Consider the following 55658-nt stretch of genomic DNA (forward strand, 5'->3'; position numbering starts at 1 on the left):
GACCCCGACCCGGCCATGATTCCGAGCCAGGGATGCCACCGGTCACAGCCCAGAGCACCCCAGACCGGACAAACCACCCAGACCTGGCCAGCGGGCGAGGCCTCAGGCTGTGCAGCCGGGCATGACCCACTCCGTATCGCCGATGTGGCGGTATCCGGGCGGCGCGATACCCCAACATCGGCGACATGGAGTGGATCATGGGGGATGGCCGGCCAGCGGCGGGGCGGATACCCGGACAAAGCGCCCAATTGCCTCGGAGTCGGTGGACGGTGTCAATGTCCCGGAGCGAGACGGAGCACAGCGCCCGGCGCAGGCCGAAGGCGTCCAGGCCGAAGGCGTCCAGGCCGAAGGCGTCCGAGCCGAAGGCGTCAGCGGGCCCCGCCTCTAATCCGTCAGGCGGGAGCGCACCTTCGCGGCGCAGGCGTCCAGGACCGTTTGTGCGTCCAGCCCCAGGCTCTCGATGGCCACCAGCGCCGTGAAGGCGACGTCGGCCAACTCAGCTGCGACGTCCTCGCGGGTGTGTGTGACGCCCTTGCGCGGATTCTGCCCGAGCAGACCGATCCAGGCGGCTGAAGCCTCCCCCGCCTCCTCCGTCAGCTTGAGGATGCGGCAGGTCAGTTCGGTCTGCCCAGTGCCGTTCGCCGTGTCCAACCAGCTGCGCGACGCACGGGCCGCCTCCCAGATCGACTTGTCCACGCCGACCAGTCAACCCGACCGGCCCGCCGACCCTGGCAAGCGGGGGGTGCCAACGACCAGCGCGTGGCCGACGAGAAGGGTCGCCCGGTTGGCACACGGCTGCGGGTAGTCCTCAGCCACTCGTCGAGGCGTACGGACTGGTCTGATCGGCCGGACAGGTGCGCTTGACCGGCCGGTCAGCGCAGCCATTGACACTGATCGACCGGAGTCCTAGGTTCAGGTCGCCACCGGCCGGTAGGCAACCGTCCCGCCTGGTCGCCCCCGGGCGACATCCGTCCGATGGGGAGCATCGATGCTGTCCACACCCGTTCGTACCCTCCGCCGCCTGCTTGCCGCCACCGCGACGTTGACCCTTGCGGTCGGGCTGGCTGGTGCCGCGCCGGCCAGCGCCACCGGTCGCGACCCGAGCGGCGGCCAGCCGCTGCCCGGGTACACCATCGAGAATCCGCCGTTGGCCCCGCTGGTCGTGGGTGGCAATCCGACGACGGTACGCCAGGGCGTGCACCGCCACGCCGGGTACATCATCGAGGTCCCCGCCCGGTGGAACGGCGACCTGGTGCTGTGGGCGCATGGCTACCGCGGCCAGGCCACGGTGCTCTCGCCGGAGCCGCCGGGCTTCGGGTTGCGTCAACGTCTCCTGGAGCAGGGGTACGCCTGGGCGTCGTCCTCGTACGACCGTAACGGCTTCGACATCCGCTCCGGGGTGTTCGGGACCAAAGATCTCGCCGACCACTTCGGACGGACGGTTAGCCGACCACACCACACTTATCTCGCCGGGGTGTCGATGGGCGGGTACGTCATCGGTCGCTCCCTGGAGCAGTATCCCGGCTCCTACGACGGGGCGCTGCCGATGTGCGGGGTGCTCGGCGATCAGACGTTGCTCGACTTCTACCTGGACTACAACCTGGTCGCGCAGTCGCTCGCCGGGGTGCCGGCCTACCCCACGCCGGCTGACTATCTGACCAACGCGGCGCCCCGCATCCAGGTGGCGCTCGGTCTGGCCGGGCTGACTCCCACCGGGCCGGACACCACCACCGACCGGGGCAAGCAGTTGCGGGCGATCACGGTGAACCGTTCGGGCGGGGCACGCCCGGGTGCGGACGCGGCGTTCACGGTCTGGAAGGACTTCCTCTTCTCGATCATGGCGACGAGTGGCGGTGACTCCCCCGCCGAGCGGCCCGGTCAGCTCTCCACCAACCTGCTGACCCGTTACACCCCGAACAGCCCGGTCAACGTCAACGCCACCGTGCAGCGGGTCGCCCCGGAGAACCTCGTGCAGCGGCTCCTGCCGACGCTGACCGAGGTGCCGCGAATCGCCGGTCGGCCCACCGCGCCGGTGCTCAGCCTGCACGGCCTCGGCGACCTGTTCGTACCGTTCAGCATGGAGCAGGCGTACGCCACCGACGTGGCGCGCAACGGTCGCGGCAAGGTGGTCGTGCAGCGGGCCATCCGGACCACGCAGCACTGCGAGTTCAGCCCGGCCGAGGCCGGCGCCGCCTGGGATGACCTGGTGTCCTGGGTACGCACCGGCAAGCGCCCGGCCGGCGACAACGTGACGAACCCGGCGGTGGTTGGCCGACCCGACTATGGCTGCCGGTTCAGCGACCGGGACGCGTACGCCGCTGGCGTCGGCACCCGCCGCCTCTACCCCGCCTGCTGACACACTCGGGATACGACGACACCGGCCGGCCCCCTGATCGGGGCCGGCCGGCGTGTGTCGCCTGGTGTCACCAGATCTGCTGGACGATGTCCGCGGCCTGCTCTTCCCACTGCGCGTAGGCGTACGGGAAGGCGGACACCTGAACGGTCTGCGCGGCGGCGGTCAGCGGCAGGTCCTGCCAACCTGCGATGTTCTTGAGTGCGGTGAAGAAGGCCGTGGCGGCGTACTCCGGGTCAGTGACCTGGTCAGGCGTGCCCCAACCGGACGACGGGCGCTGCTGGAACAGGCCCTGCGAGTCGTGGTCGTTGTACGCGCCGAGGTGACCGAGGTTGTACAGCTTCGACTCCTGCAACGAGGTGGCGACGCCGATCACTGCTCCCCGGTCACCGACACCGGTCTTCTTGGCGGCGTGGACGATCGCCCGGGCGTTGGCCAGTTGCGCGTCGTCGAGCGGAATACGCGACTGCGCGCCTTCGATGCCGTGCGGAATCAGCTGGTCGCGGCTGGGCTTGCCGGCCGGCGGCTTGCCGGTGGCGGAGCCCGTGGTCAGCCCCGACTCGACGGGCTGGTCCTCTTGGTGCGCCGGGGTGGCAGCCTTGTCGGCAGCCTTGTCAGCAGTCTTGTCAGCAGCCTTGCCGGCAGTCTTGCCGGTGGCGAGGTCGATGGCGGCGACGGCGCCCTGGTGCGGTCCGGTGGTGACCGGGGCGGCGGTAGCGGTCGGCGCGAGCGCCAGACCGCCGAGGGCGGCGACACCCACCACGCTCAGCGCGGTCTTGCGGTACGAGTCCTTGGCGATGGCGGGGAGCCATCGGGTGAAGTCGACCTTCACGATGGTGGCCCTCTCGATCGTGCGGAGCGCTCCGGGGTGAACGCTCCTCGGGAGTTGTCCGCGGAAGAGGGTTTGAGCTCCGACGGTACGGGGGACACAACCGGGCTCACGTGTCGGGCATTCCGGAAATGCCGGTCCCTCGGCAACGCGCGGCCCTGGCCACTCTCGGGAATCGGACGACCAGTCCGTCTCCTCACCCGAGCGACGGCGACCGACCCGTCTCCTCACCGATCCGGGCGACAAGCGCGTGATCCACTCCATATCGGCGATCTGGTGGTGTCCCGGCACGCGGATGCCCCAATGTCGGGGATATGGAGTCGACCTCCCGCCGCAACCGGCGCCAACCCGGATCGGCGCAGGGCCATTCTTGAGCGACCTCAAGGGCACCGGGCAATCGCGGAACCGGATCAACTCACGGAACGGACAATCTCCCCGAACAGCCCCCGAACCGGACGACCGGCCCAGCCCAGGCCAACGGACCGCTCACGACTCAGGACGACGGGCGCATGATCCACACCATATCGGCGACCTGGTGGTGTCCCGGCACACGGATACCGCAATGTCGGGGATATGGAGTCGATCTCCCGCCGCAACCGGCGCCAACCCGGACCAGCGCAGGCCGGCTCCACAGCGAATACGACGAAGCCGGTCACGGCCCAGCGCGGGACAACGGACCCCGCTGGCCGACTCAGCCCGACAGGACAGACCCGGTCACGACTCAGCCCGGCACGACAGACCCGGTCACGACTCAGCCCGGCACGACAGACCCGGTCACGACTCAGCCCGGCACGACAGACGCCCGGGACAAATCATCCGACAACGGCGGGCCGGCTCAGCCGTTGCCGTCGCGTCCGGGGTGCGCGCCGTCCGACCCTGCCGGTTCGTCTCGCAGCTCCTCAAAGACGGTGATCTGCAGGTCTGCGGGGGCGTCGAGGCGGGAGTTGAGGGACTGCCACGGCGTGCGCGTGGGCGGCGCGATCTCGTTCGCCCCGGCGGCGACCAGTCGGGCCGTCGTCGCCCTGGCGTCGTCCACCTCGAAGGCCACCCGGATGCGGGGCGCGACCTGACGGCCCACCTCGACCTCGTCGATCATGCGTTTCTGTGCCGGGTTGGCGATCTCCAGGGTGGCCCGGCCGGCGTCCAGGATCACCACCCGGGCGTCTCCGTCGCCGCTGAAAGCCGCCTCCTCGGGCAGGCCGAGCGCGTCGCGGAAGAACGCGACGGCGGCCTCGTGGTCCGCTGCCTCCACCACGAGGCGCAGCTGACGGACAACGGGGACGTGCGAGTCGTCGACCATGGATGGGATCCTAAGGCCGCCTTGCCGGATCGCCGCCCGGACTCCGCCTCGGCTCGACCGCCGCATGAAACAGGCCTTGGCGTCGCGACGGCGCTAGGTTGGGACCGTTCGGGAGGGAGCAGACCGGTGGACGAGGCAGGTGGCGACGACGGGTACGTGCTGCATCCGGTGGGGCGGGTCCTCTCGCCGCTGACCGACGCGGCGAGCGCCCCCCGGCAGGGCGACGAGGGTGCGCCGACGGCGTGGTTGGTCTTCGATCCGCAGGTCGAGCAGGCCCTGCGCGACCTGCGGGTCGGTGCGGAGCTGTTGGTGTTGACCTGGCTGGACCGCGCCCGACGCGACGTGTTGGCGGTGCATCCCCGCGGCGACGAGAGCCGGCCGGAGACAGGGGTGTTCAGCACCCGGTCACCGCACCGGCCCAACCCCATCGGGCTGCACCGGGTGCGGGTCCTGGCGGTGGACGGGCTGTGCGTCGAGGTGGCCGACCTGGAGGCGCTGGACGGCACCCCGATCCTGGACGTCAAACCGGTGCTGGGCGCGGTCGACGAGCGCTGAGCCCGCCGACCACGCCCCAACCAGCAGGAGTCAGTGACCCCGGGCCAGCCACTCCTGCAGATGCGGAGCCTCCGCGCCGATCGTCGTGTCGTCCCCGTGGCCGGTGTGCACGACCGTCTCCCCCGCCAGGGTGAGCAGGCGGGTTTGGATCGACCGGACGATGGTGTCGAAATCGCTGTACGAGCGGCCGGTCGCACCGGGGCCGCCGGCGAAGAGGGTGTCGCCGGTGAACACCACACCCAGATTCGGGGCGTGGAAGCTGCACGCGCCGGGGCTGTGCCCGGGGGTGTGCAGCACCCGCAGCGTGGTGCCGGCCACCTCGATGTTCTGCCCGTCGTGCAGCTCGCCGTGCGGCGGCAGGTGCGGGTGGACCATGTCCCAGAGGACCCGGTCGGCGGCGTGCAGCAGCACGGGCGCGCCGGTGGCCTCGGCCAGCTCGGGTGCCACCCGGACGTGATCGTCGTGGGCGTGGGTGGCCAGGATCGCCCGGACCTGCCGGTCGCCCACCAGGGCGAGGATCGTGGCTACATCGTGCGGCGCGTCCAGCACGACGCACTCGCTGTCGTCGCCGATCACCCACACGTTGTTGTCCACGTCGAAGGTCTGCCCGTCGAGGGAGAACGTGCCCGAGGTGACCGCGCGGTCGACCCGGGCGGTCATCAGAACACCACCACCGAGCGGAGCACGTCGCCGTGGTGCATCCGGTCGAACGCGTTCTCGACCTGGTCGAGCGCGATCTCCTCGGTGACGAACGCGTCCAGGTCGAGCCGGCCCTGCAGGTACAGCTCGGTGAGCATGGGGAAGTCACGGCTGGGCAGGCAGTCGCCGTACCAGCTGGACTTGAGGGCGCCACCGCGCCCGAAGACGTCCAGCAGCGGCAGCTCGATCTGCATCTGCGGGGTCGGAACGCCGACCAGCACCACCGTGCCGGCCAGGTCCCGCGCGTAGAACGCCTGCTTCCAGGTCTCCGGTCGGCCCACCGCGTCGATCACGACATCGGCACCGAAGCCGCCGGTGGCGGCACGGATCGCCTCGACGGGATCGGTTTCGGAGGCGTTCACAGTGTGCGTGGCGCCGAACTTGCGGGCCCAGTCCAGTTTGCGGCTGTCGGTGTCCACCGCGACGATCGTCGTCGCGCCGGCAAGGGCCGCACCAGCGACCGCCGCGTCCCCGACGCCGCCGCACCCGATCACCGCGACCGAGTCGCCGCGGGTGACGTTGCCGGTGTTCATTGCCGCGCCCAGCCCGGCCATCACCCCGCAGCCGAGCAGACCCACGGCAGCCGGTCGGGCCGCCGGGTCCACCTTGGTGCACTGCCCGGCGTGCACCAGGGTCTTCTCGGCGAACGCGCCGATGCCCAGCGCCGGGGCCAGCTCGGTGCCGTCGGTCAGGGTCATCCGCTGCTTGGCGTTGTGGGTGTTGAAGCAATACCACGGGCGACCCCGGCGGCAGGCGCGGCAGACGCCGCAGACCGCACGCCAGTTGAGCACCACGAAATCGCCCGGGACAACGTCGGTGACGCCCTCGCCCACCTGTTCGACGATGCCCGCCGCCTCGTGACCGAGCAGGAACGGGTACTCGTCGTTGATGCCACCCTCGCGGTAGTGCAGGTCGGTGTGGCAGACGCCGCAGGACTGGATCCGGACGATCGCCTCACCGGGCCCGGGATCGGGCACGACGATGGTGGTGACCTCGACCGGCGCGCCCTTACTGCGGGAGATGACTCCCCGGACTTCCTGGCTCACTTCGCCTCCTGCTGGTGGTGTGCGGCAGGGCCGGGCGCCGGGTGGGCAGATGCGCCACGGGCTCGGCGGTGGGCCCCCCGGCGAACCTACCGCGACCACCACGGCCAGCCCAGCCGGCCCGGCGGGTTATCGCGAGCAGTCCGGGGTACGCGGGCCCCATTCGACCACGGCCATCGGGAGTGACCATGAAGCTCGCGCACCTGCCGCTGCGGGTCAGCATCGGCGCGTACTTTCTCAACTCGGGTCTGGAGAAGCGCAGCCTGGAGGGTGCCGCTGCGGAGGGCATGCACGGGATGGCGGTCGCCGCCATGCCGCAACTCGCCCAGCTGGATCCACCGCGCTTCGCCAAGCTGCTGTCGTACTCGGAGATCGCGCTGGGGGGCGCTCTGCTCGCGCCGTTCGTCCCGGCGCCCCTGGTCGGGCTGGGTCTGACGGCGTTCGGCGCGGGCCTGATCCAGTTGTACCTGAAGACGCCGGGGATGCGGGAGCCGGGCAGCATCCGACCGACGCAGCAGGGCGCCGGGATCGCCAAGGACGTCTGGCTGGTCGGCGCCGGGCTGACGCTGGTGTTGGAGGGGCTGACCCACGGCCGTCGGCGCCGGTGATCGCAGCCTGAGGAGCTGCGTTGACCGTTCCGCGTTCGGTGCGGCCGTTCTACCGGCCAATGAGGCCCCGTCGCCGCGACGAGCCGCACCGGGCGGCCACCCCGTTGGAACTCTTCTTCGACCTGTGTTTCGTGGTGGCGGTCGCGCAGGCGGCGAGCAGCCTGCACCACGACGTCGCTGAGGGGCACCTCGGCCACGCGGCGACAAGCTACGCCATGGTGTTCTTCGCGATCTGGTGGTCGTGGGTGAACTTCACCTGGTTCGCCTCGGCCTACGACACCGACGACGATGTCTACCGGATCACCACGCTGGTGCAGATCTCCGGGGCGTTGATCCTGGCAGCCGGGGTGCCACGCGCCTTCGCCGGCGGCGATTTCGCCGTCATCACCTACGGGTACGTGGTGATGCGGCTGGCTGCCGTCGTGCAGTGGAGTCGAGCGGCCGCCGGCGACCCCACGCACCGCCTGGCGGCGCGCCGCTACGCGATCGGCGTGACGGTGGTGCAGCTCGGCTGGCTGCTGCGGCTGGTGCTGCCCGCCGAGTGGGGCATCGCGTCGTTCGTGCTGCTGGGGCTGGCCGACCTGCTGGTGCCGGCGGTGGCCGAACGCCCCGGCATGACCCCGTGGCACCCCCGGCACATCACCGAGCGGTACGGGCTGTTCACTCTGATCGTGCTCGGCGAAGCGGTCCTGGCCATCTCGATGGCCATCCAGACCGGGCTCGACGCCGGTGAGCATGGCCTCTGGTCGCTGGCGGCGGCCGGCGCGGTCATCGTGTTCGCCCTCTGGTGGCTCTACTTCGACCGGCCGATCGAGGCGCCCTCCCGGCTGCCGTACTCCCTGATCTGGGGTTATGGCCACTACCTGATCTTCGCGGCGATCGCCGCGATCGGTGCCGGGCTGGGGGTTTGGGTGGATGTCGAGCGGCACCGCACGGACATTTCCGGGATCACCGCCGGGTACGCGGTGGCCACCCCGATCGCCGTCTTCCTGCTCACGGTCTGGGTGCTGCACGTACGCCGCCAGCAGCACGGCGTGGTGGTCGTCGCCTTCCCGGTCGTCGCGTTGCTGGCCCTGCTCGCTCCGCTCGGACCAACCCCGGTGTACGTGCTCGCAGCGCTGCTTGTCGCTCTCGTGACGCTGACCGTGCTGGTGCGCCGCGAGGCGGTGCTGGCACAGGAGGAGAACCGGCGCGGCACACCACAGTGACCGCGCCGCCGGTCACGCCGGCGCGGTGACCTCTGCGGCTCGGGAGAACCGCACACCCGCGTCGGTGAGACTGCCGTGCCGCATCAGCAGCACATCGCGGGGGTAGTTCTGGTGCAGCCGCCACGGCGCGGTCGCACCCTGCTTGGGCAGCGCGTCGACGGCGCGCAGCACGTAGCCGGAGCGCAGGTCGATGAGCGGCACCCGCTCGGCATCGGGCGGTGGGAGCGGGGTGACGATCTGCTGGTCGGTGCGGTCCAGGTGGCGCAGCAGTCGGCAGACGTAGCCGGCGACCAGGTCGGCCTTGAGCGTCCAGGACGCGTTGGTGTAGCCGATGGTCAGGGCGAAGTTCGGCACGCCCGACACCATCATGCCCTTGTAGGCGACGGTGCTCGCGAGGTCGACGTCGACGCCGTCCACCCGCAGCGTCAGGCCACCGAGGGCGAGCAGGTTGAGCCCGGTCGCGGTGATCACGATGTCGGCGGGCAACTCCGCGCCGGAGGTCAACCGGGCACCCTGCGCGGTGAAGGTGTCGATGGTGTCGGTGACCACCGACGCGTTGCCCTGCCGCACGGCCGTGAACAGGTCACCGTCGGGTGCCACGCAGAGCCGCTGATCCCACGGGTCGTAGCGCGGCGAGAAGTGCCGGTCGACGTCGTACCCCACCGGGAGCCGGCCCCGCGCGGCCCGGCGCAGCATCCGCTTCACCAGGCCGGGCGCACGCCGGCTGAGCTGGAAGTTGACGGTGGACAGCAGCACGTTCTTCCAACGCACCACCGGATACGCGGCCTTCGCGGGCAGCCAGCGCCGCAGCGCGCCGGCCAGCCGGTCACGCGAGGGCAACGCCATGACGTACGTCGGGGAGCGCTGGAGCATCGTCACGTGGGCGGCCCGCTGCGCCATCGCCGGCACCAGGGTGACCGCGGTGGCGCCACTGCCGATCACCACCACCCGCTTGCCGGTGTAATCGAGGTCGTCGGGCCAGTGCTGCGGGTGCACCAGCCGCCCGGTGTACGCGTCGACCCCGGGCAGGGGCGGCGTGTAACCCTCGTCGTAGCGGTAGTAGCCGGTGCAGGCGAAGAGGAACGAGCAGGTCACCACCACTGCCTCGGTGGTGTCGATGCGTTGGGCGTGCACCGTCCACCGGGCGGTGGCGCTGTCCCAAACGGCGCGCAACACCCGGTGGCCGAAGCGGATGTGCCGCTGCACGTCGTACTCTCGGGCGGTCTCCCGGACGTACTCGCGGATGGTCGTGCCGTCGGCGATGGCCTTCGGAGCGGTCCACGGCTTGAACGAGTAGCCGAGGGTGAACATGTCCGAGTCGGAGCGGATGCCCGGGTAGCGGAACAGGTCCCAGGTGCCGCCGATGGCGTCGCGTGCCTCCAGCACCGCGTACGTCTTGTCGGGGCAGTCGCGGCGCAGGTGGCAGGCCGCCCCGATGCCGGACAGGCCGGCGCCGATGATGAGCACGTCGACGTGGTCGGAGGCCATCGAGTTCCTCCATCCGGGGCGGTGGACGGACATTAACACCGCGCCCGGATGGCAAGAAACTAGTCGGACACCTTGGTGGACGTCATGATCCAGTTGGTCTCCCAGGTCTGCTCGCCGTCGACGGAGAACGCCTGTTCCCAGCGGGCCGTGGTCGCGCTGATGTCCGACCAGATGAACCGGCAGCGCACCGGCCGCCCCTCGTGCTGGTCGTCGGCGTAGAAGCGGCCGACGCCGTCGACGAAGCGGCCCACCATCGGCGGCTGCCCCAGCACGCCGTCGACGCTGCTCATCCAGTAGATCGACCACTCCTCGCGCACCGGGTCGAAGATCCGGACCGTGGCGCCCGCGGAACCCCTGGTCGGGAAGGTGATCTCGTCGAAGTTGCCGCCACCACCGAAGAAGCTGTGCGCGACCGACACCCCCGGAAATTCGTCCCACTCGTCGGAGCCCACCAACCGCTTGCGCAGCCGCCGGTTCACCACGTTCCACGTGCCCACATAGAAGTCGAAGTCGCCCATCAGCGGCCCACCGGCCCTTCCGCTCGTGTGTCGTCCAGATATCCAGCCAGGTTGGGGTGGTCCGGCGCAAGCATGTGGTGGACCCAGGCTGCCCGCTCGTGCTCCAGCACCGCCAACTCCCACACGCAGCCGACGGCGGGTCGACGTACCTCGACGAAGTGGGTCGGGTCGTCGTCCGGGCAGTTCAGCGCCGGTTGCCCGGCCGCGGCGACGCGGACCTCCAGCGCGTTGTCCCAGACCCAGGTGTACGCCAACAGATAGGCGCCGGTGTCCGCGCCCCGGTGCAGCACCACCCACCCGGCGGGCGGAGTTCCGTCGTCGACGACCTCGGCCAGCAGCGCGGGCAACATGTCGTACGCGGCCTTCTCCACCTCCGGTTCGAGCGGCCGTTCCGGCTGGTCGATGTGGTAGCGCTTGAGCTGCCGGCCGTCCACCACCACCGGTCCGGGCGTTCGTAGTTCCTTGTCGCGAAATGCCATGCCGGGACGGTAGGACCGGTCCCCTGACAACTAGTGTCAGTGAAGTGCGGGCTTCTCGACTTCTTTCCCTCCTCCTGCTGCTCCAGCAGCACGGCCGGCTGACCGCCACGCAACTCGCCGAGCGGTTGACCGTCTCCCCCCGCACGATCTACCGGGATGTGGAGGCACTGCACGCCGCCGGCATCCCCCTCTACGGAGAGGCCGGGCACGCCGGCGGCTACCAACTCGTCGACGGCTGGCGGACCAGACTGACCGGGCTGACCGCCGAGGAAGCCGACCGGCTCTTCCTCGCCGGGCTGCCCGGCCCCGCCGACGAGTTGGGCTATGGCGACGTGGTGGCCGCACTGCAACTCAAGCTGCACGCCGCCCTCCCCGCGCCGCTGCGCGACCGGGCGACCCAACTCCAGCAACGCTTCCACCTGGACACTCCCGGGTGGTATGCCGACGGTGACGCCTCCCCCGAGCTGGCCCGCACAGCCGAGGCGGTCTGGCGGCAGCACCGCATCGAGGTGCGCTACCGCGGCTGGAACGGCGAGGTGACCCGGGTGTTGGAGCCGTACGGCCTGGTGCTCAAGGGTGGCCGCTGGTACGTGGTGGCCGACCAACCCGGCCGGGGCGCGCCGGCGACCTACCGGGTCAACCAGATCCTCGCGCTGACTCCGCTGACACAGGAGTTCGACCGACCCGCCGACTTCGACCTGCCGGCCTGGTGGCGGGCGCACGTCGTGCAGTTCCGGGCCCGACTGCACCGCGACGAGGCCACCGTCCGGCTCTCCCCCGCCGGGCGGGCGCGACTGCGGGAGATCGGCAGCGACCCGGTGGTCACTGCGATGGATGCCAGCGCCGGCCAACCGGACGCGCAGGGCTGGGTGATCGCGGTGCTGCCGATCGAGTCGCTCACCCATGCCCACGGCGACCTGCTGCGCCTCGGCGCCGACGTCGAGGTGCTGACCCCGATCGCGCTACGCGAACGCCTGGCCGCCACGGCGACCGGGCTCGCCGCGCTCTACTGCCGATAACTGGACGGCCGCGTCGACACACCACCAGCCGAACCATGATCGGGCGTGACGTAGGTCGCTCACGTTGGCCGCTGGCACCGGTCTGGGAGACTCTGTGATCGTGGACGCGCTCTCGGTACGGGGACTTAGCCGCAACTTCGGCAACCTGGTCGTGCTCGACGACGTGAGCTTCACGCTCCCGGCGGGCAGGATCGCGGTGGTGCTGGGCCCCAACGGCAGCGGCAAGACCACCCTGCTGCGCTGTGTGGTCGGCGCCGACCGACCCGACGCGGGCGAGGTGCGGGTGCAGGGCCGCCGCGCCGACGAGACCGACCCTGAGGTGCGAGCGCTGGTGGCCGCCGCCCTGGACGACATCGACTTCTTCCCCGACCTGTCCGTGGTCGAGCACCTGGAGCTGGTCGCGTACGCACACGGGGGTAACGCCGAACCGGTCGAGGAGGTCCTCGCCGAGTTGGGCTTGGAGCCGGCCCGTGACCAGCTGCCGGTGACCCTGTCCAGCGGGCAGCGCCGCCGGCTGGCGCTGGCGTCGTGTTTCGTACGGCCACGCCGGGTGCTGGTCCTGGACGAGCCGGAGCAGCGGCTGGACGTACGCGGACGGCAGTGGCTCGCCGACCGGCTGCGCCGGGAACGGGACGCCGGCACCGCCGTGCTGCTGGCCTCGCACGACCCGGAGCTGATCGACGCGGTCGTCGACGAGCGCATCGAGATCGGCCGGTGACCGCCCCACCGGCCACGATCGCCGACCCGACGACCGGGGTGCCCACCGCCCGGCAACTGCGTGCGCACCTGCGCCGGGCCCGCAGCCGGCACCACGACCATTCGCTCGGCGATGTGCTGGGTGACGCGTACGTCATGGTCCTGTTCGTGGGCATGTACGGCTGGTTCGCGATCAGCGCCAGCCGCGACATACTGGATTCCCCGACGGTGGGGCAGGCTGAGCCGGGCGTGCGGTGGTGGCTGGCGGTCGCCGCGCTGCTGGCCGGCGCAGGCCTCGCCTGGCGTGGCCTGCGCGCCCTCGGCCCGCTGCTGGTCACACCGGCCACGCAGAGCTGGGCGACAAGCGCACCGGTGGACCGGCGGGCCTGGCTGGCACCGCGCTTCGTCATCCTGCTGGTCGGTGCCGCGGCGGGCACCGCGACGCTCGGGGTGGCCGTGGCGGCGCTCGGCGGTGTCACCGACCCGGCCGCGCTGGGCTGGGCGGCAGCAGCCGGCGCGGGATGGGGTGCGGCGGCGCTGGCGCTCAGCGTCGTCGCCCAGAGCAACAGCACGGGCCGACGGTGGCCAACGGTGGCCGGTGCGGTGCCGATGGTGGCGGCCGCCGTCCTCACCACCGTGGTGGTGCTCGTCGGTCACCTCGGCGACGGGCTGCCCCGGCCGGCGGCGATGCCGACCGTCGCGCTGTTCGCCCTCGCGGTGCCCCTCGCGGGTCTGGGCACGATCCTCGCGGTACGCGCACTGCCCCGGGTCGACCGGGCCACGCTGACCACCGGCGCCCAGTTCGCCAACGCTGCGGCCACGGCCACGATCCTGCTGGACCCGAGCCTGCTCGCCAGCCTGGTGGAGAGCCGGCGCTGGCGGCGGATCGGCCGGGTTCACAGTCGCCGGTTCCTGCCCGGCCCCGGCTGGTGGGCGCTGCTGCAGGCCGACGTACGCCGGCTGCGCCGCCACCCGAGCGCCCTGCTGATCTGGGCGGCCCTCATCGGAGTCCAGTACGCCGCCGCGCTCGCCCTGCCCGGGCTGGCCGGCGCCGCACAGGTGGTGTTCGCCTACCTCGCCGCCAACCGGCTGACCGGCGGCCTACGGTCGATCAGCCGCTCAGCCGGGCTGCGCCGGGCGCTCGGCGGCAGCGACGCCCTGCTGCGCGGGATCCACGTGGTGGTGCCGGCGATCGGCGCGGGCCTGTGGTGGTTGCTGACCATGCCGACCGTCGACCCGGGGCCGGCCTCGCTGGCACCGACGCTGGCGCTCGGAGTGGTGCTCGCCGTGTTCCGGGCCGGCACCCGCCCACCGATCGACTACGGCGGCGCGACGGTCAACACGCCGTTCGGGATGATCCCGATCGACCTGCTGCGTCAGGGCTCACGCGGGCCCGCGCTGCTCGCCGTGCTGGTCCTGGTCCAGCTGTTCCTGGGCTGAGCTCCCATGCCCATCCCCGCCATCCGGGCCCCGGGGGACGCACCCAGGTCGGACGCCGCCTTTGCTCTGCTTCAATCCAGGCAACACCCAGTGTCCGGATATCGGACGTGCGGTGTTGCCTCGGCTGAAGCAGAGCAAAGGCGGCGACGCGCATCTTGTTACCCCGCTGGCGAAGAGGCGCGCGGCGGCTCCGGCGGTGATCAGGAGGCCCGGCTGCGTCAGGCGGTGTCGCCGGGAACGAGGTGACGGTAGCCGGGGATCGTCTCGGCGAACCAGCCGGCGACGCTGGCCAGGCCACGCTCGTTGAGCTGCGCGTCGTGGATCGGGTACGTCGCCGCCGCGCCCACGGCACCAGCGAAGCGGATCGCCTCGTCGAGGCGCAACCACGACCCCTGGGCCGGGACGAGCAGGGTGTGCACCGGCTCGTCCGGCACGTGCAGCGAGTCGCCCGGGTGGTAGAGCCCGTCGCCGATCAGGTAGCCGAGGTTGGGGCAGTCGGGCTGTCCCTCGTGAATGAACGCGTGCCGACCGCCGTGGGCGCTGACCTCGATGCCGGCTGCCGTGAAGCGCTGCCCGGCGCCGACCCGGGTGACCGGCAGCGGGGCGAGATCCGGCAGCCGGGCGCCCTCGGGGGCGTACACGGGGACACCGAGGCCGGCCAGCCGCAACACGTCCACGTGGTCGGTGTGCTCGTGGGTGATCAGGACAGCGTCCGCGCCGACCAGGGCGCGAGGCTCGCTCCACGTTCCCGGGTCGACGACCAGCACCCCGCCGTCGTGCTCGACACGGACACAGGCGTGGGTGAATCGGGTGATCCGCATCCCGCCGACGGTACGTCGGGCGGTCAGCGGGCGGTCAGCCCCGCCGCCCGGCCGACACCCGAACGATGTACACGAACTGCACACCGAACGCCACCACCGCGACGAGCACCCCGGCGAGGACCGTCAGCACGCCCCCGACCCCCGCCGCCGCGGCCACCAGGGCGATGCCGAGCCCGCTCAGTACCGCGTTGACCGCACCCACCAGCGCGGCCGTGGTCAGCAGGAACTCCCATCGCCCCGGCGTCGTACCGACCAGGTTCCAGGCCGTGCTCATGGCGTCGTCGGCCATCACCGCGTCGGCGAAGAAGTCATGCTCGGCGGCGAACCGATGGTGGTAGTAGGCACGGATGCGCTGGATCCGCCGCAGGTCCAACGAGTTCTCCACGGTGGTCTCCACCAGCCGCAGGAACGTCAGCACCCCGATGATCACCAGGGTGGGCAGCACCGCGGCCAGGTAGGGCCGGACCACCTTGTCGTTTGTGGCGACGAAGCCGAGGCCGATCAGTGCCGCCGACAGGACGGACAGGAAGATGGTGGCGCGGCCGGTGGCCTCGGCGATGGTGCCGGCCCGGGACGTCTGCAACGCGTAGTGCTCGGTGGTCAGGGCGGTGAGGAGCGCCTTCTCCCGTTCACCGTCGTCCATCCCGCCCACCCTCCGCAGTCGCCCGACACCGTTACCGTCACCCTATGAGCGGTGGAGGTGGTCCAATCGGCGAACTGACCGACCCCGAACGGGACAGCGCGCAGCAAAGCGGGCACGTATTCTCCGAATTCCGGTGATCACCTCGCAGCGGTGGCGCCGACCGACGGCGGAAGGGGACCGGATGCCCGGGTGGGCTGGTCGGGGCGGGCGGCAACGACGCGCGTTCGTCGTCGGAGGGTCGCTGCTCGTGATCGCCGCCCTCATGCTGCTGGCCGCCTGGCTCAGCACCGGCTTCCTCAGTGACCTGCTGCTCAACCTCGGTTCCAGCGTGGTGCTCGCGGCCATCTCGTACGTCATCTTCGACCCGCTGTTCGAGGAGGCCCGCAAGGCGCGGGTGCAGGAGCACCTGAGCTTCGACCAGCAGACGTTCGTGACGCGGCTGCACCGCTCCGGTCGCCGGGTGCGCATCCTCGACACCTGGACGATCCTGCTGGAGCAGCGGTACCGCGAGGAGACCCTGACCGCGATCCGGGCAGCGCTCGCCAACGGCGCCCAGGTGCAGTTGCTCCTGCTCGACCCGGACTGCACCGCTGCCCAGCAGCGCTCCGAGGAGCTGGAACGGCAACGGGTGGACGTCCCGCGACAGATTCGCACCAACCTGCGCCACCTGGCCGCCTTCGCCGACGCCCTCGACTCCCGGCTGCGGCACCGCCTACAGGTCCGGCTCTACGACGCGTCCCCGTCGATCCAGCTCTACCAGTGGGACGGGCGTGCGCTGATCTCGTTCTTCCCGATCGGAAAGTTGTCGTTCAACGTGCCTCAGTTGGAGGTGGACATGGACAGCCCGTGGGGCGGGTTCGTGCACGCCCGGTTCGAGGAGCTGTGGGAGCACGAGCAGGCAACCCTGGATCTGGAGCGGTACTGGTCGGTCACGGTCACGTTGCGTCACGATGGCTCGGACGTGGTCGAGGTGCGGTTGCCGTACGCGACGGTGGACGGGCAGCACTACGTCGACTGCCGCGGGTTCCGGGTGACCGCGCCGCTGACCATGCGAGCCGCGTTGCCGCCCCGCGCACCCGGGGTACCCCCTGCGGTGTTCACACTGGCTGAGCCAACCGACGGGGACCGCACGCCGCCTGCCGTCGTGGAACGGCACTTCGACCAGAAGTACGGGCATGGCGACGGGGATCGGGAGATCTACCGCCTGGTTCCGCCACCGGGTGGCCCGCGTACCCCGGCACCCCGCGCCGCTGCGGCTGGTGACGCGCACGGACGGTAACCCCAGAATCGCCCGGTCGGCGCGGCGCGGCGTAATATTCGAGGCCCGCTCTGACGGTCAGGAGGACCATCCGCGTGTCGCCCAACCCCGCACCGGCCCAGCTACGCGCCGACTGCGAACGCTGCTTCGGGCTGTGCTGCGTGGTGCCGGCCTTCGCCGCGTCGGCGGACTTCGCCATCGACAAGCCGGCCGGGCAGCCCTGCCCCAACCTGCGCCCGGACCACCGTTGCGGCATCCACACCGACCTGCGGCAACGCGGATTCGCCGGTTGTACGGTGTTCGACTGCTTCGGTGCCGGTCAGCAGGTCGCCCAGGTCACCTTCGGCGGGCGGGACTGGCGCGACGCACCGGAGACGCTGCCGGGGATGGCGGAGGCGTTCGCCGTGCTGCGGCCGCTGCACGAGCTGCTCTGGTATCTCACCGAGGCGGTGGCGCTGCGCCTACCGGCCGACCTGCGCGACGGGTTGGAGCGTGCTCGTGCCGAGACCACGGCGCTCACCGAGGGTGATCTGACGCAGCTGCGTGCCGTGGACGCCGGCGCACATCGAGACCGGGTCAACCCGCTGCTGTCCCGGGCCAGCGACGCGGTCCGCTCTCCGGGGGGTGCCGACCACCGGGGTGCCCACCTGATCGGCGCCGACCTACGCCGGGTCGACCTACGCCGGGCCAACCTGCGCGGGGCGCTGCTGATCGGCGCCGACCTGCGTGGGGGCGACCTGAGCCTGGCCGACGTCACAGGCGCGGACCTGCGCGGGGCCGATCTGCGAGGCGCGGACCTGCGGGCCACCCTCTTCCTGCACCAGGCCCAACTGGACTCGGCGCGGGGCGACGCACGTGCCGGGCTGCCGGCGACGCTCACCCGGCCGACGCACTGGACGGCGTTGCCGCTCACCCCGCTACGCCAACCGTCCCGGGCCAACGCACCTGCCCGGCGGAGCCGGCGCCGCTGAGCGCGAGGTTTCGGCCCTGACGACGCCGGGTAGCCAGCGCCGACGCGGACCGGCATCGACGGGGGGCACGGCGTGGGCTACCGAAAGCGCGACGGTGAGCTGCCGGGTGACCCGCAGCACAGCGAGGACGAGGCCGGCCAGGTGCCGTTGGTGCAGGTCGAGGCGGACACCGAGGTCCCTCCGACGGACGGCACCGACGTACGGCCGGACATCGTGACCGAGGACGACAACTCGGGTGTCGCCGGCGGTTCGTCCGGCAGCAGCGGCGGCGGTTCCAGCATGCCCGGGCATCCGGACGCGACCCGCTGACGCAGGGTCAGCGGCTGGCCGGGGCCGCCGAACGTGCCTCAGTCATGCCCTTGTTGGCCAGCCCGTCGGCCCGCTCGTTCTCCGGGTGCCCGTTGTGCCCCTTGACCCACAGCCAGGTGACCTCGTGCCGCTCGCAGGCCGCCTCCAGCCGCTGCCACAGGTCGGCGTTCTTGACCGGCTGCTTCGCGGCCGTCCGCCAGCCGTTGCGTTTCCACGACGCCAGCCAGCTGGTGATGCCGTTGCGGACGTACGTGCTGTCGGTGTGCAACTCCACGGTGACCGGCCGGTTCAGGCTCTCCAACGCCTGGATGGCCGCCATCAACTCCATCCGGTTGTTGGTCGTCGGCGTGGCCTCGCCGCCGCACAACTCCCGCTCGTGGTCGCCGTAGCGCAGCAGCGCACCCCAGCCGCCCGGCCCGGGGTTGCCACTGCACGCCCCGTCGGTCCAGATCTGCACGCCTTTGCCGGCCACCGCGTCCACCATGCCCGGCAACCTACCGGTCGGTGCCGCCACCCTCCGTGCTCGGGGGGCCGCCGCGCCGAGGCGTCGGCACCGCACACGGTGCCCCACTCCCGGGGCAGCTCTACAGGCGGCGCAGGAGACGACGCCGGTCAGGTCAGACGGGGTGCTCCACCCGCGCCGGGCTCCGAGCCCAGCGGGTCGCCCACCACCGCGGGCGGAACGGCCGACGCCGGGCGGGTCGGGCGCAGCCGGTCGCGTACGCGGTGCGCCGCGTCGCCAGCGGTGGCGGCGATCATCGGCAGCAGCCGGGTCGAGTTCATGATCGCGACCTCCTCGGCCGGGGTGGTGACGCCGTCGAGGAAGCGCAGCACCCGCTCGGCCGGGTTGCGGTCGAAGAGCCGGTCGAAGAACTCGGGACCGCCCACCCCGCCCCGGTCCAGCGCCCGCAGGGCCACCGCGTCCATCCAGCGGTGTCGGCGCGGGTACGCCGCCGCGGGCACCGGCGGTCGGCCTGCCGCGAGGGCGCGGGCTACCTGGTCGGCCTGGCGGTACATGGCGGAGAACGTGAAGCCGGTGGACGGGCGGGTCGCACCACCAGCCGTGCCGAGCCGAATCACGCGGGGTGAGGGGTGGGCCAGGAACGGCGCATCGGTCATCGGGATCACGCCGTTCTCCACCTCGCGTACCCGCAGCCGGTGCGGGTCGAGTTGAAGCAGGTCCAGGTAGCCGGCCAGCGCCGCGTCGTATCCGGCGTCGCTGAGCAGACTCGGCGAGAACTCGGTGTACTCGACAAGCGCGTACCTGTCGCTCACCGGCAGCACGTACCCGAAGGAGACGCCTCGGGACGGCTGCGGGGTGCGGAAGTCCATCAGCACGGCACGCGCCGCGTCGAACGTGGCCCGGTCGGCCTCCAGCCACCAGCCGCGGAAGTGCTGCAACCACGTCGTCCGCCCCGCCCGTTCCGGTGGGCGGGGCCGGGAGTCGAGCACCCAGCCGGCCCGCACCCTCTGCCCGTCACCGACGCGCACCAGCACCCGTGTTCCGTCGTCGGTCACCGTGTCGGCGGGGGCGAGGATCCGGGTGGCGTCCAGCCGGCGCTCGGCCTCGGCAGCCCGGTCGTAGACCGGGCCGGAGCGGAGCATGGCGTACCGCAGCGGGGTCAGGTCCAGGACACGGCGGCGCGCCGCGGTGGCCACCTCGACCTGCTGCCAGCTCGCGCTGAGCAGCGGGTCCAGGTCGTCGTCCGGGTGGCCCCAGAACGCCCAGGTGCGGTCCTGACCGCGCCGGCGCACCGGGTCGACGACGGCGATCCGCAGGTCGCGGACATCGTGCCGGTCCAGTGCGGCGAGCAGCAACGACGCCGCGCCGCCGCCACCGAGCAGCGCGACGTCGACGTCGAGCGGCGCGGCAACGGTCACCGCACCACGCTGCCACACCGTAACCGCGGCGGCCAGGTTGACATGCAACCGATTGGTTGCCTAGGTTGACAGGCAACCAATCGGTTGCGCATGAAGGAGGGCTGATGGACGAGGCGTTCCGGGCGCTGGCCGATCCGAGCCGGCGTCAACTCCTCGACCGGCTCAACGAGCGCAACGGCCAGACCCTGCGGGAGCTCTGTGCCGGGCTGGCGACCACGCGGCAGGCGGTCAGCAAGCACCTGTCGGTGCTGGAGGCAGCCAATCTCGTCACGACCGCGCGGCGCGGCCGGGAGAAGTTGCACTACCTCAACGCCGCCCCGATCAACGCCATCGCCGACCGGTGGCTCAACCGCTACGACCGCGAGCGGGCGTCCGCGCTCGCGGACCTGACCGCAGCATTGGAGCGCCAGCCCATGGAGAGCCCTACGTTCGCCTACACCACGTACGTCACCACCACCCCGCAACGCCTGTGGGCCGCGCTCACCGAGCCGGCGTTCACCCGCCGCTACTGGGGTGGAGTCGCGCTGGTGTCGGACTGGCAGATCGGATCACCGGTGCTGTGGCAGGACGCGCCGGGCGACGAACCTCGTGACCTCGGCCAGCGGGTCCTGGTCGCTGAGCCATACCGGCGCCTCTCCTACAGCTGGCACGGCTTCCAACCCGAACACGCCGAGCATTTCGGCTGGTCCGCCGAGGAACTGGCCGCCCGGCTCGGCGAGCGCCGGTCGAGGGTGACCTTCGAGATCGAGCCGCACGGTGCCTCGGCCGTCCGGCTGACCGTCATTCACGACGACTTCTCCCCCGACAGCGAGATGCACCGGGCGATCAGCGGTCAGCTCGACGGCAGCGGAGGCTGGCCGGAACTGCTGGCCAGCCTCAAGACCCTGCTGGAGACCGGCGAGCCGATGCCCGAACCGCCCCAGGCCGGCTGACTTGTGCGGATCGTGGATAGGGCGCGAGGCGAAATCACGCCGGCCGGGTAGTGCATTTCCGCCGTCGTCGGCAATACCTCGCCTTCGACCCAGGGGCGACAGCCCGACCGGGACGGACATCGATCGGAGCACCGGTGCCGGTCGGGCCGTCCGGGCCTTTCCGCAGCTCTCCCCGCCTTCGGGTGGACACGTGACGGCAACGAGGATTTCTCATTTTCACCTGATCGGGGGCCCAACCCACCTAGTGTTGGGCACACCGGTGCTAGTCACGGAGTTGGCCACCCGAACGACGTCCCACGCAGTCAGCGGACGAAAAGTGAGGGAAGACGCGTATGAAGGTCTCAACAGCACTCTGCTCGGCGGCGCTCGGCGTGGGCCTCGGCACGCTCCTGCTGCCGGGCGCCGCACTGGCCGACACCACCGTGTCACCGGCCACCACCCCGGTCGGTGGGACCGTCGTGCTCACCGCGACGACCTGCAACCCGAAGTCGGGTGACGCCATCTTCCGGGTCACCGGCCCCAACCGCGACGAGAACGTCCGATCCACCACGGCCGCCCCTGGCGGCGGCCTGAGCGCCGAACTCTTCACCGCCGGATTCACCCTGGGTACGTACACGGTGGCGGCGACCTGCGGCGACGGCAGCTCGGCCGGCAGCTCGACATTCACCGTCACCCCGATCGGCGGCGCACCGGCCGGCTTCGGCGGTGACAGCCGCGACAACGGCGCTCTAGCCGCTGGCGGCACGCTGCTCGGCACCGCCCTCGCCGGCGCGGTGATCCTGATCCGCCGGCGACGTCCGGTGTCCACTGTCGCCTGATCGGCGACTGTTCCATCCCTGAGGACGGGTGCCCGCGCTGGTGACACCGGCGCGGGCACCCCGACGATTCCGTACGGAGGTGCCCACATGTGGTGGCGGCGGACCCTACCGGCCGTGGTCGCCCTGCTCGGCGTGACCGGGCTGGGGCTGATCACCGTCGGCCTCACCGCCGACCCGGCGCAGCCACCACGACCGCCGGCCGACGCGCCGAGACGCACCCACCCCGCACCGGACCTGGCGCCGCTGCCACGCGCCGCGCCGGTCCGGGTGCAGATCCCCGCCATCGACGTACGCGCGGAAGTGGTCCCGGTCGGCGCGGACGCCGCCGGGGTGCTGGAGGTGCCACCACTGGATCGGCCCACCCTCGCCGGCTGGTACCGGCACGGGGTCAGCCCCGGCGAGACCGGCAACGCGGTCCTGGTGGGGCACGTCGACTCACCAGCCGGCCCGGCGGTCTTCTTCGACCTCGGCCGGCTGCGCGCCGGGGAGCAGATCCAGATCACCCGCGCCGATGCGCAGGTCACTACGTTCACTGTGGACGACGTCCGCGCCTACCCCAAGGATCACTTTCCCACCACGCTGGTCTACGGCCCGGCGGACGCCGCCGGGCTGCGCCTGATCACCTGTGGTGGCCCCTTCGACGCCACGAGCGGCAACTACGTCGACAACGTCGTCGTCTTCGCCACCCGCACCGCCTGAGCGACGTCGCCCGGCTGTCGGGAGCCGTACCCTGCTCGGCAGAATGCGATGACACCATCCCTGCGGGCACCGCGATCGGGGCGGTGCGCCGGCGACGGGGAGGCACGCGGTGGATCAGCGACCGGTACGCGACCGGACCGGTGGAGGCGTACGCGCCCTGGCCCGTCGACTGCTCGGCCGGGTCGAGGGAGATGCCCCCACCCCTCGCCGGTCCAACCCGGACGCCGTCGTCGACTGCGCTGTCTACGTCAACGGTCGACGCGAGCCCGGCCAGCGGCACTACGCCGACGCGTACGCCCGCGCCCGGCACAGCCGCGACGCCTTCGTGTGGCTGGGCCTGCACGACCCGGGCCCGGCCGTGCTCGCCGCGGTGGGCCGGACCTTCGGCCTCGACGAGTTGACCGTCGAACAGGCGCTCGCCGACGGGCACCGACCCACCGTCCAGCGCCACGGGCCGGTCACGCTGCTGGTGCTGCGCACCGCCGGGTACGTGGAGCACGAGGAGTTGACCGACACCTCCGAGGTGATCGACACCGGGGACGTGATGGTGCTGCTCGGTGACCGCTTCGCCATCACCGTGCGGCACGGCGCTGCCGGGGCGCTGCGCAGCGTCCGCGCGGACATCGAACGCCGCCCCACGCTGCTGGCCGCCGGACCGTGGGCGGTGGCGTACGCGGTCTGCGCCCGGATGGTCGACTCCTACCTGGAGGTTGCCGGGCACGTGGAGCGCGACCTGGAACGGGTCGAGGAGGCCGTCTTCGCCCGCGACCGCAGCACCGACATTCAGCACATCTACCAGCTCAAGCGGGAGGTGGTGGAGTTCAAACGGGCAGTCCTGCCATTGCAGGCACCCCTGCGTACGCTGCTCGACCCGGACGGCCCACCACGCGCCCTGCACCGCTGGTTCGTCGACGTGGACGGCCGGCTGAGCCGGGCGGTCGACCGGGTGGCCGCGTACGACGACCTGCTCACCTCGATCGTTCAGTCGCGGCTGGCCCAGCTCGCCGTGGAACAGAACAACGACATGCGCAAGATCGCCGCGTGGGCCGCCATCGCGGCCACCCAGACTGGCATCGCCGGCATCTACGGCATGAACTTCGACAACTTGCCTGGGCTGGCCTGGCGCTACGGCTACGCCTTCGCCCTCACCCTGATGGCGGTGACCGCCCTGGTCCTGCACCGCCTGTTCCGCCGCTCCGGCTGGCTCTAGAAGACATTGCCCGGTGCCTATTCACGGATAGGCTGTCGGCACGCCGGCAACACCCGCAGGGGGTCACGTGTCCGCCTTCAGATCCAGGTGGCCCCTGCTCTGCGCGCTGATCGGCGCCGCTCTGGTCGTCGCGGCCTGCGGTCCAGGCGATGCCGAAGTCGCGTACTGGAGTAACGCCGCCCGCCAGGACAAGGCCGTCGAGTCGTACGCGGGTGCCGAGCACTGCGGGTGGCAGGACGTGACCTTTCTGCACGTCAGGTGGCCGTTGCCCGGGCAGACCGGTGCGGCGGCGAATCGGCAGTACGTCAGGGATCCCACGGGACGGCTCGGCGCGGAGGTACGCGCCACCTACGTCCCGCGCGCCGAATTGCCGGCCGACGCCCGCACCACCGACTACACCGGGCCGGACGGGCAGCAACTGTGGTTGGCACCGAGCAACTCCGACGACCTCGCGTACGTGGTCTACCCGGATCCCCAGCGAGTAGAGGCCTGGCCTCGCACGACACAAATCCTGGGCTGCGACTGAACCCCCGGCGGGCGGGCGGGCGGGCGCGTCATCTCGTGAGCCCGGTGAGGAGCGTCAACCCGACGGTCGGCGTCCGGGGCTGGCCGGTGGTGCGGCAGGATGGCGGGGTGAGTAAGGGTGCGGCACGCCGGCGGGCGGACACGACGACGGGACGGGCCTGCCCGTGTGGCTCCGGCCGGGCGTACGCGGACTGCTGCGGCCCGCTGCACGACGGCGACGCACAGGCACCGACGGCCGAGGCGTTGATGCGCTCCCGGTTCAGCGCCTTCGCCCTCGGCGACACCAGTTACCTGCTGCGCAGCTGGCACTCCTCGACCCGGCCCGCCCTCCTCGATCTGGACCCGGGGCAGCGGTGGACCCGACTGGAGATCGTCGAGACCGAGCGGGGTGGCCTGCTCGACACCGCCGGCACGGTCACGTTCCATGCCCACTACCGGGACGCGGGCCGGCCCGGCGCGTTGACCGAACACAGCCGGTTCGTTCGCGAAGACGGCCGATGGGTCTACCTCGACGGCGACCAGCCCTGACGGAACGGCCAACGGGCCGATGTACATGCGCGGCTTCCGGGACCTCGACGGCCACCAGTGGTCGTTCCTGCACCTGTCCTCCTGAGCGCGCTCCCGGCGGCGACCACACCGGCCGCCGCCGGGGCCCCGGTCAGTCAGGGGCGTTCGCGGCAACCGCCGCGACACCGGTGGGCACCGCCGCGGTGCGCCGGCGGCGGGTCAGCACCACCAGCCCCACGATGAGGTACGGCCCGGCCGTCACCGCGAACGCCACCGCGTTGCCGGCCGCCGTGGCGAGCAGTCCAAAGAAGGCGTACGTCCCGATGATCAGCGCGTCGGTGGCCATCCCCGCCATCGAGGTGACGGTGGCCCGGCTGCTGCCGGTGATCCGGGCCTGGAGCCGGGCGTCGGCCAGCACGGTGGCCAGTTGCGCGGCCCCGAACGCCACGGCGAGCAACACGAACCCGGCCGGGTGCGCAAGGAGCGCGCCCCCGGCCAGCGCGACGCCGACCAGGCCCAGCAGAGCGGCGTAGCCCCGCTGGCTCAGGCGCTCCCCCGCCGGGGCGAGCAGCCCGCCGACGGTCACCCCGGCCCAGAGCAGCAGGAGCAGCAGCGGCACGGCCTGCGCGCCGACGCCGACGTCCAGGGCCAACAGCGGGGTGAACTCGTCCAGAGCACCCCAGTCGGCGGCCACGACGGCGACCAGCAGCACGGCGGCCCGTACCGGCGGGCGGGTGCGAACCTGCGCCACCCCGGCCCGCAGCGTGTCCCACCAGCCCAGGTCGCCGTCGTCGTCCGGATCGGTTGTTGGAGCAGCCTCCAGCTCGCGTTCCCCGGGCACGGCGACGGCCGGTGGGCGGTGCTCCGGAAACCGAGTGGCGACCACTGTGGCGAGCAGGCAGGCGAGCACGCTGGCCGCGCCGACCAGCGGGTACCCACCGACGGCGAACACCGGGCCGGCGAGCACCCCGGAGCACACCACGCCCAGCACACCCGCCGTGCGCGCACGGCCGAGCACCCGGGCGTAGCGCCCGACCGCGCCGAGCCGGTCCAGCTCGGTCCAGACAAGCGCCTCCAGCGCGCCGGAGACCAACGCGCCGGCGGCGCCCCAGAGCAGGAAACCAACGGCGAACGCCGGGTACGACGGCACCAGCACCCACAGCGCGAAAGCGGCAGCGGTCACCAGCGGAGCGAGGCAGAGCAGCAGGCGGCGGGACACCACGTCGGCCCACGCGCCGGACGGCACCTCGAACAGGATGCCGGCGGCCGACCAGACGACGAAGAGCGACGAGATCTGCCCCACCGACAGCCCGGTGTCGGCGAAGAACACCACGTACAGCGGGTAGAGCAGGACGAGGTCACTGAGGAACGCGTACCCGTAGAGGGTGGCCGTCAGCCGGCGGACCGCCGGGTCGGGCACGCGCGAGGCGAGGTGGATCATGAGGCCTTCCCGTGGGAGTGGAGACGGACACCGGTCGAGCGGTGCCCGTGGCGGCCCACGGGATCGGTCTACGCTGCGGGATCAATGTCGCCAGGTCATGCCGCGATGCTAGACGCGCGGCGTTGGTGCCGGCCAGCGTTTTCGACCTGTCGGACAGCGCGCGAACGGGGTGGGACCCCGGAAGAGACCCCACCCCGCTGGTGCCGCGCGGCGGGTCAGCGCCGGTTCGGGTCGAACGGTGGGATGACGGTGGTGGCCTCGCTGTCGTCGCTGGTGCGCTGGCCGGGCACCGCGCCGCCGGCGCTCACCACCTGGGTCGTGTCGGCGTCGCCCCGGCCGACCACCTGCGTCGTGTCGGCGTCGTGGTCGACCGGCCGGGTCACCTGCGTCGTGTCGGCGTCGTGGCCGACCGGCCGGGTCACCACCTGGGTGGCCTCCGGGTCGGCAGGGCGGGTCACCACCTGGGTGGCCTCGGGGTCGGTGGCGACGGTCGACGGCCGGGTCGACTCAGCAGCCGGTCCGGTGGTGACCCGCGAGAGTCGGGCCTGCTCGGCCTCGGCATCGCGGCGGCCGTCCCGGTAGGCGCGGGCGTGCGAGGCGATCAGCTGCGACTCTCGCTCGGCACGGGTCAGCCACCCCTCCCACCGGCTCTGCATCGGGCGGATCAGGCCACCGCCGACCCCGACGACGAGGATCCCGCCGACGGTGGCCAGCACGGCGATCAGCACGGGAGTGGTGACCGCCGTAGCCACGCCGATCTGGTTCAGCGCGGCGATGACGCCGAGGCCGAGGATGAACACCGAGGCGATGTTGGCCAACACCCGGCCGTACGACAGGCCGCTGAGCGCACCGCTGATGATGTCCTTGACCGCGTTGGCGATGGCGGCGGCGACCACGACGATGACGATCGCGACGAAGGCGCGGGGCAGCCACGAGATCACCGCGCCGAGCAGGTCGGAGATCGGGTTCGGCCCCCAGATGCCGAAGGCGAGCTGGAGGGTGAACAGCAGCACGGCGTAGTAGACGAGCTTCGCGACGATGTCGCTAGCGTCGTACCGGGAGCGACTCAACGCCCGGCGGACGCCGCCGCGTTCGACGGCGCGGTCGAAGCCCACCCGCTCCAGGACCTTCTCCACGATCTTCAACACGGCCTTGGCGATCAGCCATCCGGCCACCAGGATCGCCAGGAAGGCGACGGCCTTGGGCACGAAGAGCATCACCGAGCGGAGGGCGTCGCCCACCGCATCGCTGACGTTGTCACTCATGTGGTCATTCCTTTACACGGGGCAGCCGGGATGGTCGTTCCCCGACCTACCCCCGACCCCGCGCACGGAAACGCCTGCCACTCACGGCCCGGATGATCAATTCGCGCGCCGGATCCTCTAGCGCGCAGGCGAGCTTTGGCAATATCCTCCGGAGCACGTGCGGCCACTGGAGCTACTTTTCAATCCCCCGCCGTCGGCCGCAGGAGGAGATGTCATGCACGTCGACCATTCCGAAGTGGATCGCCGGACGCTGCTACGGGCCGGTCTCGGCGCCGCCACAGTCGCCGTCGTCGGGAGCGAACTCGCTCTCCCGGGCGTGGCCCACGCCGCCCCCGGCACTGACCTGGACTGGATCATCAGCTGTGACGAGTGGGCCGCCCGCCCACCGAAGGACCCGCTGTCGGTCAGCGCCACCGCCACCAACAAGATCATCGTGCACCACATGGCGTTCCCGAACGTCACCGACTACTCCCGCGAGCAGGCGGTGAAGCTGGCGCACGACTGCCAGGACCTGCACATCGACCGTAACGGCTGGTCGGACAGCGGGCAGAACTTCACGGTGAGCCGGGGCGGCTACGTGTTGGAGGGCCGCCGGGGCAGCCTGGAGCGACTCGAAGCTGGCGACCTGCAGATGATCTCGGCGCACTGCCCGGGCGAGAACGGCCGGGCCATCGGCATCGAGAACGAGGGCACCTACGTCACCGAGACGCCGCCAAAGGCACTGACCGATTCGCTGGTCAAGCTCTGCGTCACCATCTGCCGGCAGTACGGGCTGCACGCGCACGACATCTTCGGACATTGGGACTTCCGCACCACCGAGTGCCCGGGCGCCGCGTTCTACCGGCAGTTCCCGGATCTGCGGCGGCGGGTCCACGCGGCCCTCGGCACCAAGCTGGGTGACGTGCCGGCGCGCCGCTGGCCGGACCTGTGGCGCTTCGTCAACTCCCCCTCGGTCCGGGTCGTGCAGCACCTGCTCGCGTACCGGGGCTACGCGGTGACGGTCAGTGGCACGTTCGACGCCGCGACGGTGACCGCCGTGCAGGACTGGCAGGCCCGCAACGGCATCCCGGTCGACGTGGACGCCACCCTCACCCCGCCCACCTGGGAGACGCTGGCACCGGAGTTGAACCAGCACGCCACCGGCGCGCCGGTCACGGCCGTGCAGGAGATGCTCGCCACCAAGGGGTACGCGGTCACCGTCACCGGAGCGTACGACCACGCCACCCGGGAGGCGGTGAAGGACCTGCAGGCGCTGCACGGCCTGCCCCGCAACGGCAAGGTCAGCACGAGCACGTGGTGCACGATCGTCGGCGGGTCGGTCCGCCAGTCGTACCAGCACCGCTGATCCGACGAGGACGACGGCGGCGGTGCGGGGTGTGCCCGCACCGCCGCACGGCGTATCACCAGCGCAAACCCGCGCGCGCCGGTTTGGCCCACGCGGTGGGCGGAAAGAGTGCCGGGCATGAGATGGGCCCGTCGAGCCGTACCCGCTGTCGCCGCCGCCGTCGCCGCGCTCGCCGCGCGTGATCTGCTTCAGCGCGACCACGCGCTGCTACGCAACTTTCCGGTGCTCGGCCGCGCCCGTTACCTGTTGGAAGCGGTCGGGCCGGAGCTGCGGCAGTACATCGTGGCCGGCAACGACGAGGAACGACCGTTCACCCGCGACCAGCGCCGCTGGGTGTACGCGTCGGCCAAGCAGGAGAACAACTACTTCGGCTTCGGCACGGACAACGACATCGAGCACACCCCCGGGTACCCAATCATCAAGCACCGCACGTTCGGCCGGGCGGTGCCTCCGTCGACGCCGACGGCCGGGCACGACGTGCGGTTGCCCTGCGCGAAGGTGCTCGGCGCCGCCCGTCGGCGGCCCCGCGCGTTCCGGCCGGAGTCGGTGGTCAACATCTCCGGGATGAGCTTCGGCTCGCTCTCCGGCAACGCCATCGCCGCGCTGAACAAGGGGGCCGCGCTCGCCGGCTGCCTGCAGAACACCGGCGAGGGTGGCCTGTCGCCGTACCACCGCAACGGTGGTGACCTGGTCTTCCAACTGGGGACGGCGTACTTCGGCTGCCGGGACGAGCAGGCCCGGTTCAGTCTGGACCGGCTGAAGGACCTGGTCTCCGGCGCACCGGTGAAGGCGTTGGAGATCAAGCTGAGCCAGGGCGCCAAGCCGAGCCTCGGTGGGCTGCTGCCCGGGGCGAAGGTGTCCGCCGAGATCGCCGCCACCCGGGGCATCCCGGCTGGACAGGACTGCGTCAGCCCGTCCCGGCACGCCGAGTTCTCCGACTGCGACAGTCTGCTCGACTGGGTGGAACTGCTGGCCGCCGAGACGGGCCTACCGGTCGGCATCAAGTCGGCGGTCGGCGACCTGGGCTTCTGGCAGGAACTGGCCACCCTGATGCGTGACACCGGCCGGGGCATCGACTTCGTGACGATCGACGGCGGCGAGGGCGGCACCGGCGCCGCGCCGCTGATCTTCACCGACTCCGTGTCGCTCCCGTTCCAGCAGGGCTTCTCCCGGGTGTACAAGGTCTTCGCCGAGCACGACCTGCACGAGCAGGTGGTCTTCGCCGGCAGCGGCAAGCTCGGCCTGCCGGACAACGCGATCGTGGCCTTCGCGCTCGGCTGCGACATGGTCAACGTCGGTCGCGAGGCGATGCTGTCGATCGGCTGCATCCAGGCGCAGAAGTGCCACACCGACACCTGCCCCACCGGTGTCGCCACCCAGAACGCGTGGCTCACCCGGGGCCTGGACCCGACGTCGAAGTCGGTACGGGCGGCCAACTACCTGCGGACGTTGCGCCGCGACCTGACGAAGGTCGCCGAAGCCTGCGGCGTGGAGCATCCCAGCCTGATCGGCACGGACGCCGTGGAGATCCTGGACGGCCGCACCGGCTCCACCCCACTGCACGAGGTGTACGGCTACCGGCCGGACTGGGGTCTGCCCTCGCCGGCCGACCAGGCGGAGATCGTTCGACTGATGACGGCGCAGGCACCACGGGGCGGCAGCGCCCCGCCGTCGGCCACCGCCGTCGGGTGAGAAGCTCGGCAGGGCGTGGCCTCGGAACGGGGCCCTGCGCCCCCTCCGCCCGTGGACCGAGCGGAGGGGTCGTGAGCTACAGGAGCCCGTGCCGGTCTGCCCAGCCGCGTACCGCCGCCGCGATCGCCTCCGGCTGGTCCTCGGGGGCGTGGTGCCCGGCGAGGCCAAGTTGCTCGATCTCGAGTTCGGCGACGTTCTCCGCGCACCAGTCGAGCATCTCCGGTCCCATCATCGCCCCCGGGCCTGGCAGGAAGGCGAGGAGCAGCTTCGGCACGTCGGCGCTCGCAGCCAGCCAGGCGTCGTACCGCTCGACCCGGGCCACCACGTCGGCGGGCTCACCGCCGAGTGGCATGGACCGTGGCCACTGGAGCAACGGCCGGCGGCTTTGCGGCGTCCGGTACGGCTCGAGGTACACCTTGAGATCGTCGTCGCCGAGGCCGCTGGCGACAGTGAACGGCAGCATCTGCGTGAGGAACACGTTGTCTTCGAGGATCATGGTCTCACCGACGCCCGGCGTTCTGATCGACCGGAACAGGTCGCGGCCGCCCTCGGGGAACTCCTCCCACGCCATCGGCTTCACGATCGTCTCCATGAACGCCAGGCCCCGCACCCGCCCGGGGTGCCGCGCGGCCCAGTCGAACGCGAGCGCGCCACCCCAGTCGTGGCCGACCAGCACGATCTCGTCCAGGCCGAGCGCATCGAACCAGGCGTCCAGATATCGCGCGTGGTCGTCGAAGGTGTACGCGACGTCGGGCTTGCCGGACTCGCCCATGCCGATGAGGTCCGGTGCGAGCCGCCGACCGGAGCCGACGGCCGGCATGATGTGCCGCCACAGGTATGAGGAGGTGGGATTGCCGTGCAGGAAGACGATCGGGCGCCCGGTGCCGAGCTCCCGGTGGAACATCGTCGAGTCGAGAACAGCAGTGGTGGGCATGACATGACCTTTCAGAGGTTGAGGCTGAGGATGCGGTCGACCGCGATCTCGATCACGACGCGGTCGGGTGGGGCGGGCGGCGCGGTCAGGTACCGGCTGAGGTAGCGGCGCGCACCCTCGGCGACCCGCGCCGCGTCGTTGGACATGGTCGCGGTGCCTTCGAGGGTGATCCAGCGGAATCCCTCGGCCTGACATACCGCGACGCGGTCGCTGGGGGAGCGCGCTACGTTGCGGGCCTTGCGGCTGGAGGCGACGGTCAGTACCCGGGCCAGGTTGGTGGCCGGGTCCCAGGTGAACCGGACGGCCGTGACGTGCGGCGAGCCGTCCGGCCGCAGCGTCGTCAGCGTGCATTGGTGCGGCTCGGCGAGGAACGCCGCGGCCCGCGCCGTCAGCGACCTCACCGCCGCTTCGTTAGGGCCTCGAGCTGCGGGCGGCGTCATTTCTTCTTCGCGATGGCCTCGCGCCAGATGAGGCCCGCGATGCTCGGCCTGACCTGGGTGGTGATCACCGCCATCGCCCGCCGGACGAACCGGTGGTCGGTCAGCTGCGCCACCATGCTCGCCGCCAGATCCGCGCGCGCCGTGAACAACCCGTCTGCGACGTTCTCCTCAACGTGGTAGCTCGTGACGGTCGGGTGGTCGAACAGCCCGGACGGCCGGGCGACCGTCCAGTCCAGGTCGCTGTTGCGGACGAGGGCCTCCATGCGACGCATGTCCTCGTGCGCGGTGCGGCCCAGCCTGCGGTTGATCAGCGGGTCCATGATGTTGTTGAAGAAGAACTCGCCGGTCGGTCGCCACGTCGGATCCATGACGCTGGAGCTGATCGTGACAAGCCGCTTCACCCCGTGACGGTGCATCGCCGCCACGATGTTCGCGTTGCCCTGCGAGTACACCGTGATCGGTTTTGGGGAGAGCGGGACCCCCAGGCTGGATAGGACGGCGTCGCTGCCGGCGACGGCGCGTTCGACGGCGTCGGGGTTGGCGACGTCTGCGGTGACGACGGTGAGGCCGGCGCGGGGCTGGATGCTGCCTGGGCGGCGGGTGACCGCGGTGACCTCGTGGCCAGCGGCCAGCGCCTGCTCGGTGAGCTGGCGGCCGGTCGGGCCGGTGGCGCCGAAGACGACAGTGCGCATGTGTTCGCTCCTCGTTGCGGGGGTGGTGGTTTGACGGTGCCGCGGGAGGAGCGCAATATTCAACTGTGCTGAATAAAACGCGGGGCCGGCCCCGCGGCAACCCCGACACCAAGGCCCGCATCGCCGAGGCCGCCCGCGAGCTGTTCCTGGAGCACGGCTACAAGGGCACGACGGTCCGCGCGGTCGCCGCCGAGGCGGGCGTCGACTCGGCGCTCATCAGCTACCATTTCGGCTCCAAGAAGCGCCTTTTCGGCCAGTCGCTGAACCTGCTGTGCGTCGAGTCCACCGCCCTCGACCAAGCCCTGCAGGGTGACCAGGCCGGCCTCGCCGACCGGCTTCTCACCTCCGTCACAAGCCTGTGGGACGCCACCGCGCCCACCGAAAACCGCATGGCGTTGCAGGACGACGACACGATGCGCGCTTTCCGCGACTACCTGGAAAGTGAGCTGCTCGTCCGTGTTGCTGAATTTCTCGGCGGCCCGGACGCGACGGAGCGCGCCACCGCGGCGGTCGGCGTGATCGGCGGCCTGATCTTCACCCGGTACCTCAACCCGATCCGTTCCATCGCCGCCCTGCCCTCGGCCGAAGTGCGGCGCATCTTCGGGCCGGCCCTGCGGGCCGCCCTGCACGCCCGAGCCCGCCAGCGCTGAGCCCGGTCAGCCAGGGCGGTGGCTCCTGGTGGTGACGGACCGCAGCGCCGCGGCAGTCGAGAAACACGTGGAGCCGGTGCCGGGGCACACCTTAGGGTGGCGCGGTGCTGATCAGACGCGAGACACCCGCCGACGTCGACGCCATCCGGGCGGTGCACGCCGCCGCTTTCGCCAAGGCGGACGGCAATGGCGTACCCGTCGAGGCGACCCTGGTCGACGCACTGCGCGCCGACGAGGACTGGCTGCCCGCGTACTCCCTGGTGGCGACCGACCCGGGCGGCCAGGTGGTGGGGCACGTGGTGGCCACCCGCGCTCGGGTGGCCGGTGAGCCGGTGGCGCTCGGGCTGGGACCGCTCGGTGTGCTGCCCGACTGGCAGCGCCGAGGGGTTGGCGGGGCGTTGATGCACGCGGTGCTCGGCGCGGCCGACGCCCACGACGAGCCGCTGGTGGTGCTGCTCGGGCACCCCGACTACTACCCGCGGTTCGGGTTCCGGCCCGCCGTCGAGTTGGGCGTCACCCCGCCGCAACCGTGGGGTCCCCAGTTCTTCCAGGCCCGACCGCTGAACGCGTGGCGGGAGTCGATCCGCGGCGAGTTCCGTTACGCCCGCCCGTTCGAAGATCTGTGACCCAACCCCACCTCCGCCGACGACGCGCCAGCGATCTCGACGGCTGCGTCGCGGGGCTCGCGGAGGTTCACCGGGTCGACGGGTACCCCATGAACTGGCCGGCCGACCCGCACCGGTGGCTACGTGAGCCGCACGCGGCGCGCGCCTGGGTCGCCGTCGACGCCGAGGCGGCAATCGTCGGCCACGTCGCGGTGCACCGGCTGCCCAGCCCGGTGAACGGGGAGCCGCCTGCCCGGCCAACCGCCGAGGTGGCTCGTCTCTTCGTGATACCGGCCGCCCGAGGGTTGGCGCTGGGCAGCGCGTTGCTGGCTCGGGCCCGGCAATGGGCGGGTGCACGTGGGACGGATCTGGTGCTCGAGGTGACCTCCGCCGACGCCGCGGCCGTCGCCCTTTACGAGCGGACCGGTTGGCGGTGCACCGGCACCAGCACAGCACCATGGACGGCCCCTGACGGCGGCCCGGTGGCACTGCGCCACTACATGCTGCGCGGTGACGCCGCACCAGCCATCGCCGCGAGGCGGCGGGCGAGTTGGGCGGCGGCCTCGCGTAGTTCCGGAGGCTCCAGCACCTCGGCGTCGTAACCCAGGCGGGCGACCTGCGCGGCGACCCAGTCCAGACCTTCGCCGCCGATGACCAGCACACACCACCCGTCGCGATCGTCCTCGACACGACCCACCTGCGGCGGGATCAGGTCACGCACCCGGTCGGCCGGGGCGTGCACGCGTACCCGGGCGAGATACCGGTACGGCGCCTCGGTCACCGACCGCTGCACGAAGGCGACCGGATCCGGGTGTACGCGCGCCCGGAAGCGCCACGTCGTCGCCACCGCCGCCCGCATCCGGTCGAGGCGGAACGTACGCCAGTCGTCGCGGTCGACATCCCAGGCCATCAGGTACCAGCGGCGGCCTGTCGTGACCATCCGGACCGGCTCGGCCGTCCGCTCGCGCTCCCCGCCGTCGCGGCCGGCGTACTGGAACCGCACCCGCACGGCGTCCCGGCAGGCCCGTGCGAGCGTCATCAGCAGCTCCGCGTCGATCTCGGCCACCGGGCCGATGAGGGTCTCCGTGGAGCCGTGCACCGCCCACACCTCGGCGCGTAGCCGCGACGGCATCACCTGATCGAGCTTCGCGAGGGCCCGCAGCGCTGCCTCGCCCGCCCCGGCGACCGTGCCCCCTGAGGCGAGCCGCAGGGAGATCGCGGTCGCGATCGCCTCCTCGTCGTCGAGGAGCAGCGGCGGCAGCCGCGTGCCTGCGCCGAGCTGATAGCCGCCGCCAACGCCTGCCGTGGCGTGCACGGGGTAGCCGAGCGTACGAAGTCGCTGCACGTCGCGGCGGACGCAGCGGTCGGTGACTCCCAGCTCGGCGGCGAGTTCGGCGGCCGTCCACGACGGTCGACGCTGCAGCAGCGACAGCAACCGCAGAACCCGCTCGGTCGTCGCCTCGACGGTCACGCTCCGATCGTTGCACACATAGCGGAACGACCCTGTCCGCTATTTCCGACAGGATGCAGATCATGACCGACCAGATCAGGAAGCAGGGAGCTGACATGGCCCGCGACGTACAGATCACGTTCGACTGCGCCGACCCGGCCGCGTTGGCGGTGTTCTGGGCCGAGGCGCTCAACTACCAGCTGCAGGCCCCGCCCGGAAACTTCGAGTCTTGGGAGCAGGCGCTGGAAGCGATGGGTGTGCCGCCGGAGAACCGTAACGACGCGTCGGCGGTAGTCGATCCCGAGGGCGCGGGCCCCCGTCTGTTCTTTCAGCGGGTGCCGGAGCACAAGCAGGTGAAGAATCGCGTACACCTCGATGTGCGAGCCGCTCCTGGGCTGGAGGGCGACGAGCGGATGGCGGCCCTGGAGGCGGAGGCCGATCGGCTCGGCTCGCACGGCGCCACCCGGCTCGATCGCCATGAGCCCGCTCCCCCGCTGGCGGCGGGGCACATCGTCATGGCCGACCCCGAGGGCAACGAGTTCTGCCTCGACTGATCGGCGTTCACCCAGCTCACTGCCGTGAGGGCCGGATGCCATGCGAACATATGTACGTGTCGTCCGGCGCCAACATCCTGCACGCCGACCTGGACGCGTTCTACGCATCGGTCGAGCAGCGCGACGACCCGCGCCTACGCGGGCGGCCGGTGATCGTCGGTGGCGGCGTGGTCCTCGCGGCCAGCTACGAGGCGAAGGCGCGGGGCGTCCGCAGCGCGATGGGCGGCCAACAGGCGCGCCGGCTGTGCCCGGACGCGATCGTCGTGCCGCCCCGGATGTCGGCGTACACGGCGGCGAGCCGCGCGGTCTTCGAGATCTTCCGGCAGACCACCCCGCTGGTCGAGGGGCTCTCCATCGACGAGGCGTTCCTGGACGTGGGTGGCCTACGGCGCCTGGTCGGGCCCCCTGCCGACATCGCCGAGCAGCTGCGCCGGGAGGTCCGTGAACGGGTCCGCCTGCCGATCACCGTGGGCGTGGCCCGCACGAAGTTCCTGGCGAAGGTGGCCAGCGGGGTGGCGAAGCCGGACGGGCTGCTGCTGGTCGCACCGGACGCCGAGTTGGCGTTCCTGCATCCGTTGCCGGTCGAGCGGCTGTGGGGCGTCGGCCCGGTCACCTCCGCCAAGTTGCGGACACATCGGATCCGCACCGTCGGGGAGGTCGCCCGGCTCGGCGAGGCCGCTCTGGTGTCACTGCTCGGGGCGGGCGCCGGCCGGCACCTGCACGCGCTGGCCCACAATCGCGATCCCCGGGCGGTGCAGGTCGGCCGCCGTCGCGGTTCGATGGGCGCGCAGCACGCGTTGAGCCGGGCCCCGCATGCCCTGGTGGAGCTGGACGCCATCCTCGCCGGTCTGGTCGATCGGGTCAGCCGGCGGATGCGGGCAGCCGGGCGGTCCGGTCGTACGGTGTTGCTGCGGCTGCGCTTCGGCGACTACACCCGGGCGACCCGCTCGCACACGATCGGCAAGGCGACGGCCGACACGGCGTCGCTGCTCGCCGCCGCGCGAGCGCTGCTGCGGGCCGCACTGCCCGAGATCGATCGCCGTGGCGTGACTCTGATCGGTGTCTCGGTGGGCAACCTCGACGACAACCCAGTGCAGCCGGAGCTGCCGTTCCACCGCAACCCGGGTGCGGAGTTGGACGCTGCGGTGGACGCGGTCCGCGACCGATTCGGATCGATGGCGCTCACCCGGGCGGTGTTGCTCGGTCGAGACCCGGGCGTCGAGGTGCCACTGCTGCCGGATTGACCGATCCGCGTGCGGTGTCCCCGCGCCGAACTGCGATCAGAGACACATCACAGCAGGTCGGCGGTTTAGCTGGCGGCTGACGGGTGACCCTTGAGCAGTACAACCTGACGAGGGGGGACCCAGGATGTCCGACGACACCAGCAACCGACCGAGCCGTCACGCCGAGCGGCCCGACGACGTGACCGACCCGCTGCTCTGGCAGCTGGCGATCGACGTGCTGAGTGCCCACGAGCCGGACGACGAGGGTCACTGCCGCAACCTCCAGTGCGCTGGGCAGTCCTGGCCGTGCGCGGCCCGCAACCGCGCCGAGCAGTCGCTGCGGCTGTCGCGTAGCACCCCCGCGTCGGTCGAGGACGTCAGTGGCGAGGCCGGCGCGGGCTGGCCCGGGGAGAGCGCGGTTCCGGCACCCCGGTGGGGTTGGAACGCCGGCCCGGTGGCGTCGCACCGAGGGCCGAAGACGTCCGCCTCGGCGGCGTGACGACGACCCGTCCGGGACACGGCCGCTTGGGCTGATCGCAGCACACCCCCGAACGCTCGGCCGCTGACCCGGCCGAGCGTTCAGCTGTCGTGACGGAGCGTTCAGATGTCGTGACGGAGCGTTCAGATGTCGTGACGGAGCGTTCAGATGTCGTGACGGAGCGTTCAGATGTCGCGGCGGAGCCAGGCCACGATGCGGCGCAGCAGCTCCACGTGCTCCGGCGACTCGTACGACCGGACGTCGTGACCGAGTGCGCTGTAGACGATCCGGCTGCTCCCAACGGTGCGCGCCCAGACGAGCGGGTGGGTGTCGCCTCCCTCGTCGTGGACGTAGAGGGGCTCGACGTCGACGCCGTCGATCAACTCCAGGTCGGTGTAGCGCTCGTCGAAGACCTCGAAGTCCCCGAGCCCGGTGCTGATCGGGTGCTCGACACCACTGCGCCGGACGAGGCTCGGGCCGATCGGCGGGTGGAAGCTCCGACCGTGTTGCCAGGCAGCGCCGACCGTGGATCGCCAGCTCGCCACCAGGGGGAACGCGAGCGTGGCGCTGTGTATGGCGAGCAGGCTGCCGCCCCGGGCCAGGAAGCCGTCGAGGACGCGGGCGAAGTCCTCATCGTCGGGGATCAGGGTCTGACGGTCGGCGCTGGCGTTGACCACCAGCAGGCGTGCACCGTCGAGTGCGGCGTCGAGTTGGTCGACGGACGTCACGACCGTCACGGAACCCGGGTCACCGATCAGCGTGGCCAGCGTGGCGCTGGTTTCGGCCAGCGGGTGCCAGGGGTCGGCGTGCGGGCCTTCCCCGCTGAAGATCACAGTGTCGAGAGGCATGACCCGCTCCACTCATCATTTGGACAATTTTCGAAATCCCGAATTGAAGGCTTACACCATGGGAACCGACTTCAAGCCCGGACCCCGGGCCGAAGCCGGCGCGTTCGCCCACTGGAACCGCTGGTGACAGACCACCGCCGTGCCCCAGCCAGGGCAACGACCAACAGGACCAGGGACATAAGCGGAAACCAATCTCCCGTACGCGAATAGACCGTGCCCCACCCCGTCGTCGCAGTGGCCGTGACCAGCAACTCCGCGTCGTCGCCGGTGGCCTCACCCACCATCTCGCCGCCGGGGTCGGTGACCGTCAGCCGGCCGAGCGCGGCGGCGCGGACCACGGTGAGACCGTTCTCCACGCCACGGACCAGGGCCATCCGGCTGTGCAGCCAGCCGTCGGAGGTGAAATCGAGGGCGGGGACCAGCAGCACCGTGGCGCCCTGCGCCCGATACCGCCGGACCAGGCCGGGATAGTCGAGGTCCTTGCAGATCGCGACACCGAACCGCCCGTCCACGATCACATCCTCGTCACCGGGCGTCAGCCAGTCCTCCAGGCCCGGGACCATATGCTGTTTGTCGTACGTCGTGGTCGTCCCGTCCGGGTTCAGCACCAACGCGACGTTGCTCGCCGTGCCGGCCCGCCGCAGCACCGCGCCGACGACGACCCGCGCCTCGGTCTGCTGGAGCGCGTCGACGAGCAGGGGCAGCGTCGAGTCGGTCACGGCGAACACCTTCTCCGGCAGTACGACGATCCGTGCCCCGCGGGCGACAAGTCCCGCGACTCGCGGAACGTAACGGGTGAGCAGGTCATGGCCGAGCGGTTCGTCGATCGGGAGCCCGTCCTCGGGCTGTCGCAGAGCGACGAGGCCGACGGTCAGCGGCTCGGCGGGGTCGGGGTTGCGGCTCAGTGACCAGCCCGACCATCCGCCGGTGCCGAGCAGGAGGACGAGCAGGCAGGTGAGGGCGCGCCGAGGGCTTTCACGGTGCGTGGTGGGACGGCGATGCAGGCTTCCGAGTAGGGCGGCGAGGGCGATCGGGACGGCGAGGAGCAGGTAGGTGACGCCCCAGACGCCGGTGAGCGCGGTCAGCTGGATGATCGGGCGGACGTCGGCCTGCGTGTAGGCGAGGCTCCACCACGCACCGTTCGGGAGCAGGCGGGACGCGGCGTATTCGCCCAGCACCCACAGCGACGGCACGGTGAGGATGGCGGTCACGGTTCGTCCGCGCAGCAGCAGTGCTCGGGCGAGCAGGACCGTGCCGCCGGCCATGCCGAGGCCGAGCAGGACCACGCCGGCGACCACGGGGACCGGTAGTCGCAGGGTGCCGAGGTAGTACCCCAACAGGCCGAGCTGACCGATCAACCAGGCCAGGACCGTCGCGCAGAGTGCGGTCCTCGGGCGTACCCGCACCGAAGCGAGGATCAGGGGGATCGGGGCGAGCCAGGTCAGCGCGGCAACGGGGTGCAGGCCGGAGCCACCGAGCCAGAGCAGGCCACTCAGGAGTGTGGCGACGATCGTCATCATGCGTCGATCGTGCGGCGGGGGCGGACGGGCCGGATCGCCGTACGAACTGGTTTTGATCTGGTCCCGTGGAGGGAGGCGGGAGAGCGCCGGGCCGGACGATACTGCCGACGTGAAGCGGTACGTCAATATCAGCGTCACCGTGGCCGCCGTCGCCGCGACCGTGCTGCCAGCCCTGGTCGGCGGCCTCCGCGCCTGGTGGGTGCTGCCGCTCGCGGTCCTGTCGTCGGTCCCGGTGCTGTGGCGTGACCGCGCGCTGCTCCGGGTCGCCTTCGTCGTGGGCGTCGCCACGACCGTCTCCGCCTTGCTCGGAGCGCCCCCGTTGCTGCCGGTCGGCCCGCTCGTCTGCCTCTACACGTTTGCGGCGCGAGCCGCCCTGCCGGTCCGTCTGCTCGGCATCGTGCTCACCGCCGCCGGCCTGCTGTTGTCGCTGCTCTATCCACATCCGGACGTGGAGGTGCTGCGTTACCTGTCGGTCGCCTACATCTTCTCGTACGCCCTGGGCACCAGCGCCCGAGCCCGCCGCACCCAGGCCCTCGCCCTCGCCGAACGTGATCGCCGCGTCGCCGGTGAACGCGAGGCGGCCGTGCTGCGCGAACGCACCCGCATCGCCCACGACCTGCACGACATCCTCACCCACGCGGTCGGTGTCATGATCGTCCAAGCGGAGGCGGGCCCGCTCCTGGTACGCCCCCACCCGGACCGCGCCGACGCCACTTTCGCCACGATCGCCGCCACCGGCCGGGACGCTGTCGTCCAACTCCGCCGCGCGGTCGGGAGCCTGCACGAAGCCGCCGACCAGCCACTCGACCAGCCGGGGCTGGCCCACCTCCCCGTCCTCGTCGAACGCGTCCGCGCGACCGGGCTGGACGCCGTCCTCACCGTCTCGTCCCCACCGTCCGAAGTAGTCTCCGGACCGATCAACAGTTCCGCCCCGCCGCCGTGGGAACCGCCGGCGGATGTCGGGGTCGCGGCCTATCGGATCGTGCAGGAGTCCCTGACCAATGTGGTCCGGCATGCCGAGGCAGGGTCGGTCCGCGTCCTGCTGGACTTCACAACGGAGTCCCTGACCGTCTCGATCACCGATGACGGCCACGGCAGCCGGGCTTCCGGCACCCGCCTGCCCGGATACGGGATCGTCGGCATGCGCGAGCGAGCCCAGGCGTGCGGCGGAACCCTGCACACCGGCCCGGCCTCCGACGGCTGCGGCTTCACCGTCACCGCGACTTTCCCGCTCCTCGCGCCGGCGGTGGCCTGATGCTGCGCGTCGTGCTCGCCGACGATCAGGACCTGTTCCGGGCCGGGTTCGCCACGATCCTCGGCGCCGAGCCGGACATCGAGGTGGTCGCCGAGGCCCCCGACGGTGCCGCCGCCGTGCAGGCCGCCCTCGAACACCGTCCCGACGTCGTCCTGATGGACATGCGCATGCCCATCTTCGATGGTGTCGCCGCGACCCGCGAGGTCTGCGCACGCACACCGAGTCGGGTCCTCGCCCTGACCATGTTCGACACCGACGACTACCTGTACGCGGCCCTGCGTGCGGGCGCCAGCGGCTTCCTACTCAAGGACGCCCCACGAGCCGACCTGGTGAACGCGGTCCGCGTGGTTGCCGCCGGCGATGCGCTGCTCGCCCCCGGCGTCACCGCCCGCGTGCTCGGCGAACTACACCGGCGCGGCCACCCGGACCCAGCCCTGGCCGCCGCGGTGACCGCCCTGACCGCCCGCGAGACGGACGTGCTGCGTCTGATCGCGGCTGGTCTGTCCAACGCCGAGATCGCCGCCCACCACCACCTCAGCGAGCACACGGTGAAAACCCACGTCGGCAACCTGCTCGCCAAACTCAACCTGCGCGACCGCGCCCAGGCAGTGATGATCGCCTACGAATCCGGCCTGGTGATCCCCGGCCGGTGACCGGCCGGCGGGGCCCGAGGAGATCGGGCGGCCCGCCGGCCGGCACGGGGAACGCCTACTACAGGGTGCGCGCCAGCCGGTCGGCGAGCGTCCGGGTGAAGCGGGCCGGGTCGGTCAGCTCGCCACCCTCGGCGAGCACCGCCAGGCCGTAGAGCAGCTCGGCGGTCTCGGTCAGCGCCCCGGAGTCGCTGCCCTGCTCATGGGCCTTGCGCAGCCCGGAAACCAGCGGGTGACCGGGATTGATCTCCAGGATCCGCTTGGTCGAGGGGATCTCGTGCCCCATCGCCCGGTACATCTTCTCCAGGGTCGGGGTGAGGTCGTGGGCGTCGCCGACGACGCAGGCCGGTGAGGTGGTCAGCCGGGACGACAGACGGACCTCCCGGACACTGTCGGTCAGGGTGGTGCCCAGCCAGTCGAGCAGCGCGGCGAACTCCTGTCGCTGCTGCTCCCGCTCGGCCTCGGCCTGCTGCTTCTCCTCGTCGGTGTCCAGGTCGATCTCGCCCTTGGCGATCGAGCGCAGCGGCCGGCCGTCGTACGCGCCGACCCGCTCGACCCACACCTCGTCAACCTGGTCGGTGAGCAGCAACACCTCGTGGCCCTTGGCCCGGAACGCCTCCAGGTGCGGGGAGTTCTCGATGGCGGCCCGGGTCTCGCCGGTGGCGTACCAGATGTCGGTCTGGCCGTCCTTCATCCTGGCGACGTAGCCGGCCAGGTCGGTGGGCTCGGCCGCGTCGTGTGTGGAGGCCACCGACAGGATGTCCAGCAGGGTGTCGCGGTTGTCGGTGTCGTCGATCAGCCCTTCCTTGACCACCGCGCCGAACTCGGTCCAGAAGGTGCGGTACCGCTCGGCGTGGTTGGCCTTCAGGTCCTTGACCGTGGCGAGGATCTTCTTCACCAGGCGACGGCGGACGATCTGGATCTGCCGGTCCTGCTGGAGGATCTCCCGGGAGATGTTCAGCGACAGGTCGTGCGCGTCGACCACACCCTTGACGAAGCGCAGGTAGGTCGGGACCAGCGCCTCGCAGTCGTCCATGATGAACACGCGCTTGACGTAGAGCTGGACGCCGCGGCGGCCCTGCGGGGAGAACAGGTCCAGTGGGGCGTGGCTGGGCAGGAACAGCAGCGCCTCGTACTCGAAGGTGCCCTCGCCCTTCATGTGCACGACCTCGAGCGGGTCGGCCCAGTCGTGGCTGACGTGCTTGTAGAACTCGTTGTACTCGGCGGCGTCGACCTCGTCGCGGGGCCGCGCCCAGAGCGCCTTCATCGAGTTGAGGGTCTGCACCTCGCTGGTGGCGGGGGCGTCGTCGGCGCCGGGGCGCTCGACGGTCATCCGGATCGGCCAGGCGATGAAGTCGGAGTATCGCTTGACGATCTCCCGGATGGTCCACTCGGCGGTGTAGTCGTGCAGGTTGTCCTCGGTGTCGGCCGGCTTGAGGTGCAGGGTCACCGTCGTGCCCTGTGGCGCCTCGTCGACTCCCTCGATCGAGTACGTGCCTTCGCCGGTGGACTCCCACCGGGTGCCGCCGGTCTCGCCAGCCTTGCGGGTCAGCAGGGTGACCCGGTCGGCGACCATGAACGCGGCGTAGAAACCGACGCCGAACTGGCCGATCAGGTCCTGCGAGGCGTGGGCGTCGGCGGATTCGCGCAGCTGGCGCAGCAGCTCGGCGGTGCCCGACTTGGCGATGGTGCCGATCAGCTGGACAACTTCGTCGCGGGTCATCCCGATGCCGTTGTCCCGCACCGTGAGGGTGCGGGCGTCGCGGTCGACTTCCAGGGCGACGTGCAGGTCGTCGGTGTCGGCGACGAGGTCCTTGTCGACAAGCGTGGCCAGCCGCAGCTTGTCCAGCGCGTCGGACGCGTTCGAGATGAGTTCCCGCAGGAATACGTCTTTGTTCGAATAGATCGAGTGGACCACCAACTGGAGGAGCTGACGCGCCTCGGCCTGGAACTCCAACGTTTCGGCCTGATTGCTCACACCGTCTCCCTGCTCGGCTCGTGCGAAGGTTCGCGGAAAGGATACGAGTCGTCACCGGCCGGGTGGTGACCGAGTCCGGGTCGTATTCCCGATCCGGGCGCGCCACCACCGTGACATAGCTGACTTTGGCACATAGAAGTCAGGTCGGCTAGCCTCACGGCCATGAAGATCGCTGGAAGCACCGCCCTCGTCACCGGGGCCAACCGCGGCTTCGGCCGGCACCTCGCCGCCGAACTCCTCGCCCGCGGCGCCACCGTCTACGCCGGCGCCCGCAACCCCGACAGCGTCGACCTGCCCGGTGTGACGCCGGTGAAACTCGACATCACCGACCCCGCCTCGGTGGCCGCCGCCGCCAAGCTGGCCGGCGACGTGAACCTCCTGATCAACAACGCCGGCATCGATACCGGCACCGACCTGCTCGAGGGCGACCTGGACCTCGTCCGGCTGGAGCTGGAGACCCACTACCTCGGCACCCTGTCGATGGTCCGGGCGTTCACGCCGATCATCACCGGCAACGGCGGCGGGACGATCCTCAACGTGCTCTCCGTGCTCTCGTGGGTCAACTTCCCGCACCTCGGGGCGTACGGCGCCGCCAAGTCCGCCGAGTGGGCGATGACCAACGCGCTGCGCCTCCAGCTCGCCGAGCGAGGCGTTCGAGTCGCCGGCCTGCACGTCGGCTACATGGACACCGACATGACCGCCGGAGTCACCGCCCCGAAGTCCGACCCGGCGGTGATCGCCCGGATCGGGGTGGACGGCATCGAGGCCGACGCGTACGAGATCGTCACCGACGAGACCAGCCGCCAGGTGCAGGCCGGGCTCTCCGCCGGGGTGGCCGCGCTCTACCCGCAGCTCCCCTGACCCACGACGCGCCGAGCCGCCGCCGGACAGCACCGGCGGCGGCTCTTCTACCTTCAGGTACGCGGGGCCGTCAGCTCGCCTGCAACGTCACGTCGTCGATCACGAAGCTGGTCTGCCAGTACGCCTTCAGCGGCGCCGCCGTGGTCGAGCTGACCCGGTTGATGAAGTAGCCGCCGTTTGTCGAGCCAGCCGACACTTACAGATATCAATGTTGCGGGCATCGGTCGTTCGTCCCGAACCGCCCCAGCTCCGACGGTAGGTACCGGCGTCGGCACAGGTGAGTAGAGGTGCCAGGATGGGTAGGTAACGCCAGCAAGGGTCGTCGGGCCCAGAACGGGGGCTTGCGATGGGGCCGGATCGAGCGTGACAGGACCCAGCGCTGACCTGTTCACCGGCGGCGGTGACACCGGTCGGTTGATGGCGGAGCTGGACTGGGCCCGCACACCACTCGGCCCGGTGACCGGCTGGCCGCAGAGCCTGCGCGCCGCGGTGCGGATGGTGCTCTCCTCCCGGTACCCCATGCTGCTGCTCTGGGGGGACAGCCTCTCCCAGCTCTACAACGACGCGTACTCCCAGCTGATCGGCGACAAGCACCCGGCCGCGCTCGGCGACGACGTGCGGGTGACCCTGGCCGAGGGCTGGGACGTGCTCGCCCCACTGATCCAGCAGGCCACGGCGACCGGAGTGGCCAGCTGGGTCCCCGCCCTGCAACTGCTGCTGGAGCGGGCCGGCTACCGCGAGGAGGCGTACTTCAGCGTCTCGCACGCCCCCGCGCGAGACGACGACGGCCGCACCGTCGGCGTACTCACCGTCTGCAGCGAGGTCACCGAGCAGGTGGTCGGCGAACGACGGCTGCGCCTGCTGCGCGACCTGTCCCTTCTCGGCGACGGACGCACAGTCGACGTGCAGGCCACCGCCTCTCGGCTGATCGACGCGGTCGACAGCCATCCGCTGGACGTGCCGTTCGCCGCCATCTACCTGCGCGACGGCGCGGTCCTGCAGCGCATCGCCTGCACCGGCGGCGACCAGGGATACGCCGGGGCACTGCCGGACACCGTCGAGCTGGCCGACCCCGGCCCGGTCGCGTACGCCTGGGGGCTGCCGGATGCCGCCCAGGGTCGCCCGACTCAGGTGTCCGACGTCGCCGGCCGGCTGCCACTGCCCGGTGGCCCGTGGGGCGACCCCGTCCGCACCGCGCTGGCGCTACCGCTGCCCTCGGGCGACGGGGATCAGCCGCTCGGCGTCCTGCTGGCCGGGGTCAGTCCCAGCCGAGGGCTGGACGAGGCGTACCGGTCCTTCGACCAACTACTGGCCCAGCAGATCTCCGTGGCGCTGCGCAACGCCCAGGAGTACGAGCAGGAGAGGCGCCGGGTCGAGGCGCTGGCCGAACTGGACCGGGTGAAGACCGATTTCTTCGCCAACGTCAGCCACGAGTTCCGTACCCCCTTGGCCCTCATCCTCGGCCCGTTGGCCGACGCCCTCACCGACGCCACCGCGCCGTTGGCGTCGGTGCAGCGGGAACGGTTGGAAACCTCCTGGCGTAATGCCACCCGACTGTTGACCCTGGTCAACAGCCTGCTGACCTTCTCCAGTCTGGAGGTTGGGCGGGCCCGCAGCGACGCCCGGGTGGTCGACCTGGCCGCGCTCACGGCCGAACTCGCCGGCGTGTTCCGGGCCGCCGTCGAGCGGGCCGGGCTGACCCTTGAGGTGATCTGCCCGCCGCTGCCCCGGCCGGTCACCCTTGATCCGGTCAACTGGGAACGCATCGTCACGAACCTGCTGTCCAATGCCCTGAAGTACACGTTCATCGGCCGTATCCGGGTCGCCCTGGTCGCCGACGACGAGGAGGTGCGGCTCACCGTCGCGGACACCGGCATCGGCATCGCCGAAACGGACCTGCCGAAACTCTTCGAACGCTTCCACCGGGTGCGGGGCGCGCGTTCGCGCAGCCACGAGGGCACGGGCATCGGTCTGGCCCTGGTGCATGAGCTGGCCCGGTTGGAGGGCGGTGAGGTCCGGGTGGCGAGCCGAGTGGGCGTTGGCAGCACCTTCACCGTGGCGCTGCCGTGGTCGGCGGCGCACCGCACGGCGGTGAACGGGCCACCGGTGGACGGGCGGGGCGACGCCGCCCGCGCCGCTGTCGAGGAGGCGATGGGCTGGCTCACCGAGCCAGGCGGCACTCTGAGCGAGCCCGATCGCGCGTCCGGACCGGCCATGGACGAGTTGGCCGGGGCACGGATCCTGGTCGCCGACGACAACACCGACATGCGGGCGTACCTCAGCCGGCTGCTCACCGGGCAGGGTTGGCGGGTGCGGGCCGTCACCGACGGCCAGCAGGCCCTTGACGAGGTCCGCCGCGAACTACCGGACCTCGTCCTCACCGACGTGATGATGCCGGTGCTGGACGGCTTCGAGGTGGTACGCCGGCTCCGCGCGGACCCGGCGACCCGGACGCTGCCGGTGCTGGTGCTCTCCGCCCGCGCCGGCGGGGAGGCCAGCGTGGAGGGCCTGAGCCTGGGCGCCGACGACTACCTGGTGAAGCCGTTCGCGGCGGCCGAGCTGATCGCCCGGATCCGGACGGCCATTCGGCGGGCCCGCATCCACTCGGCCGCCGACTCCACCCCACCAGCGATCGACACCGCAGCGGCGATCGACACCGCAGCGGCGCCGGCGCGACCCGGCGCGGTCACCACCGTCCCGCCGGTCCGGGCGGTCGAACCCGGCAAGGACGCGCCCGTGGTCGCGGAGACCCGGACCGACGGCGACGGGCTGGGCGACACCCTGGACATGGGGTGGACGTACCCGTCCGCACCTACCTCGGCGGCGGCTATGCGTCGGGATATCCGGCTGACGCTGGGCGGCCTCGACGTCGACCCGGACGTGCTGGAGGATCTCCTGCTCGCCGCGTCCGAGGCGATGAACAACGCCGTCGAGCACGCGCAGCGGCCCAGCCGTCCGGAGGTGCGGGTCCGGGTCCAGGTGGGTGGCGGGCTGGTCCGGATCTCGGTGCGGGACTTCGGCACATGGCGGGACCGCCGGCCGGCGATGGACCGGGGACGGGGCGCGCTGCTGATGAACGCCTACGGCGACGTGCGCCTGGTCTCCACCGCCGAGGGGACGACGGTGACCATCGATCGGCAACTGGCCGGCCCGGCCTGAGTGAGCACTGGCCGGCCCGGCCTGAGTAGGCACTGGCCGACCCGGCCTGAGTAAGCACTGGCCGACCCGGCCTGAGCGACCAGCCGCCAGCGCGTCAGAGTCGGCGGCCGCTGCTGTCGCGGGCGATGATGCCGTCGAGCCGCTCCCCCGGGGTCAGCTTGGCCGGGTCGAACCAGAAGATCACCACCTGCTTGTCGACGCTCCAGCGGGCGAGTCGGGCGTCGACCTGCCGCCCGTCGACGGTGCCGATGATCCGCTGTGCGGGGCCGACGAAGTAGCCGAAGGTGGGCACCGGCGCGGCCGATGACCGCACGTCGTAGCCGATCTGGTGGAACCCGGGGCTGCGGTCAACCCCTCCGACGTCGTTGATCAGGAGGTCCGTGGTCAGCGTGCCGTCCAGGGCGCGGCGACCGGCGACGAGCCCGACGGACACTTTGGGATGGCCGGGCACGGACACCCCGACGACGAAGTACACCCGCTGGTCGGTGCCGTGCCGCACCCCGCTGTCGATCACCTGGCCCAGAGGCTTCGGGGGCCTTGCGTCGGGGTCCGTCCCCGGCGGCAGCGTGGGGCCCAACGTCGTCGGCACCATCGGTGAGACGCCGGTCGGAGGCGTGGCGACGGCGACCGGCGGCGGACGCTCGTCCGCCGATGGATCGTCCGGTCGGGCGCCGACGGCCACCACGACGACGACGGCTGCCAGGCCGGCCGCGAGCGTCGCCGCCCCGGCTCCGGCAACCCGCCGACGGGTACGCAGGCGCCGTCCCTCACGCATCACGGTGGCCAGGTCAAGCACGGCGTCGGGGCGCTCGGTCGCCCGCATGGCGTGTCGGAGCCGGTCCAGCTCGCTCATCGGCGCGCCTCCTGGTCAGCCGTGTGCGGCGCGGCGGTGCGCAGCTTTTCCAAGGCTCGCGAGCTGGTGCTCTTGACCGTGCCGACGGAAACGGCGAGTTCCCGGGCCACCTGCGCCTCCGGAAGGTCGAAGTAGTAGCGCAGCACGACGATGGCCCGCTCACGAGGGCTGAGCGCACCGAGGATGGTGATCAACCAGCGCCGGGTGGCCACCTCGTCGGCCACGTCGCCGCGCCGCTGCTGGGGCACCTCGTCGGTCGGATACTCCCGCATCGGCCGCCGCCACCCGTCGACCAGGTGGTTGACCAGGGTGCGGCGGGCGTACCCGTAGGCGTCGTCGTCGTGGATCCGCGACCACGACGCGTAGGTGCGGACCAGAGCGGTCTGTGCGGCGTCCTCGGCCTGGTGGTGGTCGCCGGTCATCAGGAACGCGGCATGCACCAATCGCGCGGACGCCGCCCGCGCGAACTCGACGAACTCCGCGTCACCGCGCGCCACCGTGAACCCTCCCCCGTGCCACAGCGTCTAGGACGGGCGAGACCGGCAAAAGGTTGAGCTGCGTCACAACAACCTCTCGCCACGGTCACCCGTCTTCTTCTCCGCGCCGCCGACGATCGGCGCGCGAGGGGAGAGACATGTCGACGAAGGTTACCCGCCGGCGGAGTACCGCCTCAGCGGTGTTGCTGCTGGTGGTGGCGCTGCTCACCGGCTGCGGACTGCCGGCCGCCGGGCAACCCGCCGCCGATCCCGCCAGCGCCGGGCCGCTGGCCAGCGGGCCGCCCTCGGCCACTGCCTCCGGTCCGCCGTCCGGAAGCGCCGGGAACGCCGGTGTCGCGCCCAGTCCCGTGCCTGCCATCACGATCAGCTACCCCGCCACCGGCGGCAACCGCTGGTCGGTGGCGCCCGCCGAGACGACACCCGGACGGGCGACCGGCGGCCGGTTGCTGCGCTACCGGGTGGCCGTCGAGCGCGACATCAAGGGCCTGCCGGCGGGTGACATCGCCACGGCGGTGTCCGCGACGTTGAACGACCCTCACGGGTGGACGGCCGGAGGCACATGGCGGTTGCGCCGGGTGGGTGCCGGTGAACCGACCGACTTCACCATCTACCTCGCGACCCCCGGCACACGGGACACGCTGTGCCAGGACCAGCCGGACGGTTACACCTCGTGTCGCAACGGTGACCGGGTGGTGCTCAACGTGGCGCGCTGGGTCGAGGCAGTGCCGGGCTACGGCGCGAGCCTGGCGACCTATCGGCAGTACATGGTCAACCACGAGGTGGGGCACCGGCTCGGGTTCGGTCACGAGCGGTGCCCGGGGCGAGGTCAGCCGGCGCCGGTGATGCAGCAGCAGACGCTGGGCCTGCACGGCTGCGCCGCGAACGCCTGGCCGTATCCCGAGGGCAAACGCCGCTACAGCGGGCCGGTCGGGGCTTACGACGACGAGATCCCGCGGCGCGAGGGTGCGTACTCGGCGCACTGAGCCCGACGGCCGTGGGCCGCCGACTCAGGTGCGGCGGTCGCGCTCCTGGGTCAGCCGCTCGTCCAGCCGGCCCAGCTCGTAGACCGCGTTGAGGCTGGTCGGCAGTCGGCTGACATTGTCCGGTACGGGGCTGGGAGCCGGCGCGGGAGCGGGAGCCGGCGCAGGTGCAGGTGCGGCGGAGGGGCCCGGGGCGCGGCGGCGCAGCAGTGCCAGTGCCAGCAGCGCCAGGAGGGTCAGGAGGGTCAGGACCAGCAGGTAGGACACGGGCGGCCAACTGTCGCGAGCGGGGTTGGCGAACGCCGGCGGGGCGGCCGGGGCGGGGGCCTCCCCGTTTCGCAGGGGCACGGGGGCCTCGCGGATGCCCGTGTGTTCGCCGGCGGGGCGATCGGGTGCGGCGGGCACCGCCGGGGCGGGGGCACCCGCCGCCGACCCAGCCGGCGTGGGGGGCGCAACGGACACCGCCGGAGTGGTCTGCTCGGTGGTCACCGGCGGGCTCGGCGTGGACGCGGGGGTGGGCGTGGGGGTGGGCGTGGGGGCGGCGGTCGGCTTGCTGCCACCGTTCAGCAGATCGTCGACGATCTGGCCGACACCACCGAGGAGGCTGCCGACCGGACCGGGGGTGGCCGACGGGGAGGGTGCGGGCGCGAGGGCGAGAGTCAGCACGAGAGCGACGACGGCAGGCACGGGGGCCACCTCCGATGTGGCGATGTGCCAGGCACCGTACCGCATCGTGGGATCGCGTGGGTGCCCCAGCGGGACCGGAAGCCGGGACGCGCCGTGCCCCCGCCCCCGCCCCCGTTGCCCGTGGTCAAGCAGGCGGGTGGGCCGCCGACCTGGGACACCTGGCAGCCCTCGCGTCGCTCCTCGCCGACGGGTCTCCGGTGACAGCCGCACCGCTCGCCGCGATCAGCGCCTCGGCTGCGGTTGTGCGGGCATAGAGGACGAAGCGTCCGACGCGGTGGGTGCTCACCAGGCCGGCTTCGCGCAGTGCACCGAGGTGCTGTGACACCGTGCCCGGGGTGAGCCCGCAGCGGTCGGCCAGTTCCAGGGTCGAGGTCGGCACGGCCAACTCGTGCAGCAGCGCCGCCCGGCTGCGGCCCACCACCCCGGCCAGCTCTCGCCCGTGCGGGGTTGGATCCCGTTCCCAGAGCGTGGCCACCGCCCGCGCCGGGAAGCGCAGCACCGGTTGTCCGGGAGAGCCGAAGTTCGACCACACCCGACGGCCACTGAACACCGACGGTACGAGCAGCAGACCCCGCCCGTCGAGTCGTACCGTGCCAGCCAGCACGATGTGCTCCACCGACAGCGTGTCGGCGTCCAGCCGGACGAAGGGGTCGAGTTGGTTGAGCAGGCCGTGCACCCCGTCGGTGGCCATGCGCTGTGCGCCGAGCAACACCTCCCGCTCCAGCAGGGTGCGCATCCTGGGCCAGTAGGGAGTGATCACCGCGTCGGCGTAGGCCCGGATCACCGTCGCCAGCCGGGCCAGCTCGGCTGACGGGTCGGCGTAGAGCGCGGCCAGGGCCGGCGAATGTGGCCCGGGCAGCGCGTCGAGGCTGGCCCGCACCACGTCGGGAGGACTGGCGACGAGGGCTGCCAATTCGACGTCGAGAGTGGGCTGTGACGTGGCCGGGGGTGGGCAGACGAAGGTGGGGATGACCCGTGTCGGAATCCGCACCAGGTCGGCGAAGAGCTGCCAGTCCACCGCGTCCAGGCGTGGCCGGGCCTGCTCGTACCAGGCCAGGTGCTCCGGGAACTGGTGCGGCCACTTGATGACTCGGACGCTGGCCACCGCCTCCCACAGCGGCGACACCGCGAATCGGGTCATCGCCAGATCTCGCGCGTCCAGCCCGATCAGCATCATTGGTGCTCCCGATGGATTCGGTGAGAGTCAAATCTATCGGGCGCGGGCACTGGACCCGGCACCGTGGCTGGCATGACCACCACCCCGACGACCACCGTGGAACACCAGGCCCACACCTGGCCCCGTTCCTTCCGCCTGCTCTACACGGCCGCCCTCATCGACGGCGTCGGCTTCCACATCGGCCAGTTGGCCGTGCCTGTTCTGGCGGTGTCGCTGCTGGCGGCCAGCCCCGGTCAGGTGGGGCTGCTCGGTGCGTTGAGCACCGCCGCGTTCCTGCTGATCGGTCTGCCGGCCGGGGTCTGGGTCGACCGGCTGCCGCGCCGCGCCGTCCTGGTCACCGCCGATCTCACCCGGGCGGCGTTGGTGGCATCGGTGCCGGCGGCGTGGTGGGCCGGCTGGTTGAGCATCCCGCAGCTCTACGTTGTGGTGCTGCTGACCGGCGTCGGCACCGTCTTCGCCGACGTCTCCGCACAGAGCTATCTGCCGGAGCTGGTCGGCAGGGGCCGGCTGGTAGCAGCGAACTCACTGCTGATGAGCACCAACGCGACCATGCAGATCGTCGGACGAGGGCTTGGCGGGCTCGTCGTACAGGTGCTCACGGCGCCGATCGCGATCGTGCTGGACGCGGTGACCTTCGTGGTCTCCGGGCTGCTCCTGGCCTGGATCCGCGCCGAAGCACCGCACAGACGCCCACCACGGGCAAAGGGTAGTTTCGTCCGGCAGCTCGGCGCCGGCATCCGGCACGTGACCGGCAATCCCCTGCTCCGCCCGCTCGCCGTCTCGACCGCGAGCATCAACCTGACCATGCAACTGACCACCACCATGCTGCCAGTGGTGTTCCTACGCGAGCTCGGGCTGGGCGCCGCCGCCCTCGGCCTCTTCCTCGGCGTGGGCGGGATCGGCGCCCTGCTCGGCGCGGTGACCGCTCGCCCGCTCGCCGAGCGGATCGGACACGGTCGCGCGCTCTGGCTGCCCGGTCTGCTCGTCGCGCCGCTCGGCGGGCTGGTCCCGCTGATCGATACCGGGCCGATGCTCTGGGTGGCGGCGTTCGGCTGGCTGGCGCTGGCCTGGCGGACGGGAGTGGGCAACGTGATCGGGGTCAGCCTGCGCCAGGGCGCCACCTCGGACGCGCTGCTCGGGCGGATGAACGCCACCTTCCGGTTCCTGCTCACCGGGGCGCTCACGATCGGCGCGATGCTCGCCGGCGTGCTCGGCCAGTACGTGGACGTCCGCACCACGCTGGTGGTCGGCGCGGTCGCCAACGCGTTGACGTGGCTTCCGGTGTTCTGCTCCCCGCTGCGCACGCTGAACCGTCCGCCCACGGCCGACTGACCCCCACACGCTGTTACATGGCCGTTACGCCCCGGCGAAGCAGCGGTGGCGCACCGGCGTGACGGTGGCAGCAGAGGGTCACCGGCAGCGCCGCCGCAACGTGGCCCCGTACAGCGAACGGAGAAACCACCATGAGGAGCAGGAGCGCACTGACCGCGCTGACAGCGTTGGCGGTCGTACTCGCCGGGCTGGTCGCCGGCGCGGGCAACAGCAGCGCGGCGGGCAGCAGCAGCGCCGCGGGGACCATGACCGGGTCGCCCTACTGCGGGATCACCTGGGGCAGCGCGGAGAAGTCGGCCGGTGCGCTGAGCAGCGCCCCGCTTGTCGACGTACGGACCGGCCGGCAGGACTGCTACGACCGGGTGGTGTTCGAGTTCGCCGGCCCGGTCGACGGTTACTCGGTCGGCTACGGCGAGACCTGGACCGAGGGCGAAGGCCTGGCGCTGTCGCCGTACACGGCCGGGGGCGCGCTGCTGCGGGTCTCGCTGCGGGCCCCCGCGTACGACGACGCCCACCAGGGCACCGTGCCGTACGCGGTCGGTGCGCACGTCGCGAACCTGCTGCGCTACCCGACGCTGCGCGATGTCGTCTTCGGCGGCAGCTTCGAGGGATACAGCACCTTCGCGGTCGGCGTACGGGCTCGGTTGCCGTTCCGCACGTTCGTGCTGGCCGGACCCGGCACCCACAGCCGGATCGTGCTCGACGTGGCTCACCAGTGGCAGGAGTGACACCACGTCCCGGGTGTGCCTGGCCGGACGGTTGACTGCCGTCCGGCCAGGCGAGCCTCAGCTGTCGGCGCTCTGCTGGGCCTGGTCAGGTGCCTCTTGCACCGTCTCGTCGGTCAGGTGCCAGACCTCTCGCATCGGGGCCCACCAGTCCCCCGATCCGGGCTCGGCGACCGACTCCTGACACGGGTCGGTCAGCTTCCACCACTCCTGTGTCTGCGGGTCCGCGGCGATGAGCCGCAGGTCGGCGTCGTAGTCCTCGCCCACGTACTCGTAGTAGCCGAAGAGGAGGTCGTCGTGCAGGAAGATCGTGTAGTTGCGGAAGTTCGCCTCGCGCAGCGTCTTCTCGACGCTCGGCCAGACTTCGGCGTGTAACCGCAGATAGGTTTCCCGCTGCTCCGGGCGGAGTCGGATCACGCAGCCATGACGTTGCACGTCGTGCCCTTTCGTGTGAGCTGGTTCAGGGGTGCCAAGGACACTCGACCGTAGCTGTTGGACGGTGCTGGGCAGAGGGGCCGGCTGGCCGCCGATACCGACCATTTCGCCAGGACTGCGCACGGCGACTGCGGGTCTACCCTCAGGTGATGGAGGGCCGCCTGCTGGTGGTCGAGGACGATGCCTCCATCCGGGAGGTCACCGCCCTCGGTCTGCGCCGCGCCGGCTTCCGGGTCGACACCGCCGTCGACGGGCGGCAGGCCCTGGCGGCGTGGAGATCCCACCCGGTCGATCTGATCGTCCTCGACGTCATGCTGCCCGGTCTGGACGGCCTGGAGGTCTGCCGGGAGATCCGGCGCACCAGTCAGGTGCCGATCCTGATGCTGACCGCGCGCGCCGACACGATCGACGTGGTGGTGGGGCTGGAGTGCGGCGCGGACGACTACCTGCGCAAGCCCTTCGACCTGCCGGAGCTGGTGGCTCGGGTCCGCTCCGTACTGCGCAGGGTGAACGCGCCGGCCGCGTCGAAGATCATCGAGATCGGCGACCTGGAGATCGACCCGGGCAGCTTCGTGGCCCGCCTACGCGGCCGGGAGGTGGCGCTGACCTCCACCGAGTTCCGCCTGTTGCTGGAGCTGGCCCGCCGACCCGGCCAGGTATTCACCCGGGAGCTGCTGCTGGACCTGGTCTGGAACCACAGCTTCCTGGGCGACTCCCGACTTGTCGACGTGGCGGTGCAGCGGCTGCGCGCCAAGATCGAAGACGATCCGGCGCAGCCACGGCTGGTCCGTACCGTGCGCGGCGCCGGCTACAAGTTGTCCCCGGGCTGACGGGAGGGTCGGCGATGGCCGGACGCACGGTGACCACGGGCCGCCTGCGGCGCCGGCTGACGATCGCGTTCGTCCTGGTCGCCGGGGTCTCGGCCGGGCTGCTCGCCGGCGGGACCGGGCTGCTGCTGCAACGGTCCTGGTGGGACGCGTCACTGCACGAGGCCGCCGCCGACGCCCGTTACCAACTCGTCCTCGCCGGACAGTTCCTACCCCTCACCGAGAAACGCAGCACGGAGCTGCTCACCAGCTTCGAGGCCAGCGGCCGGCACGTGGTGCTCGTCGACGGCCCGAGC

59 protein-coding genes and 1 pseudogene (1 of these 60 running past the window's edge) are annotated in these 55658 nt (G+C 71.5%); 33 read left to right on the plus strand and 27 right to left on the minus strand.

Going from position 1 to position 55658, the window contains the following annotated elements; translation table 11 throughout:
• Positions 1–384: 384 nt before the first annotated feature.
• The gene (locus ACLQ28_RS29630) at positions 385–696 is read right to left on the minus strand and encodes a MazG-like family protein (RefSeq protein ID WP_425689555.1); all 312 of its coding nucleotides are present in this window, start codon (positions 694–696) and stop codon (positions 385–387) included.
• Between the two features lie 292 nt (positions 697–988).
• On the opposite strand from ACLQ28_RS29630, the gene ACLQ28_RS29635 reads away from it, so the two are divergent.
• Positions 989–2356: a hypothetical protein gene (locus ACLQ28_RS29635; protein WP_425689556.1), complete on the plus strand. Its 1368-nt coding sequence runs from the start codon at positions 989–991 to the stop codon at positions 2354–2356.
• A gap of 67 nt (positions 2357–2423) precedes the next feature.
• Here the strand turns inward: ACLQ28_RS29635 and ACLQ28_RS29640 are convergent, their stop codons facing one another.
• Both ACLQ28_RS29640 and ACLQ28_RS29645 read right to left on the minus strand, forming a co-directional pair.
• Positions 2424–3185: a hypothetical protein gene (locus tag ACLQ28_RS29640; protein ID WP_425689557.1), complete on the minus strand. Its 762-nt coding sequence runs from the start codon at positions 3183–3185 to the stop codon at positions 2424–2426.
• A gap of 832 nt (positions 3186–4017) precedes the next feature.
• Positions 4018–4482, minus strand: coding sequence for a VOC family protein (locus ACLQ28_RS29645; RefSeq protein ID WP_425689558.1), 465 nt, complete (start codon positions 4480–4482; stop codon positions 4018–4020).
• Between the two features lie 126 nt (positions 4483–4608).
• Between ACLQ28_RS29645 and tsaA the strand changes: the two genes are divergently transcribed.
• Positions 4609–5037: a tRNA (N6-threonylcarbamoyladenosine(37)-N6)-methyltransferase TrmO gene (gene tsaA, locus ACLQ28_RS29650; RefSeq protein ID WP_425689559.1), complete on the plus strand. Its 429-nt coding sequence runs from the start codon at positions 4609–4611 to the stop codon at positions 5035–5037.
• 30 nt (positions 5038–5067) lie between these two features.
• Here tsaA and ACLQ28_RS29655 read toward each other — a convergent pair whose 3' ends face one another.
• Both ACLQ28_RS29655 and ACLQ28_RS29660 read right to left on the minus strand, forming a co-directional pair.
• Complete coding sequence (locus ACLQ28_RS29655) at positions 5068–5697, minus strand: MBL fold metallo-hydrolase (RefSeq protein ID WP_425689560.1); 630 nt, start codon at positions 5695–5697, stop codon at positions 5068–5070.
• Complete coding sequence (locus ACLQ28_RS29660; RefSeq protein WP_425689561.1) at positions 5697–6782, minus strand: S-(hydroxymethyl)mycothiol dehydrogenase; 1086 nt, start codon at positions 6780–6782, stop codon at positions 5697–5699. The genes ACLQ28_RS29655 and ACLQ28_RS29660 overlap by 1 nt, the downstream gene beginning before the upstream one ends.
• Positions 6783–6967: 185 nt before the next feature.
• On the opposite strand from ACLQ28_RS29660, the gene ACLQ28_RS29665 reads away from it, so the two are divergent.
• Complete coding sequence (locus ACLQ28_RS29665; protein WP_425689562.1) at positions 6968–7387, plus strand: hypothetical protein; 420 nt, start codon at positions 6968–6970, stop codon at positions 7385–7387.
• 20 nt (positions 7388–7407) lie between these two features.
• Positions 7408–8595, plus strand: a complete 1188-nt coding sequence (locus tag ACLQ28_RS29670) for a low temperature requirement protein A (RefSeq protein WP_425689563.1) — start codon at positions 7408–7410, stop codon at positions 8593–8595.
• A 12-nt stretch (positions 8596–8607) separates the two neighbouring features.
• On the opposite strand, the gene ACLQ28_RS29675 is transcribed toward ACLQ28_RS29670, so the two are convergent.
• From ACLQ28_RS29675 to ACLQ28_RS29685, 3 genes are read right to left on the minus strand one after another with little or no spacing between them, the layout of a single operon-like run.
• A complete protein-coding gene (locus ACLQ28_RS29675) occupies positions 8608–10083 on the minus strand; it encodes a flavin-containing monooxygenase (protein WP_425689564.1) in 1476 nt (491 codons plus the stop codon).
• A 59-nt stretch (positions 10084–10142) separates the two neighbouring features.
• Positions 10143–10601, minus strand: coding sequence for a hypothetical protein (locus tag ACLQ28_RS29680; RefSeq protein ID WP_425689565.1), 459 nt, complete (start codon positions 10599–10601; stop codon positions 10143–10145).
• The gene (locus ACLQ28_RS29685) at positions 10601–11080 is read right to left on the minus strand and encodes a hypothetical protein (RefSeq protein ID WP_425689566.1); all 480 of its coding nucleotides are present in this window, start codon (positions 11078–11080) and stop codon (positions 10601–10603) included. The genes ACLQ28_RS29680 and ACLQ28_RS29685 overlap by 1 nt, the downstream gene beginning before the upstream one ends.
• A gap of 44 nt (positions 11081–11124) precedes the next feature.
• Here ACLQ28_RS29685 and ACLQ28_RS29690 point away from each other — a divergent pair, with 44 nt between their 5' ends.
• The 3 genes from ACLQ28_RS29690 (at position 11125) to ACLQ28_RS29700 (ending at position 14235) form a co-directional block, all read left to right on the plus strand.
• On the plus strand, positions 11125–12099 hold the full coding sequence (locus ACLQ28_RS29690) for a helix-turn-helix transcriptional regulator (protein ID WP_425689567.1): 975 nt from the start codon (positions 11125–11127) through the stop codon (positions 12097–12099).
• Between the two features lie 94 nt (positions 12100–12193).
• Positions 12194–12817, plus strand: a complete 624-nt coding sequence (locus ACLQ28_RS29695) for an ABC transporter ATP-binding protein (protein WP_425689568.1) — start codon at positions 12194–12196, stop codon at positions 12815–12817.
• Complete coding sequence (locus tag ACLQ28_RS29700) at positions 12814–14235, plus strand: DUF6297 family protein (RefSeq protein WP_425689569.1); 1422 nt, start codon at positions 12814–12816, stop codon at positions 14233–14235. Before ACLQ28_RS29695 ends, ACLQ28_RS29700 begins: the two co-directional genes overlap by 4 nt.
• Before the next feature lie 218 nt (positions 14236–14453).
• On the opposite strand, the gene ACLQ28_RS29705 is transcribed toward ACLQ28_RS29700, so the two are convergent.
• On the minus strand, positions 14454–15056 hold the full coding sequence (locus ACLQ28_RS29705) for an MBL fold metallo-hydrolase (RefSeq protein WP_425689570.1): 603 nt from the start codon (positions 15054–15056) through the stop codon (positions 14454–14456).
• A gap of 34 nt (positions 15057–15090) precedes the next feature.
• The gene (locus ACLQ28_RS29710) at positions 15091–15699 is read right to left on the minus strand and encodes a hypothetical protein (RefSeq protein ID WP_425689571.1); all 609 of its coding nucleotides are present in this window, start codon (positions 15697–15699) and stop codon (positions 15091–15093) included.
• 181 nt (positions 15700–15880) lie between these two features.
• On the opposite strand from ACLQ28_RS29710, the gene ACLQ28_RS29715 reads away from it, so the two are divergent.
• The 3 genes from ACLQ28_RS29715 (at position 15881) to ACLQ28_RS29725 (ending at position 18237) form a co-directional block, all read left to right on the plus strand.
• Positions 15881–16978, plus strand: a complete 1098-nt coding sequence (locus ACLQ28_RS29715) for a DUF5919 domain-containing protein (RefSeq protein ID WP_425689572.1) — start codon at positions 15881–15883, stop codon at positions 16976–16978.
• A 74-nt stretch (positions 16979–17052) separates the two neighbouring features.
• On the plus strand, positions 17053–17928 hold the full coding sequence (locus tag ACLQ28_RS29720) for a pentapeptide repeat-containing protein (RefSeq protein ID WP_425689573.1): 876 nt from the start codon (positions 17053–17055) through the stop codon (positions 17926–17928).
• A 72-nt stretch (positions 17929–18000) separates the two neighbouring features.
• Positions 18001–18237, plus strand: coding sequence for a preprotein translocase YidC (locus ACLQ28_RS29725; RefSeq protein WP_425689574.1), 237 nt, complete (start codon positions 18001–18003; stop codon positions 18235–18237).
• Between the two features lie 7 nt (positions 18238–18244).
• Here the strand turns inward: ACLQ28_RS29725 and rnhA are convergent, their stop codons facing one another.
• Both rnhA and ACLQ28_RS29735 read right to left on the minus strand, forming a co-directional pair.
• Positions 18245–18721, minus strand: a complete 477-nt coding sequence (gene rnhA / locus ACLQ28_RS29730) for a ribonuclease HI (protein ID WP_425689575.1) — start codon at positions 18719–18721, stop codon at positions 18245–18247.
• A 128-nt stretch (positions 18722–18849) separates the two neighbouring features.
• Positions 18850–20136 (minus strand): lycopene cyclase family protein, encoded by a 1287-nt coding sequence (locus tag ACLQ28_RS29735; protein WP_425689630.1) that lies wholly within the window; start codon positions 20134–20136, stop codon positions 18850–18852.
• A gap of 86 nt (positions 20137–20222) precedes the next feature.
• On the opposite strand from ACLQ28_RS29735, the gene ACLQ28_RS29740 reads away from it, so the two are divergent.
• The 6 genes from ACLQ28_RS29740 to ACLQ28_RS29765 all read left to right on the plus strand — a co-directional run bounded on the left by ACLQ28_RS29740 (position 20223) and on the right by ACLQ28_RS29765 (position 24830).
• Positions 20223–21050 carry an ArsR/SmtB family transcription factor gene (locus ACLQ28_RS29740; RefSeq protein WP_425689576.1) on the plus strand — a complete coding sequence of 276 codons (828 nt, stop codon included), beginning with the start codon at positions 20223–20225 and terminating at the stop codon, positions 21048–21050.
• A 332-nt stretch (positions 21051–21382) separates the two neighbouring features.
• Entirely contained in the window at positions 21383–21868 is a 486-nt protein-coding gene (locus ACLQ28_RS29745; protein WP_425689577.1) for a hypothetical protein, read from the plus strand.
• A gap of 87 nt (positions 21869–21955) precedes the next feature.
• Positions 21956–22567: a class F sortase gene (locus ACLQ28_RS29750; RefSeq protein ID WP_425689578.1), complete on the plus strand. Its 612-nt coding sequence runs from the start codon at positions 21956–21958 to the stop codon at positions 22565–22567.
• A 109-nt stretch (positions 22568–22676) separates the two neighbouring features.
• A complete protein-coding gene (locus tag ACLQ28_RS29755) occupies positions 22677–23777 on the plus strand; it encodes a magnesium and cobalt transport protein CorA (RefSeq protein ID WP_425689579.1) in 1101 nt (366 codons plus the stop codon).
• A gap of 67 nt (positions 23778–23844) precedes the next feature.
• Positions 23845–24303 (plus strand): hypothetical protein, encoded by a 459-nt coding sequence (locus ACLQ28_RS29760; protein WP_425689580.1) that lies wholly within the window; start codon positions 23845–23847, stop codon positions 24301–24303.
• Positions 24304–24410: 107 nt separating this feature from the next.
• Positions 24411–24830, plus strand: a complete 420-nt coding sequence (locus ACLQ28_RS29765) for a YchJ family protein (protein WP_425689631.1) — start codon at positions 24411–24413, stop codon at positions 24828–24830.
• Between the two features lie 130 nt (positions 24831–24960).
• Here the strand turns inward: ACLQ28_RS29765 and ACLQ28_RS29770 are convergent.
• Both ACLQ28_RS29770 and ACLQ28_RS29775 read right to left on the minus strand, forming a co-directional pair.
• A pseudogene (locus ACLQ28_RS29770) lies at positions 24961–26281 on the minus strand (MFS transporter).
• Positions 26282–26465: 184 nt separating this feature from the next.
• Positions 26466–27515: a mechanosensitive ion channel family protein gene (locus ACLQ28_RS29775; protein ID WP_425689581.1), complete on the minus strand. Its 1050-nt coding sequence runs from the start codon at positions 27513–27515 to the stop codon at positions 26466–26468.
• 214 nt (positions 27516–27729) lie between these two features.
• Between ACLQ28_RS29775 and ACLQ28_RS29780 the strand changes: the two genes are divergently transcribed.
• On the plus strand, positions 27730–28860 hold the full coding sequence (locus ACLQ28_RS29780) for a peptidoglycan recognition protein family protein (protein WP_425689582.1): 1131 nt from the start codon (positions 27730–27732) through the stop codon (positions 28858–28860).
• Positions 28861–28977: 117 nt separating this feature from the next.
• The gene (locus tag ACLQ28_RS29785) at positions 28978–30552 is read left to right on the plus strand and encodes a glutamate synthase-related protein (RefSeq protein ID WP_425689583.1); all 1575 of its coding nucleotides are present in this window, start codon (positions 28978–28980) and stop codon (positions 30550–30552) included.
• 76 nt (positions 30553–30628) lie between these two features.
• Here the strand turns inward: ACLQ28_RS29785 and ACLQ28_RS29790 are convergent, their stop codons facing one another.
• The 3 genes from ACLQ28_RS29790 to ACLQ28_RS29800 are packed head-to-tail and all read right to left on the minus strand — an operon-like array spanning position 30629 to position 32618.
• On the minus strand, positions 30629–31486 hold the full coding sequence (locus tag ACLQ28_RS29790) for a haloalkane dehalogenase (protein ID WP_425689584.1): 858 nt from the start codon (positions 31484–31486) through the stop codon (positions 30629–30631).
• 11 nt (positions 31487–31497) lie between these two features.
• Positions 31498–31887, minus strand: a complete 390-nt coding sequence (locus ACLQ28_RS29795; protein ID WP_357100770.1) for a pyridoxamine 5'-phosphate oxidase family protein — start codon at positions 31885–31887, stop codon at positions 31498–31500.
• A 35-nt stretch (positions 31888–31922) separates the two neighbouring features.
• On the minus strand, positions 31923–32618 hold the full coding sequence (locus ACLQ28_RS29800) for an NAD(P)-dependent oxidoreductase (protein ID WP_425689585.1): 696 nt from the start codon (positions 32616–32618) through the stop codon (positions 31923–31925).
• Between the two features lie 65 nt (positions 32619–32683).
• On the opposite strand from ACLQ28_RS29800, the gene ACLQ28_RS29805 reads away from it, so the two are divergent.
• From ACLQ28_RS29805 to ACLQ28_RS29815, 3 genes are all read left to right on the plus strand, one after another.
• A complete protein-coding gene (locus ACLQ28_RS29805) occupies positions 32684–33268 on the plus strand; it encodes a TetR/AcrR family transcriptional regulator (RefSeq protein WP_425689586.1) in 585 nt (194 codons plus the stop codon).
• A gap of 104 nt (positions 33269–33372) precedes the next feature.
• Complete coding sequence (locus tag ACLQ28_RS29810; protein WP_425689587.1) at positions 33373–33894, plus strand: GNAT family N-acetyltransferase; 522 nt, start codon at positions 33373–33375, stop codon at positions 33892–33894.
• Positions 33891–34475, plus strand: coding sequence for a GNAT family N-acetyltransferase (locus ACLQ28_RS29815; RefSeq protein WP_425689588.1), 585 nt, complete (start codon positions 33891–33893; stop codon positions 34473–34475). The genes ACLQ28_RS29810 and ACLQ28_RS29815 overlap by 4 nt, the downstream gene beginning before the upstream one ends.
• Here the strand turns inward: ACLQ28_RS29815 and ACLQ28_RS29820 are convergent.
• A complete protein-coding gene (locus ACLQ28_RS29820) occupies positions 34370–35344 on the minus strand; it encodes a helix-turn-helix transcriptional regulator (RefSeq protein ID WP_425689589.1) in 975 nt (324 codons plus the stop codon). The two genes, ACLQ28_RS29815 and ACLQ28_RS29820, sit on opposite strands and share 106 nt — an antisense overlap.
• A 95-nt stretch (positions 35345–35439) precedes the next feature.
• Here ACLQ28_RS29820 and ACLQ28_RS29825 point away from each other — a divergent pair, with 95 nt between their 5' ends.
• From ACLQ28_RS29825 to ACLQ28_RS29835, 3 genes are all read left to right on the plus strand, one after another.
• Complete coding sequence (locus ACLQ28_RS29825) at positions 35440–35877, plus strand: VOC family protein (protein ID WP_425689632.1); 438 nt, start codon at positions 35440–35442, stop codon at positions 35875–35877.
• A 56-nt stretch (positions 35878–35933) separates the two neighbouring features.
• Entirely contained in the window at positions 35934–37121 is a 1188-nt protein-coding gene (dinB, locus tag ACLQ28_RS29830; protein ID WP_425689590.1) for a DNA polymerase IV, read from the plus strand.
• A 124-nt stretch (positions 37122–37245) separates the two neighbouring features.
• Positions 37246–37599, plus strand: a complete 354-nt coding sequence (locus tag ACLQ28_RS29835; RefSeq protein WP_425689591.1) for a hypothetical protein — start codon at positions 37246–37248, stop codon at positions 37597–37599.
• 164 nt (positions 37600–37763) lie between these two features.
• On the opposite strand, the gene ACLQ28_RS29840 is transcribed toward ACLQ28_RS29835, so the two are convergent.
• Entirely contained in the window at positions 37764–38426 is a 663-nt protein-coding gene (locus ACLQ28_RS29840) for a ThuA domain-containing protein (RefSeq protein WP_425689592.1), read from the minus strand.
• A 71-nt stretch (positions 38427–38497) separates the two neighbouring features.
• Positions 38498–39946 (minus strand): nitrilase-related carbon-nitrogen hydrolase, encoded by a 1449-nt coding sequence (locus ACLQ28_RS29845; protein WP_425689593.1) that lies wholly within the window; start codon positions 39944–39946, stop codon positions 38498–38500.
• A gap of 109 nt (positions 39947–40055) precedes the next feature.
• On the opposite strand from ACLQ28_RS29845, the gene ACLQ28_RS29850 reads away from it, so the two are divergent.
• Complete coding sequence (locus tag ACLQ28_RS29850; RefSeq protein WP_425689594.1) at positions 40056–41201, plus strand: sensor histidine kinase; 1146 nt, start codon at positions 40056–40058, stop codon at positions 41199–41201.
• Entirely contained in the window at positions 41201–41854 is a 654-nt protein-coding gene (locus ACLQ28_RS29855) for a response regulator transcription factor (protein WP_425689595.1), read from the plus strand. The genes ACLQ28_RS29850 and ACLQ28_RS29855 overlap by 1 nt, the downstream gene beginning before the upstream one ends.
• A 58-nt stretch (positions 41855–41912) precedes the next feature.
• On the opposite strand, the gene htpG is transcribed toward ACLQ28_RS29855, so the two are convergent.
• Complete coding sequence (htpG, locus tag ACLQ28_RS29860) at positions 41913–43829, minus strand: molecular chaperone HtpG (RefSeq protein WP_425689596.1); 1917 nt, start codon at positions 43827–43829, stop codon at positions 41913–41915.
• Positions 43830–43991: 162 nt separating this feature from the next.
• On the opposite strand from htpG, the gene ACLQ28_RS29865 reads away from it, so the two are divergent.
• Positions 43992–44690, plus strand: coding sequence for an SDR family oxidoreductase (locus tag ACLQ28_RS29865; protein ID WP_425689597.1), 699 nt, complete (start codon positions 43992–43994; stop codon positions 44688–44690).
• 70 nt (positions 44691–44760) lie between these two features.
• Here the strand turns inward: ACLQ28_RS29865 and ACLQ28_RS29870 are convergent, their stop codons facing one another.
• Positions 44761–44886, minus strand: coding sequence for a hypothetical protein (locus ACLQ28_RS29870; RefSeq protein ID WP_425689598.1), 126 nt, complete (start codon positions 44884–44886; stop codon positions 44761–44763).
• A 167-nt stretch (positions 44887–45053) separates the two neighbouring features.
• Here ACLQ28_RS29870 and ACLQ28_RS29875 point away from each other — a divergent pair, with 167 nt between their 5' ends.
• On the plus strand, positions 45054–47849 hold the full coding sequence (locus ACLQ28_RS29875; protein WP_425689599.1) for an ATP-binding protein: 2796 nt from the start codon (positions 45054–45056) through the stop codon (positions 47847–47849).
• Between the two features lie 94 nt (positions 47850–47943).
• Here the strand turns inward: ACLQ28_RS29875 and ACLQ28_RS29880 are convergent, their stop codons facing one another.
• Together ACLQ28_RS29880 and ACLQ28_RS29885 are read right to left on the minus strand one after the other, a co-directional pair.
• Positions 47944–48702: a hypothetical protein gene (locus tag ACLQ28_RS29880; RefSeq protein ID WP_425689600.1), complete on the minus strand. Its 759-nt coding sequence runs from the start codon at positions 48700–48702 to the stop codon at positions 47944–47946.
• Entirely contained in the window at positions 48699–49199 is a 501-nt protein-coding gene (locus tag ACLQ28_RS29885) for a SigE family RNA polymerase sigma factor (RefSeq protein WP_425689601.1), read from the minus strand. Before ACLQ28_RS29885 ends, ACLQ28_RS29880 begins: the two co-directional genes overlap by 4 nt.
• A gap of 137 nt (positions 49200–49336) precedes the next feature.
• Here ACLQ28_RS29885 and ACLQ28_RS29890 point away from each other — a divergent pair, with 137 nt between their 5' ends.
• Positions 49337–50182, plus strand: a complete 846-nt coding sequence (locus tag ACLQ28_RS29890; protein ID WP_425689602.1) for a DUF3152 domain-containing protein — start codon at positions 49337–49339, stop codon at positions 50180–50182.
• Positions 50183–50206: 24 nt separating this feature from the next.
• Here ACLQ28_RS29890 and ACLQ28_RS29895 read toward each other — a convergent pair whose 3' ends face one another.
• Both ACLQ28_RS29895 and ACLQ28_RS29900 read right to left on the minus strand, forming a co-directional pair.
• Entirely contained in the window at positions 50207–50866 is a 660-nt protein-coding gene (locus ACLQ28_RS29895; RefSeq protein WP_425689603.1) for a hypothetical protein, read from the minus strand.
• A 124-nt stretch (positions 50867–50990) separates the two neighbouring features.
• Positions 50991–52043 (minus strand): ArsR/SmtB family transcription factor, encoded by a 1053-nt coding sequence (locus tag ACLQ28_RS29900; RefSeq protein ID WP_425689604.1) that lies wholly within the window; start codon positions 52041–52043, stop codon positions 50991–50993.
• Positions 52044–52115: 72 nt separating this feature from the next.
• On the opposite strand from ACLQ28_RS29900, the gene ACLQ28_RS29905 reads away from it, so the two are divergent.
• Together ACLQ28_RS29905 and ACLQ28_RS29910 are read left to right on the plus strand one after the other, a co-directional pair.
• Positions 52116–53375 (plus strand): MFS transporter, encoded by a 1260-nt coding sequence (locus tag ACLQ28_RS29905; RefSeq protein ID WP_425689605.1) that lies wholly within the window; start codon positions 52116–52118, stop codon positions 53373–53375.
• Positions 53376–53506: 131 nt separating this feature from the next.
• Positions 53507–54103 (plus strand): AMIN-like domain-containing (lipo)protein, encoded by a 597-nt coding sequence (locus ACLQ28_RS29910; protein WP_425689606.1) that lies wholly within the window; start codon positions 53507–53509, stop codon positions 54101–54103.
• A gap of 57 nt (positions 54104–54160) precedes the next feature.
• On the opposite strand, the gene ACLQ28_RS29915 is transcribed toward ACLQ28_RS29910, so the two are convergent.
• On the minus strand, positions 54161–54517 hold the full coding sequence (locus tag ACLQ28_RS29915; RefSeq protein ID WP_425689607.1) for an L-rhamnose mutarotase: 357 nt from the start codon (positions 54515–54517) through the stop codon (positions 54161–54163).
• A gap of 167 nt (positions 54518–54684) precedes the next feature.
• Between ACLQ28_RS29915 and ACLQ28_RS29920 the strand changes: the two genes are divergently transcribed.
• Both ACLQ28_RS29920 and ACLQ28_RS29925 read left to right on the plus strand, forming a co-directional pair.
• Positions 54685–55365, plus strand: coding sequence for a response regulator (locus tag ACLQ28_RS29920; RefSeq protein WP_425689608.1), 681 nt, complete (start codon positions 54685–54687; stop codon positions 55363–55365).
• 14 nt (positions 55366–55379) lie between these two features.
• Positions 55380–55658: the beginning of an ATP-binding protein gene (locus ACLQ28_RS29925; protein WP_425689609.1), read on the plus strand. It continues 1179 nt past the right edge of the window; the window shows 279 of its 1458 coding nt (coding positions 1–279); the start codon lies at positions 55380–55382; its stop codon lies off the right edge, out of view.

Source organism: Micromonospora sp. DT201 (genome assembly GCF_049841575.1).
Taxonomy (GTDB): Bacteria; Actinomycetota; Actinomycetes; order Mycobacteriales; family Micromonosporaceae; genus Micromonospora.

Bases quoted from the DNA above. Each gene is read 5' to 3' on its own strand.
- ACLQ28_RS29905 (WP_425689605.1), top strand. From the start codon at position 52,116: ATGACCACCACCCCGACGACCACCGTGGAACACCAGGCCCACACCTGG.
- ACLQ28_RS29880 (WP_425689600.1), bottom strand. From the start codon at position 48,702: ATGAGCGAGCTGGACCGGCTCCGACACGCCATGCGGGCGACCGAGCGC.
- ACLQ28_RS29705 (WP_425689570.1), bottom strand. From the start codon at position 15,056: ATGCGGATCACCCGATTCACCCACGCCTGTGTCCGTGTCGAGCACGAC.
- ACLQ28_RS29790 (WP_425689584.1), bottom strand. From the start codon at position 31,486: ATGCCCACCACTGCTGTTCTCGACTCGACGATGTTCCACCGGGAGCTC.
- ACLQ28_RS29740 (WP_425689576.1), top strand. From the start codon at position 20,223: ATGGACGAGGCGTTCCGGGCGCTGGCCGATCCGAGCCGGCGTCAACTC.
- ACLQ28_RS29855 (WP_425689595.1), top strand. From the start codon at position 41,201: ATGCTGCGCGTCGTGCTCGCCGACGATCAGGACCTGTTCCGGGCCGGG.
- ACLQ28_RS29890 (WP_425689602.1), top strand. From the start codon at position 49,337: ATGTCGACGAAGGTTACCCGCCGGCGGAGTACCGCCTCAGCGGTGTTG.
- ACLQ28_RS29645 (WP_425689558.1), bottom strand. From the start codon at position 4,482: ATGGTCGACGACTCGCACGTCCCCGTTGTCCGTCAGCTGCGCCTCGTG.
- ACLQ28_RS29715 (WP_425689572.1), top strand. From the start codon at position 15,881: ATGCCCGGGTGGGCTGGTCGGGGCGGGCGGCAACGACGCGCGTTCGTC.
- ACLQ28_RS29780 (WP_425689582.1), top strand. From the start codon at position 27,730: ATGCACGTCGACCATTCCGAAGTGGATCGCCGGACGCTGCTACGGGCC.
- ACLQ28_RS29635 (WP_425689556.1), top strand. From the start codon at position 989: ATGCTGTCCACACCCGTTCGTACCCTCCGCCGCCTGCTTGCCGCCACC.
- ACLQ28_RS29685 (WP_425689566.1), bottom strand. From the start codon at position 11,080: ATGGCATTTCGCGACAAGGAACTACGAACGCCCGGACCGGTGGTGGTG.
- ACLQ28_RS29835 (WP_425689591.1), top strand. From the start codon at position 37,246: ATGTCCGACGACACCAGCAACCGACCGAGCCGTCACGCCGAGCGGCCC.
- ACLQ28_RS29675 (WP_425689564.1), bottom strand. From the start codon at position 10,083: ATGGCCTCCGACCACGTCGACGTGCTCATCATCGGCGCCGGCCTGTCC.
- ACLQ28_RS29910 (WP_425689606.1), top strand. From the start codon at position 53,507: ATGAGGAGCAGGAGCGCACTGACCGCGCTGACAGCGTTGGCGGTCGTA.
- ACLQ28_RS29920 (WP_425689608.1), top strand. From the start codon at position 54,685: ATGGAGGGCCGCCTGCTGGTGGTCGAGGACGATGCCTCCATCCGGGAG.
- ACLQ28_RS29750 (WP_425689578.1), top strand. From the start codon at position 21,956: ATGTGGTGGCGGCGGACCCTACCGGCCGTGGTCGCCCTGCTCGGCGTG.
- ACLQ28_RS29680 (WP_425689565.1), bottom strand. From the start codon at position 10,601: ATGGGCGACTTCGACTTCTATGTGGGCACGTGGAACGTGGTGAACCGG.
- ACLQ28_RS29845 (WP_425689593.1), bottom strand. From the start codon at position 39,946: ATGATGACGATCGTCGCCACACTCCTGAGTGGCCTGCTCTGGCTCGGT.
- ACLQ28_RS29825 (WP_425689632.1), top strand. From the start codon at position 35,440: ATGGCCCGCGACGTACAGATCACGTTCGACTGCGCCGACCCGGCCGCG.
- ACLQ28_RS29655 (WP_425689560.1), bottom strand. From the start codon at position 5,697: ATGACCGCCCGGGTCGACCGCGCGGTCACCTCGGGCACGTTCTCCCTC.
- ACLQ28_RS29840 (WP_425689592.1), bottom strand. From the start codon at position 38,426: ATGCCTCTCGACACTGTGATCTTCAGCGGGGAAGGCCCGCACGCCGAC.
- ACLQ28_RS29900 (WP_425689604.1), bottom strand. From the start codon at position 52,043: ATGATGCTGATCGGGCTGGACGCGCGAGATCTGGCGATGACCCGATTC.
- ACLQ28_RS29785 (WP_425689583.1), top strand. From the start codon at position 28,978: ATGAGATGGGCCCGTCGAGCCGTACCCGCTGTCGCCGCCGCCGTCGCC.
- ACLQ28_RS29665 (WP_425689562.1), top strand. From the start codon at position 6,968: ATGAAGCTCGCGCACCTGCCGCTGCGGGTCAGCATCGGCGCGTACTTT.
- ACLQ28_RS29775 (WP_425689581.1), bottom strand. From the start codon at position 27,515: ATGAGTGACAACGTCAGCGATGCGGTGGGCGACGCCCTCCGCTCGGTG.
- ACLQ28_RS29745 (WP_425689577.1), top strand. From the start codon at position 21,383: ATGAAGGTCTCAACAGCACTCTGCTCGGCGGCGCTCGGCGTGGGCCTC.
- ACLQ28_RS29865 (WP_425689597.1), top strand. From the start codon at position 43,992: ATGAAGATCGCTGGAAGCACCGCCCTCGTCACCGGGGCCAACCGCGGC.
- ACLQ28_RS29710 (WP_425689571.1), bottom strand. From the start codon at position 15,699: ATGGACGACGGTGAACGGGAGAAGGCGCTCCTCACCGCCCTGACCACC.
- rnhA (WP_425689575.1), bottom strand. From the start codon at position 18,721: ATGGTGGACGCGGTGGCCGGCAAAGGCGTGCAGATCTGGACCGACGGG.
- ACLQ28_RS29800 (WP_425689585.1), bottom strand. From the start codon at position 32,618: ATGCGCACTGTCGTCTTCGGCGCCACCGGCCCGACCGGCCGCCAGCTC.